Source organism: Pedobacter sp., from assembly GCF_040513095.1.
GTDB lineage: Bacteria > Bacteroidota > Bacteroidia > Sphingobacteriales > Sphingobacteriaceae > Pedobacter.
Map to the genome: position 1 here is coordinate 1 of NZ_JBEVDX010000043.1, position 57671 is coordinate 57671.

Sequence of the window (57671 nt, forward strand, 5' to 3'; positions counted from 1 at the left end):
TACGTATCGGCACAATGCCATGAACAAATGGCCGTACTGCTTAGAAAAATGAAACAGGACGATGAAGCCAGGATTGAAGAACGGCGCACAGAAGAATTTTTCATACCAACAACAAATAAAAGGTATTACTAACCCCCCTAAAGATGCGAATTTCAGCCTTTATTGCCTTGCTGCTGCCCCTCCTGACCCATGCGCAAAAACCCGCTGCCCTGCCCCCGGGAATGGACAAATATATTGAACAGGTACTAAGCACTTTTGATGTGCCCGGGATGAGTGTTTCCATTGTTAAAGATGGAAAGGTACTGCTGGCAAAAGGTTATGGCGTTAAAAAAGTAAATGAAAAGGCGCCTGTAGACGGCAACACGCTTTTCTCCATCGCCTCAAATTCCAAAGCATTTACCACGACTGCGCTCGCGATGCTGGTGGAAGAAGGTAAACTCAAATGGGATGACAGGGTGATCCAGTATCTTCCCTGGTTTGCCATGTCAGATTCGTATGTGAGTACCCACCTTACTGTGCGCGACCTGCTGGTACACCAAAGCGGATTGCAATCCTATTCAGGTGATCTGATGCTGTTCCCGCCTTCGGCATACAGCCGCAGGGAAATCCTGGAAAAACTTCCTAAACTGCCCCTCGCACACGATTTCAGAACTACCTATGCCTACGATAACATCCTTTACCTCGCCGCAGGCGAAATCATTAAATCCCTCAGCGGCATGGAATGGGAGGATTTTATCAAAACCCGGATCTTTGATAAGGTAGACATGCCCGGAAGCATTGCCAGGTATTCCCTGTACCCGCAGCAGGCCAACATTTCGGCAGCGCATGACCGGATCAACGGCAGCATCCAGGGCCTGGACATGAACCTGAATATCGGCGATGCCAGCAACCCTGCCGGCGGTATCCTCTCTAATGCAAATAGTATGGCCAACTGGATGATCACACAGCTGGATTCCGGTCGCACACCTGCCCATGGCATACTGTTCAAACCGGCCGCAACGAAGGAACTCTGGAAAATGGTAAGGCCAATCCCTGTCAGCAGGATTGCCAAAGACTTTGCACCTGCACAAATGGATTACTTTGGTTATGCCCTCGGGTTCAGGGTGTACAATTACCAGCGCTACAAAGTAGTTGGCCATGGCGGTAAACTGAACGGTTTTGTCTCGCAGGTAGCAATGGTCCCGGATTTGAACCTGGGTATAACGGTACTTACCAATATGGAATCTACCTCCGCCTACTGGTCGGTTATCTACCATGTGCTCGACTATTACGAGAAAAATAAACCATACGACTGGATAACAAAATACAGGGAGGAAGACAATCGTGAACAAGCTAAAATAGCCCGCAAACTCAGTGATAATACCGTTAGGGCTGATAGTACAGCACAGTTTAATATTCCCCTGAGCAAACTGACCGGCAATTATTATGATGAGATTTATGGTGATGTATCGCTCAGTTCAGCGGGCAAGGATATGGTCCTGGAATTTAAACAGTTGCCCTACCTGATTGCCGACCTGAAGTACTTCCAGTACAATACATTTATTGCCACCTTCCGTAACAAGGGACTGAAAGCTGATGCCTATGTCAGCTTTGCGCTTAAACCCGACGGAACTCCGGAAGAGGCAAAACTGAAAATCATTGATCCGGATTCTGACATCACCTTTTACGATGTTGTGCTCCATAAAAAATAAAACGACTAAACACCTGAAACACAAACACCAATGCAAACTGCAATTATTCTCACAGGCGGATTACTAACCACTCCGGATGCCAAAACGGCCCATGGGCTCATCCGCGAAAGTAACCGCTTTACCATTACCGCCCTCGTAGATGCTGTAAGCCAGGGACAGGATGCCGGCGAAATCCTGGACGGAAAACACCGTAACCTCCCTGTTTTCGGAACAGTAAAAGAAGCCCTGAGCACCCGGCCAGAATACTGCATCGTAGGTGTAGCAACCACGGGAGGCATATTTCCGGAAAGTATGCTGCAGGATATCAGCTATGCAATTTCAGAAGGCCTGTCCATTGTCAACGGATTACACGATTATCTTAGTGAACGCCCGGATATGGTGGCGCTTGCGAAGGAAAATGGAGTAGAACTGATCGACATCAGAAAGCCTAAAGCCAGGCAGGACCTGCATTTCTGGACGGCAAAAATCAGGCAGCTGCCCACACCTGTAATCGCCCTGCTGGGAACCGACTGTTCTCTCGGAAAAAGAACAACCACCCGCTTCTTAGTGGCTGCATGTGCTGCAAACGCTATCCATGCAGAAATGATTTACACCGGTCAGACCGGTTGGCTGCAGGGAGGAAAATACGGTTTCATATTCGATTCTACCCTGAATGACTTTGTAGGCGGCGAACTCGAAAATGCCGTATTAACCTGCGCCGAAGAAACGCGGCCGGACCTGATCCTGATTGAAGGACAGGCAGCCCTGCGCAACCCCAGTGGCCCATGTGGCGCAGAATTGCTGATCTCAGGAAATGCAAAATATGTAGTTCTTGTACATGCCCCCAAACGCAAATATTATGACCACGATGCTGCCTGGGGAGAAATCGCCAGTCTGGACTCTGAATTTGAACTCATCGAACTGTACGGCTCAAAAGTTATCGCGCTGGCTATAAATACCGAAGATTGCACAGCCGAAGAAGCCAGAGCTTTCCAGAAAGAATACAGCGAAACATATAACATTCCGGTGATCCTCCCACTCGAGGAAGGTTGCCAGGCACTCATCCCTGTTCTTCAGGCAATCGTTTCATCAGCAAAAAACGAAAAGCAGATATGAAGATAACAGCGATCAGAGCCTATAAAAAATCACTGGCCTTAAAAAAACCATATACCATAGCCCGGGATACTTTTACAGATACAGTAAATGTTTTCCTCGAAATCGAAATGACCAACGGAATGATTGGTCTCGGAGCTGCCTGTCCCGAACTGGAAGTAGTTGCTGAATCTGCAGATATGACGCTGCTAAACCTGCAATCTGATGCTTTGTTATGGCTGATAGGCAGGGATATCCGCGAATTTCTTGCCCATATCTCCCATTTTCAGCACACCCTCGGTCAGCTGCCCGGAACTATGGCTGCGATAGACATTGCCCTGCACGATGCTTTCGGGCAGTGGATAGGTATACCCATAGTAAATTTCTATGGGCGGAAACACCATAAAATGCTCACTTCGATTACAATTGGAATCAAAGATGTGGGCGAAACCCTGGAGGAAGCAAGGGAATACCGCGACCAGGGTTTCAGGGCGCTTAAAGTGAAAACCGGCAGGGACGAGCAGGAAGATGCAGAACGCATCATCAGACTTCGCGAAGAATTCAAAGATCATTTCAGCATCCGCGTAGATGCCAACACAGGTTACACTACCGCACAACTCCGTTATTTCCTTAAAGCCACAAAAAACGAAAACATAGAAGTTATTGAACAGCCTTTTTTGCCTGGCAAAGAAAATGAGCTGCTCCTTTTTGAACCTTCGGCAAGGGCAATATTCACTGCAGATGAATCACTTACCAATGTACAGTCTGCACTGACACTGGCAAAGCAGGTACCCTACGGCATCTACAACATTAAACTGATGAAATGCGGCGGGATCAAAACAGCACTGGAAATTGCTTCCATTGCCCGCCAGGCTGCTATCAGTTTATTCTGGGGCTGCAACGACGAAAGCTGTATCAGTATTGCTGCCGCCCTTCACGCAGCTTTGAGCTGTGAACATACACGCTACCTTGACCTTGACGGAAGTTTCGACCTGGCGGAAGACCTTGCCGGAGGAGGCTTTATACTGAAGGATGGCTATCTTTTTCCCAATGACAGACCTGGCCTGGGACTTATCAGACTATAACGCTCATCAATATGGAAGATCCGTCACTGCACAAAACCATTACCCGCTGGCCAGCAATATTGCTGGTGATCAGTGCCATTATAGGCTCCGGGGTGTTTAAAAAAGTGGCCCCGATGGCGGATGCTTTGAAATCGCCCGGACTGATCCTGTCCTGCTGGATCATTGCCGGACTGCTTAGCCTGACCGGCGCGCTCTGCACTGCCGAACTCGCTGCGATGATGCCCGGAGCAGGAGGTGAATTTGTGTATTTCAGGAAGATCTACGGCCGTTTTTTTGCCTTTCTGTACGGATGGGGAAACCTTACTGTCATGAAATCAGCCACCATAGCGGCCCTGGCCTACATCTTTTCTGAATCTTTCCAGGGCTTATTCCAACTGCCAACATATAAGATCGATGGCCTTGGTACACCCGGAGATAACCTCACAGTAAAACTTATTGCCAGCACCCTGATCATCTCTCTGAGTTTTGTGAACCACCGGGGCGTAGTCTTTGGTGAAAAACTCAGCCGCTACCTGATCGCCGCTATCATCGTTATTATTCTGGGCTTTTGCCTGGCGGCTGTATGCTCTCCCCAGGGCAGTATACAGCACTTTGCTTCCCGGCCTCAGGCTCCTGAAGGATGGCCGCTCGTCACCGCCTTTTTCGCCGCTGCACTGAGTGCCTTCTGGGGTTACGAAGGATGGAACAATATCGGCTACCTGGGCGAAGAAGTGAAAAATCCGCAAAAGAATATCCCCCTGGCACTGGGTATAGGTACCGGCACGGTGATCATACTTTACCTGATGGTCAATGCCGCATACATCTATATAATGCCGGTCGGCCAGCTTGCGGCAATCCATCACCAGGCAAACACTATCGCTGCCGTAGAGGTGGCCCGTCTCATCAGCGGTACCACTGGTGCCGTAATTTTGTCCTGCCTTATTCTGCTCACAACCTTTACCTGTACAAACAGCACCATCCTGATGTCCTCAAGAATTTTGTACGCCGTCGCCCGCGAAGGTCTTTTCTTTCCCGGCGCCGGCAAAGTGCACCCGAAATACGAAACGCCTTCACAAGCGATCATCTGGCAATCGGTACTTTCCATATTGCTCTTATGGTCGGGTAATTTTGACCAGCTGACCGACCTGCTGATCTTTGCCTCTTTCATCTTTTACGGGGCAACTGCCTTTGGTGTGATCGTTATGCGCTATAAAGAACCCGGCACACACCGGCCATACAAGGTGACCGGTTATCCAGTATTACCATTTATATTTTCGCTATTTTGCCTGACGCTGGTGGTAGTCACAATAGTACGCCAGCCCACACAAGCCTTAACCGGCCTTGCCCTGATTTTTTCAGGTGTCCCCGTTTACCTGTACTTCAGTACCAGAAAAAAAGAACCTTAAACCCAGCATCCTATGAAAACTGAGCCAACTTATTCCAAAGCAACTGCCGCCGTATGGGCAGGTGAAGACAGTCCTTTATTTAAGGGCGCGGCCACTACTCCTATTGTCAATAGTGTTGCATTTGCCTATACCGACCTCAACGAATGGCACAGTGTAGCCACAGGCAAGGCCGAAGGTTATATTTACAGCCGCAATACAAACCCTACCGTCGCGGCCCTCGAAGAAAAGATCCGTGTGCTTGAAGGTGCAGAAGCAGCAATAGCTTTTGCCACAGGCATGGCCGCCATCAGCAATACGCTCTTCAGCTTTTTAAAACCCGGTAAACGTGTGGTTTCCGTAAAGGATACTTATGGAGGAACCAGCAAAATGTTCCTGGACTTTTTACCGGCATACCATATCCAAGTAAGCCTGTGTGAAACAGGAAACCACGAAGAAATGGAGGAAGAAATTGCCAGAGGATGCGACCTGGTTTATCTGGAAACACCGACCAACCCTACCCTGAAGATCATCGACATTCGGCGCATGGCACTCGCTGCAAAACAGGCAGGCGCAATTGTGGTTGTGGACAATACTTTCGCTACCCCAATTAACCAGAACCCCATTGACCTGGGAGCCGATCTGGTGATACACAGCGCTACGAAATACCTCTGCGGACACTCTGATGCCATGGGCGGATTACTAGCCGGAAGAAAAGACCTGGTGAAACAGGTGTTTGAATTCAGGGAAATCAACGGCGCCAGTTTACAGGCCGATCCTGCCTACATGATTGCAAGGGGAATGAAAACGCTCGACCTGCGGATTGGCCGCCAAAACACATCGGCCATGCTGATAGCCAAATACCTGAAGGCACATCCCAAAGTGAAGGACGTGTTTTATCCCGGACTGGAAACGCATCCCGGACATGAAATAGCCAAAGCACAGATGCGGGGTTTCGGAGGAATGCTGAGTTTTTCACTCGATGGAGGATACGACCTGGTGGAGAAATTCCTGCCATCGCTCCAGCTTGTCCATCTTGCGGCGAGCCTGGGTTCTGTAAGCACACTTGCCGGTCCGCCGAGGACTACCAGTCATGTGGAATTAACTGAGGAGCAGCGAGCAATGCTTGGCATCCCTGAGAGCCTCATCAGGTATTCTGTAGGGATCGAACATCCGGATGATCTGCTGAATGACCTGGAACAGGCACTTCAGAAAATCTAAAACATTATCATTTTCGAAAAGTTCCGAAACTAATTATTTACACATACTTTTATATTATGACCAGTAAAATATCTTATAAATCACTTTCCCTTATGTTACTTACAACGGTAGCACTGATATCCGGCATGAACTCTCCGGCACTTGCCCAGGCAGAAAAAGCAGAAGCCGAAATCACTGCCATGATGAAGGAAATGAAGGCTGTAGGCATTTCTGTTGCTGTAGTTAAAGGCGAAGACATTGTTTACACCCATTCATTCGGACTTAAAAACATAGAGCAAAACACTCCCCTGTCAGACAATGATATCTTTAGGATAGCTTCCATATCAAAATCATTCTCTGCCACCTCTATCATGCAGCTGAGGGACGCCGGAAAGTTATCTGTAGACGACGATTTCAGCAAACTTGTCGGCTTTACAGTTCGAAACCCGAAATACCCTGAAAAAGTAATCACCCTGAAAATGGTGCTCTCCCACCGGTCGAGTATAAATGACAGCCAGGGTTATTTCAATCTGGATGTGATCAACCCTGCCAGAAATCCAGATTATGCCAAATGTTATAACGACTATGAGCCGGACTCAAAATGGCAGTACTGTAACCTCAATTACAATATGGTTGGAGCAGTTATCGAAAGAATTTCGGGTGAGCGGTTTGACCGCTATGTTAAAAAACATATCCTGGATCCTCTGGGCTTATACGGTGGCTACAACGTTGATTCCTTAGACGCCAAACGCTTTGTGACGCTGTATGAATATGATTCCGTGTCTACAAAATTCACAGCTGCGCCAATGGCTTATGTTTCCAAAAGCGAAGAGCTAAAGAATTACGTAATGGGCTACAGCACCCCTCTGTTTTCGCCTACCGGCGGAATGAAGATCACAGCTACAGACCTTGCAAAATACATGACTATGCATATGCAGCATGGAACTTATAAGGGTGTGGAGATCATCTCCAAAAAGAGTTCGAAGCTGATGCAGAAGAAAATTTCCGAAGAAGAGGGGTACGCAATGGCGATAATGAATTATGGAGATCTCATACCGGGAAAAGTTATGGTTGGGCATAACGGTTCTGCCTACGGGCTTTACAGTGCGATGTTTTTTGAGCCCAAAGAGAAATTCGGAATCGTAGTGATTACCAATGGTGCATTGCCTACGTATGTGAAAGATTTCAGGGAAGTCTTGCGAAAGGCAGTAAATATCCTCTATCAGGACCTGGTCAGGTAAGTTTCCCGTATTTCCATTATTCATTTGAGGCTCCTTAGGGAGCCTTTTTTTTTTGAAACTTCTTCAGCATAGCCCTGATATGCATTTTGTTAAGAGGCAGAACGGGTCTAAGAGAACCAAGTTTGAATAAAAGAAAAACCTGATTTGAACCGGATCTTTCCAGGGGGTTGCCAGGGGGTTGGTAGGGGTCTCGTAGGGTATCGTTAGGGTTAAAACCCCTATCAACGCACTATCAACTACCTGTCAAGTACTTAGGATACTCGAATTCACTCTTTGTCAAAATTTAATTTAAATTTGTTTCTCTCAAAACCATTCCTTAACTTAGGTATATCCTTTCATTAACCAAATATAAATTATGTCGAAAGTTATACCTGGTGCCTTAGGCACCGTTTTAGGCAGGGTTGGAAACATGGTTTTTTACCTGCTGCATGGACAAATCGTAGGCCGCACCATTGGAGTGGTCGATAAATATTCAGATGCCCAGCTGGGCAATCAGATGGAATTCGGGCTGGCTACACTCCTGCTCAATCCTGTAGACAAGTTCATCAGGGCAGGCTTCAGGACAACTCCGCGAGCAGCAGGACAAAGCTTCCACAACGTAGCCTTCTCTCTGAATAAGAAGGGTGCAATGACCGGAAAATATCCTGACATCTCCATTGACTTTTCAAAGGTCATCTTTTCGAAGGGCAGCTTACCTCTACCCATGAACGCGGAAGTTAAACTGGCAGACAAAAAGCTGCAGTTCAGCTGGGATCCTGATCTGGAAAACGCAGAGAATGATCCTTCGGATCAGGTGATGCTTGTAGCTTATTTCCCGCATAAGCTCCAGGCAATGACAGTACAAAACGGATCGCTCCGAACAGCGGGACAACATGAGATCCGCTTACCCTCATTTAAGACAACAATGGTGATTGAAACGTATATGGCTTTTATTTCGGAAGACCGTGAACGTGTATCAGACAGTATTTACCTGGGTCAGCTCATTTGGGATAAAAAATAATGCTATGGCACGTATAAAAAAATTAGATCCTTTATTAGGCGACGCCAGGGGAAGAGTTGGCCCGGCTGTCCTCACAAAAGTCCGCGGTGTTCCGGTAATTAAAATCAGGCCATCGATCAACAGAAAGCTGAGGAAAAAGAAAAACAAGGGTAAACCTGAATCTGATCAAACCCTTAAAATGGGGCTGGTTTCTCCGTTCATAAGAAAGATCAGTAATTACACATCGATAGGCTTCGACAAATATAAGACTGGAAAGGCGGCTTTTCCTTCGGCAGTGCAGTATACTATTAAATATGCCCTGGCCGGTAAAAATCCAGATTTCGTGATCAACTATCCTGAGGTTGTCATCAGTGTTGGGAAAAGGGAGCCTGCCTGGTCAAGTCAGATCTTATGTGACGACAAAAAAGTGGTCACTGTTACCTGGGAAATTCCGGAGACCGCGAATCTAAGGGAAATTGGAAATGATCTTTCTTACATTCTGTTATATGATGAAACCAAAGATAAACCTTTATTGTACAGTAACGCGAAAACACCACGGTCAGCACGAACTTTCAGTCAGCCAATGTACAAACCAAGTTTTGGTAGCACTATCCACGCCTATATTTTCTTCCTGGCACCTGATGGTAAATCCCGGTCGAGAAGTGATTATGTTGGCTCAGTGACAATCCCTGCTCAAGACAAGAACCCATTAGAATTACCTCAAGAAACTCTATCCACACCATGATGAAGCAACACTTATTATTTTTCGCCATCTGTTTATCTATGATCGCCTCCTGTACAAGGGATCCAGGGAAAAAAGGAAATGCGGACAGCCCTGTTAAATCCTCCGCTCTAAAAGGTACTTGGAAACTGGTTTCGGGCAGCAAACTGTCCAAAGGGCTGACGACTGTTACAGATTATACCAGGGATCAGCAAATGATCAAGATCATCAATGACAGCCATTTTGCATTCCTGAAGCACAGCCTTAAACCAGATGCAGCAGGCAGAAACAACTTTGATGCCGGCGGCGGAAGGTATCAGCTTTCGGGAAACCAATACACAGAATTTCTGGATTACTACAATGACAAAAACTGGGAAGGCAAAGCTTTTACCTTTACAGTGACGATCAAAAATGATACGCTGATCCAGACTGGGGTTGAGAAAATTGAAGGCGAAGGCATCGATCAGACAATTACTGAAAAATATGTCAAAGTCAAGTAGTTATTTAATTAATAAACACATTCCGTTATAACTTATCTATCATTGAAATTTTAGAATTTATAGTATTAAAATATTCTGTAAAGCGCAATAGATCTGGATTTATCCACCCAACGACATCATGAATATCGTTCATCACTTTAACAGTTGAAGTGAAGGCTTTTGTGCTTTATATTTAGAGTTCCCACATGCTGTCAGCTATCTGTTAAGACGGGGTTCTGACAAATAATGCTGTAAATCGTGATAAGTCAAATTGTTATCTTTAAAGTAAAAAATGATTTTTATATTTGGACCGTTATGCTTAGTAAAGCCTCCTTTCAGTATATGAAAGCGTAACTCAGTAAGTTTTTAGCCCCGGCTATGTCTGGGGCTTATTATTATTCCCCCCTAACATCACACCACAGAACGGAGTATATCTAAGCTTAAATATCAAATACAATTAAAAATAATTCTTTAAAGAATATACAATAATTAATAGTATACGCTGTTTTTTCAACTTCAGAGCGGAAATTATAATCGCAAAGCTGAATACGATCAAATCAACGAACAATATGGGAGCCTCGTTGTTATCTCCACATCACAGACGAATCAAAAACAATCAAAATGAACCAGTTTAGAATAGAAGTAGCAACAGAAGGCCAGGCCCACAATTTCAACATCCGCCCGCTTGAAAACAGTGTATATGAAATTTACACCGATGAAGATAAAATCGGTACTATAGAGCTCGACGATGATAACCATGACCATTGCCTGGTTTCAGACTGCGAGCTTGACCTGCCCCTGATCAACGCGATCAGAGAAGGAATACAAGCATACCAGAAATCGCACAGCTAGAAAGCTGAACTGCGGATGTTCAAACAACTTTCCTCGCTGATAAGCAAGGCTAATCAGCTTTTAACGCATCCACAGGGTTTGCCCGCGCTACCTTATAACTTTGTGCGCTAACTGTCAGCACCGCAATAACCAGTGATACTGATCCGGCAATGAGGAAAGGCCAGACTGCAAGCGTCACTTTATAATCATACTTCTGCAGCCAGTTGATGGCCAGCAGATAGGCGGCAGGAAATGCAATGACATTTGACAGAATCACCAGTTTAATAAAATCCTTGTTCAGCAAAACAAGTATACTCTGGAGATCAGCACCAAGTACCTTTCTGATACTGATCTCCTTCCTGCGCTGCTCTGCCATGTAAAGTGCCAGCCCAAGCAAACCGAGGCAGGAAATTAAAATGGCAAATCCCCCGAATAAATTAGACAAGACACCAAGTATCCGCTCAGTTTTCAGTTTATCTGACATACCGGAAGATACAAAAGAAAGGTTTACCGGGTAAGCAGGATTGAGTCGCTCTGCGATCTCCTTAATTGATTTCACGGAAGCATTAAGGGATTGCGCAGGATTAAGCCTGAACAACAATGTATGGCTACTGGCAGTTTCATAGTGAAAGATTGTTGGTTGCGGTTTGCTTGTGACTGTCATATTCTGGTAATCCCCGATGACCCCTACAATTCTTATATCCGCATTTCCCCATTTGATCTTTCTTCCAATTGGATTTTTTAATCCCATTAACTTCAGGGCAGCCTCGTTTACTAAAATATCTGTACCGTTATCCACAGGGTAGACCGGCCTGAGATCATTTCCCTCAATGATCTTCGCCCCAACTGTTTTAGCGAAATCATAACCTATACTTCTGTAATTTACTGTGAAAATATCCTTAATATTTTTGCCCGGCCAGGAAAGATTTCCTGTAATATGCCCTCCATTAGATGTAAAATCATCATCGTGTTCTGTGGCAGAGATAACCGCTCCGGATTTGAGCAGCTCAGACTTCAGCAAGGCTAGCTTACCGGACTGTAAAAACTCTCCTTCACGATCCATTTGCACCAGGTTATCCTGTTCAAAACCAAGGGGCCTGTTTTTCACATATTGAATCTGTGAGTAGATTACAATCGCGCAAATAATCATACAAATGGAAAGGCTAAACTGTAATACCACCAGAATTTTGCGGATAGGCAGAGAGGACTTCCCTATACCGGTAAAGCCTTTCAAAACCTTTACGGGGGTAAAAGACGACAGGTAAAACGCCGGATAGCTGCCTGCAATGATTCCTGTAAAAAGTACCAGGCCGAGCAGGATCAACCAGAATGTATAAGACTGATAGCCAATTTGGATAGAGATATTCAGTAAGTTGTTAAAATAGGGCAGTGCCAGTTCGAGCAATGCAAAAGCAATGACCATCGCCAGGAAGGAAAGCAAAAGTGACTCGATAAAGAACTGCCCCATCAGCGACCTGCGGTCTGAGCCAAGGGCTTTTCGTACACCAACTTCTTTAGCTCTCTTTTCCGACTGTGCGGTAGAAAGGTTCATATAATTGATACTGGCGATCAGCAGCACACAAAAAGCCAGAAAAACAAACAGCCTGACGGTATCAATGTTTCCCCCTGCAGATTTCCCGTTTTTAAAATCATCATACAGGTGAATTTTTGTAAGCGGAAAAAGGAAAGCCTCCATGATGGTTCCTTTATCATTCATTTTAATAAGCTTCCTGATACCTGCATCCGTTTCTGCGAAAGAAGCACCTTTCTTAACTTTAAAAACGGTGTTGCAAACGATGGATGCCCAACCGCTATTTTTGTTCTCCGGATTGAGCTGATCGAAAAAAGCCCAGGTTTGCAGCACATCAAACTGGATGCTCTGGTTTTTTGGCAGATCTTCAATGACGCCAGTTACCTTAAGCTGTTGAACATTATCCCATTGGATGCGCTGCCCTATCGGGTTTTCGTTACCAAAAAGCTTTTTCGCCGTGCCTTGAGTAATAACAGCCGCATTCGGTTCATTTAAAGCCGTGTTTGGATCGCCCTGCAGGAAGTGATAACTAAAGATTTTCAGGAAGGCAGGGTCAACATTTAGCGCTTCAAATTTAAACTTATTTTCCGCCCTGCTAAAAAGCACTCCACGGCCATCCGACTGAAAGCGTGCGGCCGCCTCAATGCCTGGTATTGTTTGTAATGCTGCACCGGCCAGTTTATTTGGTACGTAAGCACTGGTCATGATGCCTTCGTTGAGTTTCAGGTTCAGCTGTGCCAGATAAATATCATCAGCGTCTTCAAACTGCTCATCATACCCCAACTCGTAATTAACGTACAACAGCAACATCAGGCAGCAGGAAAGCCCGATAGCCAAACCACCGATATTTATCAGCGAAAACCCGGCTTTCTTAAGGATGTTCCGTAAAGCAATTTTAAAGTTGAGGTAGAGCATAGTTATGTATTTGCTACTGCATTACGAAGAGTGTGCCACTTTGGCAAAACCCATTTTTATGTCTGCTAATCAGCAATATATTCTGCCCTGAAATAAATAACGTCCGTTAACGAACAGAACTTGTGCAATAACGAACAGCTACAAAGCTTACCGCAGCCGGTGCCAGTCCCACACCACCAGGTTCCAGTTTTCTACTCCATCATTATAAGTTCCGATGCTCTCAAAGCCCATTCGCTCGTGGGCCTTGAGCGAGGTAAGGTTCCTTACCGAAATCTCTGTTACGCAAAGCTGATAAATGTCGTCAACAGTATCCCTGGTTTGCTGGTAGAGTCTGCTGATCATCCCACGTCCCCTGAACTCTTTGTCCACACAAACCTGACCGCCAACCACAAACTGGTAATCCATCAGGGCCCTGCCTTTATATTCCCATTTTTCAAATTCTTCAAACATAGGTATCAGGCTCGGCAGTTCATTTTTCATGTCGCCTGTCATGGCAAGGTTATATCCTACTACCCTGTCTCCGCTGAGGGCAATCACCTGTGGTATCCCCGAAGCCATTTTTCGCAGCAGCCCGAGGGTGTGGCTGGCATACACAAAACCATTGCTTTGGTGCTGATCTTCAGCTACTGAGCTGTAGTGGTTTTGTTTTTGCAGGTTAAGAATCTGTTCAAAATGGCTGTCCGTGCTGGCAGTGGTAAAGATAATGTCTGATGTTTCCTGATTCATTTCGCAGGCAAGTTAATGGGTATAGCGTAAAACAATACGGCCCTTTGCAGGGTTTAATAGCTAACGTCTAATTTGAACAAAAGATATCTGATTTGAAACTTAAAAATTTAGTATACCGCGCAGCTGCCTTTGGCGCAGTCCGGAACAGCATATCCTTATCCGGAATAACATTACTAATCTTTTTTATGGGTCTGAGCAGTTTTGCCTTCGGCCAGACCCTGCCGGTTGATTCTGTAAAAGCAGATTCCCTTAACAAAGCCAAAAAATCTCAGATAGAGGCTGACAGTATCAATAAACAGTATGATATATCTGACCTGATCCGCAAGATCGCCCATCCAAAAAGCAAGCCAAAGACAGGCAAAAAGTCAGGCATTACCGTGATTCCGAATGTCGCTTATAACCCCAGTATTGGCGCACAGATAGGCATTAAGGCTGTTGCCGGAAGAAAACTGGGTAGCGATCCCAATACCCTGATGTCTGTTGCCTCAACTTCTGCCTCAATCACCACTAAGGGGATCCTTTATTTCTATATCAACCATAATGTATATACCCCGGGCAACAAGTGGAACTTTCAGGGAAGCCTGGTTGCTGCAAAAACCGTGACCCCGGATTTTGGACTGGGGATTGGTGAAGGGTCTGATGCCAGTGAGGCCGACCATGTACTGAGCAATCCCGAAAGGAAAGGATATGTATACCATGCACAGTACTACAGCTTCAGGGAAAAAGTCTATAAACAAATTGATGAGCACCTGTTTGTTGGCGGTGGGGTATCATTTGACGTACGCAGAAAAATTGAGGATAAAGTTTCGACTACTGACCTTACCCCATATAACATTTACAATGAGCGTTACGGCTTTGACCCGGACCATTATATGTCTAATGGTTTGTTGTTTAACGTGCAGTATACCACGCGCGACAACCAGAACCGCGCTTACAAAGGCATCTATGCCGATGTAGGTTTCAGGGGAAACCAGACCTGGATGGGGAGTACAAAAAACGCCTTGCAGTTTACTTCCGATTTCAGGAAATACTGGAGCCTTTCCAGCAGCAATCCAGAGCATGTAATTGCATTCTGGAACTGGGGATCTTACCTGATCAGTGGTGCCGTGCCGTACCTTGAATTGCCGGGAAGTGGTAAGGATCCGGGTTTCAGAAGCGGAAGAGGCTATACTGTAGGTTATTTTAAAGGGACCAAATATTCCTATTCAGAACTGGAATACCGCTTTCCGATTACGAAGAACAAATTCCTCAGTGGTGTTACTTTCTTTAATATGCAGACGGCCAACGATAATTTAGGCACCAATCTATTTGAGAAATGGCAGCCTGGTGGTGGTGGAGGTTTACGTGTATTGTTTAACAAAGCTACCCGAACCAATCTTTGCCTGGATTATGCCTTTGGGAATTATGGGAACAAAGGATTCTTTCTGGGCTTAAATGAAGCCTTTTAATCCATATTGCGTATATTTCAGGCCTTGTTGTTGAGCAGGGAATAAGCTTACCGATACCGTATTATATGAGCGATTACAAAATGGATGCTGCAAAGGCAGCGCTTACACAAATTACAGAAGGTCAAACAATCGGGCTTGGCGCCGGCAGCACTATTGCTAAGCTCATTAACCTGATAGCTACAGAATGCAGCTTCGCCCCGTCCCTGACGCTGATATCTTCGTCTTTCAGCACTTCTAACCTGATACTGGAGAAAGGCTTAAACCTGGGCTCTACCCATACAATTAAAAAACTGGATATTTATTTCGACGGCTGCGACCAGTTTGACAAAGAACTGAATGCTTTGAAAAGCGGTGGCGGTATCCATACCACGGAGAAGATACTGGCCGCTATGGCGCTGCAGTTTATCCTGATCGGTGATGAAGGAAAGTTTGCGGATCAGCTGGACCTGACGTACCCCCTGGTTATTGAAGTGCTTCCAAATGCTTTACCTTTTGTACTCAGTCACCTCAATACAAATTTTCCGGATGCCCGGTTAAACCTGCGCATGAGCAGTCAGAAAGATGGTGCTGTCATTTCTGACCATGGCAATCTGCTGGTCGACATCCATTTCAGTACGCTGCTGCCACTGGACCAGCTCAACACCAGAATCCGTATGATCCCTGGCGTGGTAGAGCATTCCCTTTTTTACCGTATGGCGGCGAAAGCCATTATTGCAGGACCTAAAGGTATCCAGACGATTACAGTGTAAAGGCTACATAAGAATCTCCTGATTTACCACCCGATTTTCCTCCGCCACAGGCGATAACCACATATTGTTTGCCCCCCTGCTCATAGATTGCAGGGGTAGACATTGCCGCTGCCGGAAGTTTGGTTTGCCACAGTGTCTTTCCTGTTTTTTTATTGATAGCCCTGAAATACCCGTCAGCCGAAGCTCCTATAAACAGCAGCCCGCCTGCCGTTACAACAGGCCCGCCGAAATTCTCACGACCCGTAGCAGGAATGCCTTTTTTCTTTAGTTCTTCAAACTCTCCGAAAGGAACTTTCCATACGTATTTCCCTGTATTCAGATTGATTGCACTGATTGTCCCCCATGGAGGACTAAGCGCAGGATAACCATCCTTAGTCAGGAACTTGTTGTAGCCGGTAAAGGTAAATGAGGGTTTTGATGAAGTATTTGCAGTTGCGATCGGAGGACCTTTATAGGGTTTATCCTGTCCATATTTAGCATCAAGCACTAAGGTTGCCAATGCATGTTTTTCATCTTTTGACAGATGGTTAAAACCGGGCATCATTCTTCTTCCTGTAGAAAGCAATTCATTGAACTGTGCCAGGTTATATTTCTTACCTACACCAATCAAAGAAGGGTAATCGCCTGATCCTAAACGCTCAGGACCATGGCAACCCATACAGTTCTTGTTATACAGCAGTGCTGCTGCCTGCTGGTTGGTCATTTCTTTCTTACCTGAGGCCGTGTCTTTCACCATATTCAGCACCCAGGCCATTTCATTTGCATTGATGTAGAGGATATTGGTTTCCGGATCAACCGCCGGGCCGCCCCAATTTGCTCCCCCGTCATAACCGGGAAGGATGATCGTTCCTTTTTCCGTTGGTGGCGTATAGATGCCCTCAGAGCGGTAGGTTTGGAACCTGCGTTTGATATCCTCATACGAAGAGTCGCTGCCCAGATGGTTGAGGTCCTTTTCGGTCATGATGGTTCTCACAAAAGGTTTTGGCAGCACCGGGAAGGGCTGGGTTTTGCTGAGGTGTTCCCCTTCAACAGCACCATTCAGAGGTACAGGTTTTTCGACAATCGGGAAGAGCGGCTTCCCGCTGTTGCGGTCAAATACAAAGATCAGCCCTGTTTTTGTGGTTTGCACCACGGCATCTACTTTTTTCCCATCTCGCGTTAAAGTAACCAGTACCGGCGGACTGGAAATATCCATGTCCCACACATCATGGTGAATGGCCTGAAAATGCCATTTAAGTTTTCCTGTGGCTGCATCGATTGCAACTATGGAGTTTCCATAGAGGCCATTACCCGAACGGTCGCCTCCGTAAAAATCGTTGGTAGGACTGCCAACACCTGCAAACATAAGTCCCGTTTTGCTGTCGAGGCTAAAACCAGACCATGCGTTGGCAGAACCCATTCTTTTGTATGCTGTGGGGTCATCCCAGGTTTCAAACCCTGGTTCTCCAGGGTACGGCACAGTATGGAATATCCATTTCTGCTCTCCGGTTTTCACATCAAATGCACGAATGTGGCCTGGAGTAGTTTCGCTGACAGCCCCGCTGACAATAAAGAGATCTTTGTAGATCAGCACAGGCGAAGTGGGAGAAATAGAGAGGTCTTCCTCATCTCTGCCCAGTCCTTTCCTGAGGTCGATACCGCCATCCGTACCAAAACCGGGAACCAGCTTACCTGTTTCAGCATTTACTGCAAATGCTACAGGGCCAACTGTATAGATGATCCGCTTATCGCTGCCTTCGCTCCAGTATGTAACGCCCCTGTTCATGTTTACGCTGTTCCTGTGCCAGGTTTTGTTGGCTACAGAATCTGCCGGGTCAAAATGCCATTTTTCTTTACCAGAAGCGGCGTCAACAGCAAAAAGTTTCATTTTTGGGGATACCCCGTACAGGGTATTACCAATAATAACCGGATTACATTCCATGATGCCGTAGCGGGAAGTATCGCTGTTTTCCGCATGATAAACCCAGGCTACTTTCAGCTGTGCTACATTAGAGGTATCAATTTGATTTAATGATGAATACTTGATATTCTCAGTGCTGCCGCCATATACCTGCCAGTCATTATTCTTCTTTTTGAGGAAATATAGTGTACAAACAGCGATCCCTGCTGCCAGTATCAGGGTAATCGCTGCCTTCGTTTTTGTTATTGCCATGTTATTGATTAACGCTGCGCATGCAGTTGATATTTTAAATAAAATCTGGTTAATATATTTATTTAAACATCTTTATTTCCTACCTATCTAAAATTTTATACTTTTTTGCCTCTGCGGAAAATAAAAAAACAGATATTGAGCTGACCTGAACCAAACATTTTATGAAGAGAAGAGATGTAATCAAAAGCCTGGCGATACTTCCCGTTTCAGTTGCTGTTCCCCAGTCTTTAACCGCAGCGGTCCCACCCTCCCCCTCAAGGAGAAAAAGCGTATATGAAGCGATTGGGGTTAAGCCCCTGATCAATGCGCGAGGCACGGTGACAGTGATTGGTGCCAGTAAAGTACTGCCAGAAGTACGTGAGGCTATGGATGCTGCTATCGATGAGTTTGTACAGATTGACGAACTAATGGACGGCGTAGGGAAACGTCTGGGAGAACTTATGGGCACCGAATCCGGCTGTGTGACTGCAGGAGCCTCTGCTGCAATTACTGCAGCTACCGCTGGATGCGTTACCGGCGGTGATCCTGACAAAATCTGGATGATCCCCAACCTGACGGGAATGAAAGATGAGGTAGTGATTACCTCCTACTCGCGCTCTGCATATGATGCAGGCTGTAAAGCAGTTGGGGTGAGAATGATACAGGTAGCCGACCTTAGTGAGCTGCATGCCGCTCTGGGTCCGAGGACAGCAATGGTTTATCTTTTATCGGGAGCAGAATCTGAAAACGGCCCCTTATCTTTAGCTGCGATTGCGGCAGTCACCAAACCTTTAGGCATACCCATTCTGGTTGATGCAGCCGCAGAAGGTCCTGAGAATCCGAACCCACATATCGTGCAGGGCGCCGATCTGGTGGCTTACAGCGGTGGAAAATACTTGCGCGGGCCGCAGTGTGCCGGACTCCTGATAGGCCGAAAAGACCTTATTATGGCAGCAAGGATGAATACCGGTCCCCATCATGGTTTTGGCAGGGGCTTTAAAGTTGGCCGGGAGGAGGTGATTGGCATGCTGACGGCAGCAGAGATGTGGTTTAAACGTGACCATGCCGCAGAGCAGAAATTATGGAACATACGCCTCGGGTACATCGCCAGGCAGCTGCAATCCCTGCAGGGAGTAAGCACTGTTATTAAGCAGCCTGTGGGCCGTTCGAACCCCAGTCCTGATCTGATCATCTCATGGGATCCTGCAATCATAGCCTATACCGGGCAGCAAGTGGAGGATCTCCTCTGGAATGGCAGCCCCCGGATATCAGTTGGTGCTGCCGGCAGTTACTTTCAGCCTAACCAGAAAACGAGCATTCTTGTGAATTCCTCACAACTGAGCGATGGAGAAGAGAAAATAGTTGCCAGTCATATTTTTGAAGTGCTGTCTAAGCCTGCTGCCAAATCACAGGCAACAGTTCCGGCAGCAGCTGATTTGAGCGGTCACTGGGATGTTGAAACGAAATTTTATGCAAGCGCTGTGAAGCAGAGCTTCATGATTGAGCAAAAAGGCAATACTTTAAGAGGAACTTATACCGGAAGCATTGGCTCCAGAGAGCTCACCGGTACCATAAGCGGCCAGGATATTCTTATCCGCAGCACTTATGGTGTGGATGGCGCCCGTGTACATTCTTTCTTTACGGGTAAAATCAGTGGCGAGGTAATGGAAGGCGAACTCAGTGTAGGAGAATATGGCCAGGCAACATGGAAGGCTATGCGGCATCAGTTTAAGATGAAGTAAGCTTGTTGAGCTGCGCTGCAGATTCTTAATTCAAACCCAGGATCTGCGATGCCGAATTCCTGGTATCCACTTTTTCGATCACCTGGCTGATCATTCCTTTTTGATCAATCAGAAATGTAGTTCTTGTAGTGCTGAATCCCATCACACCGTTTCTCTCTTTTTCAGACCATACACCATACTTCATATGAATGGATTTGTCTACATCGGCCAGCAGCGAAAACGGCAGGGAATTTTTCTCTATGAAACCTTTGTGCGAAGTTTCATCATCGGTACTTACACCAATGATTGTGTAGCCCTGTTTTGTAAGCTCATTAAAATTGTCGCGAAAGCTGCAGGCTTCAGCAGTGCATCCGGAACTGTTATCTTTAGGATAAAAGTATAACACAACTTTTTTCCCCTTATACTGTTTCAGCGAAACCGTTTTACCATCCTGGTCTTTGGAGATAAAATCGGGCGCCTTATCACCGGATTTCAGTGTGGTTTGTGCATAACCCAGCGCCGGGGCCAGCAACACAAAAAACAGGAAGATTGACATCACTTGTTTCATAATTTTTTTGGTTTAAAATACTAAATAGTTTGCAGTAAAACTACTGTAGGCCATATAGGTTTTAAATAATAAAAATTGTTTAGCTTAGTGTTCTAAATACACACAGCTGGGATTATTTACAGAAACAGCAAACAATACGCTCCAACACCTGTTTAAGGTACAAATTAACCTATTTATATGAACATCATTCCTAACGAAAAAAAACTGACCTCTTCCATTATCTTCATCAATTTAGCCTCTCTTTTTACAGAATACTGCAGGGAAAACTGTGACGACAACGTTTTGTATTACAAACGTGATAATGATGTGATTACCATCAGCAAAGATGCAGAGGCCATCATGAATATTATAGTAACAGATGATGATGTACGCATCAATCAGCTTGTTATGCATGATGACCTTTTTCAGTCGAGCAGAAAATTCATCCAGACACTGGTAAATTAGAAAGCAGACACAGGCTTTGCCCTGCTCATATTTATCATCCGATTGAAATAAAAGACAACAGAGTTAAAATTAGAACAGTTTAAATTTTAACTTTGTTTTCTCATCAATCAACATGGAGCAAAGTGAATCATTAATCGAGCATGGCCCTCGTCTGGCCATTATAACCATAACAGCAGTTTTTTGCGCATTACTCGAAATTATTGATACTACGATTGTTAACGTAGCATTGAATAATATGAGGGGCAGTTTAGGGGCTACGCTCAATGAAATCAGCTGGGTAATCACTGCCTACTCACTTGCCAATGTGATTGTGATCCCCTTAACCAGCTGGCTTTCCCAGCAGTTCGGCAGGCGGAATTATTTTGCAGCATCAATTGTTATTTTTACAGTCTGTTCTTTTTTATGCGGAAATGCAACTTCGATCACGGAGCTCATCATTTTCAGATTTCTGCAGGGAATGGGCGGTGGCGCCTTATTGGTTACCTCACAAACTATCATTACTGAAAGCTGGCCACCAGAAAAGAGGGCGATGGCACAAGCCATTTATGTCCTCGGGATTATTGTTGGCCCAACCCTCGGGCCGCCACTTGGTGGTTATATCGTTGATAACTATTCCTGGCCATTTATCTTTTACATCAACATTCCTGTAGGCATACTGGCTGCTATTTTGACCATACAGTTTGTTCGCAGTCCCAAATATGGTTCAAAGCGCTCGGCGAGCGAGGTAGACTGGCTTGGGATTATTTTGTTGACAGTAGGGATATCATCCCTGCAATACGTTTTGGAAAAAGGCCAGGAAGACGACTGGTTTAACAGTAAACTGATCATTACCCTGTGTATAACAGCAGTTTTGGGTTTGTATCTTTTTATATGGCGGCAGCTGGAAGCAAAATATCCCGTTGTCAACCTGAGGGTACTTAAAAACGGGAACCTGCGTATGGGTGTTATGCTCTCATTTGTCATGGGCTTCGGCACATTCGGTTCTACCTTTGTCATTCCGCAGTTTACCCAGTCTATCCTGGGCTGGAGTGCCCAGCAGGCAGGCGTGCTGCAACTTCCAAGCACATTATTTGTGGCGGTAATGATGCCCCTGGTGGCTATCCTCATTCAAAAAGGTGTACAGCAGAAATATCTTATTGCAGCAGGCATGTTCATCTTTTACATCTTCTGCATGTTGTGTTATAAAATCATTGTTCCTGATACCAGTTCTGATGATTTCTTCTGGCCACTGATGGTGCGCGGACTAGGTCTTGGCCTGCTTTCTGTACCTGTAAGTACGATGTCACTTTCCACGCTGAAAGGACAGGAAATTGGTCAGGGCGCTGCCTTTACCAGTATGATGCGGCAGCTGGGCGGTTCATTTGGAGTAGCATTGATATCCACTATGCTGACCCGCGAAACGAGTATCCACCGTACCTCACTGGTAAGCCATATGAACGCCAATGATACGAATGTACAGGACAGGGTGTCTCAACTCGCCTCGGGCATGCAGCATCACGGATTTGACCTTGCTACCGCCAGGAATATGGCCTATGGAATGCTTGATGGCATTGTTACAAAACAGGCAACCCTGCTCTCCTATATGGATATCTTTATGTTTGTTGGTATTGTCTTTATTATTTTCGTGCCACTGGTAATGTTCTTTGTGAAAAAATCTACCGCCAAAGTAAACCTGGCTGATGCGGCGCATTAATCTGCTTAAATAAATGATTACTTTTGTATAATGAATACCAATGAAAAGGCTGAACTGGTTGCAGAATTTTGCCAGCTTATACTGGAGCTGAGATACAGGCTGCGCAAAATCTTTCAGGTGAAACTGAGGGAAGCGGATATAGACATTAGTTTTGAGGTACTGGAGATCATGAAAGTACTGCTGAAACGTGACGGCATGATACAGCAGGAACTGGCGGATGTGCTTTTCAAGGACAAATCCAACATGACCTATCTGATTGACAATATGGTAAAGGCGGGATGGGTCACCCGGAAGGAAGACGAGAGCAACAGACGTATCAAACTGATTTTTCTTACTGATGAGTCGAGGGAACTGAACCACCGGCTGGCACCACTTGCCAAAGAATGCTTCCTGGCACTGGCCAAAGATGTGCATGAACTGCAGGTCAAATCAGGCATTGAGATTCTCACTAAAATGAACAGTTCCCTGTTGGAAGTAATTGTATAAACATTAGCAGAAAAAATCCATGTCAGAGGTAATTCATACATTTAAAAAAGTAGTTTACCGATGCCAATGTACAGTTGAGGGCTTTTACATTCTAATGGCCTTACTATTCCTCATATCGCCGGTTCAGGGTTTTGCCCAATATTACCCTGCTGCACCCAGGGTAGCACAGGAACGGTTGAACCTGCTGCGCAGCAGGCTTCCCCAGTCGGCCACTGCAGAAAGAATAACAATCCTTAATGCGCTCAGCAACTTATACTTTAATAAGCCAGTCAGAAAAAGACAGGATCTTGCCTTATCCATGAATTATGCCAATAAGGCGCTGGCACTAAGCAAAAAAAACAGGGATGAAAAGGGACGTGTTGAAGCCTTGCTGATGCTTGCAGACCTGTATACTGTCCTCGATCAGCTGCCTGCCGCAGAAAGCATCCTCAGGCAGCTGCCCGATCAGGCCAGGCTGAAACTGCTGCTCAACCTGAGTTACAAATACTGGCTGAAAGACCAGGAACAATACTACCCGATGGCACTGGATTTTGCTGGTCAGGCGCTGGTACTGAGTAAAAAGCTGCATGATGTGCCTCTTGAAATTATGGCGCGGAAAGATATTGCGATGATCCATGCAGAACAGCGCTTACCTGAGGCAGAACAGGAGTTGCTGGATGTGGTTAAAAGGTACCAGGCCATCCGCTATCCATATCTGCATTATGTCTATCTCCTGCTTACGAACTATTATTATGGCACTGCCGATCCGGACAAGGCTTTATACTACTCCCAGCAGTCGGTCAACAGCATTAAGAATACGCGCGACAGTACTGCGGCTGGTGATGTATATATTTACCAGGCCAAAGTATGCACCGACAACGAAGATTATGTGGAGTCCATCAATTACAGCCACATTGCAATGGCTTATTATGAAAAACATGCAGGCATGTTCCACCTGTCCCACCCTTTTGTGCTGGATGTAATCAGTAACAATTACACAAAGATGCTGCGCTTTAATACTGCCCTGAGCTATTTACGGCGGACAATCCGCAATTACCCTCCTAATTCTGCTACTGACAGTTTACTCTATCTCTCAATGGTTGGCGGAAGCTACCGGGGTTTAAAACAATACGTCCGGGCAGAACCGTATTTCAAGAAGATGTATGCCATCAGTTCCGGAAAACATATACTGGAAATGTTTGCAAACCTGCGTATGGGACAGCTCTATGTGGAGTCGCGGCAGTACGCAAAGGCGCGTCCCTATCTGTATAAAGCTTTGAGCCATTCAAAAAAGAATTTGCCTATTTCCGATCAGCGTCATTTCCGCTACATGTTATTTCTTACGGATTCTGCTACTAACCACTACCTGGCTGCAATTCGACACCAGAATATGTTCAACAGCCTGGCTGATCACAATTCCCGTCTGTTCAAAGACCGGGAAGTGAAACGTTTGCAGATTGCCTTTGAAACGCAGAAAAAAGAAGCGGAGATCAGGCAGAACAGTCAGAATATCGCTATGTTGAAACAGCGCACCCGTGCGCAGCAGGATAAACTCCGGCAGGCGCAGCAGATCAGAAACCTGACCGGCGGCGGTTTACTGCTTGCGGTGATTATTATTGCCTTGCTTTATCACCAGTACCAGCTCAAACAGCGGAGCAGCCAGCTTGTGATGGGGAAAAATGTAGTGATCACCGAAAAGAATACCCTGCTGGAACAGCTGCTTACTGAAAAAGAATGGCTGCTCAAGGAAGTGCACCACAGGGTGAAGAACAACCTGCATACGATATTCTGCCTGCTGGAAAGTCAGGCTGCATTTCTAGATAACGATGCCTTGAAAGCCATTGAGAACAGTCAGAACAGAATATACGCCATGTCTCTAGTTCATCAGAAACTTTATCAGTCGGACGATATCAAGGAAGTAAATATGGCGCTTTATTTTGCCGAATTCCTGCTGTTTATAGCAGACAGTTTTGACCTGAACGCGCGTCGTATCCGCATTGTTCAGGATGTTGAGGCTATTAAACTGAGTATCGCTGTAGCAATGCCCATGGCGCTGATTTTGAACGAGGGGCTCACCAACGCGATAAAATATGCATTCGAAGGGCGGGAAAAAGGGATCATCAGAGTATCGCTCCGGCAAAATGAAAGAATAGAACTTGTAATTGCGGATGACGGCATCGGAATGAAAGATGTGGACAATCTGGAATACAATTCCCTGGGAATCCAGCTGATGCGCGGTTTAAGTGCCGATATTGGTGCCACGATCAACTTCGAAGTGAACAATGGCACCATCATCACCATTAAAATCTGATTTCTTTATCACTGCGGATATCTGCATACTCATCCGGGTGCCTGTCAAACTGAACCTGCACATAGGCACACATTGGGATCACCTTCAGATGATTTTCGCGCACATAGCTGGTCATTGACTGTAGCAGTTCTCCTGCATAACCATTGCCTTCCTGATCGGGATCAACCTCTGTATGGAAGACCGTCATATCTCCATCATTGATCTCTACAATCATTTCTCCAATTTTCTCTCCATCAAGGTACAGGTTAAAAGCAGAGGGTTCATTTTCTAAAGTTTCAAATTTAACAGCTGTCATCATTGTTAGGGTTAAGGTGTATTTATAACCAATATAGGGCATAATGGTTTGAAAGATCAGAAAAGTTAGCGGGCTTATCTTATCTTTGAAAACCCCGGAAATCTTAAATACAGCAAATGGTGAAAACAGACAAGCAAAGTACAGTGCCTTTAAAAAAAGTATTAGGTTTGGTTTTCGGCATATCCATTATTGTAGGCAGCACTATCGGCGCTGGTATTTTCCGCGTTCCTGCGAGTATAGCCCTGCTTCTGCCAGATAAGTTTTTAATACTCTCCTGCTGGCTGATTACCGGCCTGTACATTTTACTGTGCGCAAGTTCCTATGCTGAATTAACGGCAATGATTCCAAAGGCAGGTGGTTCCTTTAATTATATCAAAAGGGCCTTTGGATCTTATGTAGGATTTGCCGCCGGCTGGTTTGATTTTATACTGAATGTAGGTGCGCCTGCATTTTTCTGCATAGTTTTAGGTGAATATACTGTTTTACTATTCCCCTCTCTGACGGGCTACAGCAAAGAGGTTGGTATTGGTTACTTAACCGTCTTTACGCTCTTAAACCTGCCTGGGATCAGGATCAGCAGTGCCACACAAAAAGTAACCAGCATCTTAAAAGTGATCTTTTTACTGGTTCTGGTAGCGGGCTGTTTCCTGGCAAAACCACAGCTGAACCCGGGCACTTTAATTCCCTCCGCAACTGTATTCAACGGCACACTGATCATCGCTTTCTTTAAGGCTATGCAGCTTATTCTGAGTACGTACGACGGATGGATGGCGGTTTCCTTTTTTGCGGAAGAGGATGAAAACCCCGGAAAAAATATTCCAAGGTCCTATTTTATCGGGGCCATTACCGTCATCATTCTATACCTGCTCATCAACGGGGCAATTTTGTATGTACTGCCACTTAACGCGATAGCGCAATCGCCCCTGGCAGCCTCTTCCGCTGCCGCCGTTGCCTTTGGCAGCTGGAGTTCGATCGGGATTGATATCATTGCCATTTTTGTGGTGATCAGTATCCTGAACGCCTATATGCTGATCCCTTCGCGCATACTTTTGGGTTTAAGCAGGGAAGGTTATTTTATCAGACAGGGCGCACAGCTGAATAAAGGAGGTACACCCTATTTTTCTTTGCTTCTCTGTTATGTGATCACGATTGTTTTTATCCTGTATAATACTTTTGAGCAGGTTTTCTCCCTGGCTGCCGTCATGCTCACAGTAGTTACTGCTTTCTCCTTTGCCTCTCTGCTGGTTCTGAGAAAAAAAGAGCCTGATCTTCCCCGCCCTTACAAAGCCTGGGGTTATCCTTATATGACCATTCTCGCATTAACGGTAACCTTGATTCTATTTGTTGGATTCGCCATCAGCGATACCAGAAGCTTTTTGATTGTTGCTGTGCTGTTCATTTTATCCTATCCTTTTTACAGATTATTGAAACGGAAGAACGATATTTGATAGCGTATGACAAGGACTTCTGAAGCATTACCTCCAAATATTTTAAAAACCAAACAACATTTTGAAATTCTTGACGGATTAAGAGGAATAGCGGCAATTGCCGTGGTGCTGTTTCATTTTATGGAAATGGCGATTACAGATTACAGTAAAAACTTTATCGGACATGGATTTCTGGCAGTGGATTTTTTCTTCTGCCTGTCGGGCTTTGTCATAGGCTATGCATATGATGACCGCATAGCGAAGATGGGTATCCTGGAGTTTTTCAAGTCAAGGATCATCAGGCTGCATCCGCTGGTAATTTCAGGATCAGTATTGGGTGTACTGGCATTTTTGTTTGACCCTTACGGGGGGCATCCCGAGCTGTACAGTGCAGGAAAAACAGCCCTTATCTTTGTAACCTCGGTGTTGATGATCCCTTATCCGGTAGTGACCGAAAGGAGTTTTAACCTCTTCAATATCAATGCACCGGCATGGTCCTTATTCTGGGAGTATGTAGCCAATATATTTTATGCCCTGTTTCTTTACCGGATTGGCCGCAACCTGCTCTGGATCTTAACATTGCTTTCTGCAGCGCTCATGTGTTATGTGGCCTGGCATTCAGGTAATCTGATGGGTGGCTGGGGAAAAACTACCTTCTGGGATGGCTGCGTCAGGATCTCTTTTTCATTTTCAGCGGGGCTGCTGATCTACCGTTCCAACTGGATCATCAGGAACAAACTCGGCTTTGCCGGCATCGGCATCCTGTTATTTTTGGCCTTTGTCATGCCTTTCAGCAAGTGGAACTGGATAACAGAACCGCTTGTAGTGCTCATTTATTTCCCCCTGCTGATTGCACTGGGTGCGGGTGCACAGTTATCTTCCGGCCTTAAAAAATTCTGCGAATTTGCAGGGAAAATTTCCTATCCGCTGTATATGACACATTATGTGGCAATATGGATTTTTCTAAACTACTACACTACTCATAAAGTAAGCACTTCAGAGCTGGCGCTGATAGTTATTACCGGGACGATCCTGCTCATCGGGCTTTCCTGGCTGGTTATGGTTTTTTATGATATACCTGTGAGAAGGTACCTGACGGGGAAAAGGAAGCTGCCCCTAAGCACAGGAAATAATTAATTGTCACAAAACAACATATGCTATTGTATTAATGCCTCGTTCTAGTTAACTTAATGTTACGAAAACGAGCAAATGAAAAACCAGAACACAGCAACAGACAGCAAAGAAAAACCAGCCGGGAAAAATGTTTCTGTTACCTACAAACTCAGAAAGTCAGCTTTTGTCAGCTTGCTGGACAATGGATTCAGTATCGGTTATGTAAACATTGATTTGCTGGCCGACCAGGATACCGATGTAAATAGTTTTTCTACCAAAGATGGTAAGTTCTATCCCTGCCTGATGGAGGAAGATGGCCTGCAGGTTACTTTATATGCTGAAGGTAAAACCGGTGATTTCTGGACGCTTGAACTGGAAGTTGATGGAAAAGCGCTGGCTGCAAACCCGATCAGGACGGAAACAGATGAGCGGGGACATCTTGACTTTGATAACCTTATCAACTGAAAGATGAAAGCGCTATACCTCATTTTTCTGGCGGCCCTATCGCTGCATTTCAGAGCAGCGGGCCAGCTTGTGGCTGAAGATGCCAGAGGCGAATCCTCTATCCTGCTGCATGCTTCCAGTGTGTCCTTCAATCTTTCTGAAGCAGCACTTGCCGCCAACTGGAACAATTTCAGAAAGCTGGCGGTAGAAAAGCCGAAGCAAACCATCTGGGGGATCGCAGCACGTGGCAGCAATGCCGAAGGCCTTTCTGAATTGTTTAACGGCGGGCAGTTTACCCCCCAGTCGAGGATCAGCGGCTTTATCGGACTGAGGAAAAGCTATCAGACTTCGGCCTTTGAACTCCTGAAACGTATCCGTGATATCCAGGCCTCAGCAGACTTTCCCAGCGAGGCAGCAATTAACATGGTGAAGCAACTGAATGAGCGTGTGAAAAGTGCAAGGGAAAGGCAGCCTTCCAAAGCCCTCAGCATTTATATCAATGCAGGTCTGAATACCGATAATTTTAAACTGTATGCCGATAACAGTAACAGTACTCTGGCGGCCAGGTTCAGAACGGTAAGTTTCCGCGGTGCCTTTGCCGCAGCAGGCCTCAATTATGAATATGGCCCCAGATGGACGCTTGGATTATCGGCCGGCTTTGAACGTTATAATAACCTGGATTCGCTGGGGAGCAGCGATTACAGACTCAGCAATACTACCACATCAGGAAATTCTGAGCTGTCAACAGAGACCAAATATCATGCTTACAGGGGTGAATACATCGCCTACAACAGGATCAATTTCAAAACTGATGCACTGTACTTTGCAAAGCTGAGCGATGATTACCGGCTGGTTTGGAATACCCTGTATACCCGCCTGTTTTTCCCTGTGCAGGAAAACAGGATCAACAAGCTGATCCAGGCCGGCACAGCAATGAACATCTATAAGAGTGAGGGCAAATTTGCCGGAGGGCTGTATGCCCAAAGCAACGATCTGTTCAACAGCCTGCACAGCGCCGAAAGATTTCATGAGCGGATATCTTTTGGTATTGTTGCGAAATATGCATTCAGCAGTATCATGAGCAGGGACTTCCCGAAATAACCCACATGGCCATTAAAATTGCTCATGGCGTCTGCGTACCGGACGACAGCCTTTTGCCTACCACAGCCCTGGTTGATATTGAAGGATTATTAAAGAGGGATAGCCAAAGGAACTGCCCGCAGCTTTTGCATACGGGCCAGTTCCATGGTATCAACGAGATTTCCGGTGAGAGTGTTAATCCAGTTAGTTTCTGACAGTCGGGTATTTAATTCCTAACTGCTCCAGGTAAGTTTTGTATTTAGCAGGATTGTAATAGAATTTCTTCATTGCAGGCCTGTATTCTTCCATAATTTTTTTGTTCAGTTCAATTGCCGGTTTATCCGTAGCCGAAATCAGGGGAATATATTTTGTCTCTTTTGTCTGTACCTCTGCAAAATAAGTTTTGGCGCTTTTTAACAGTTCCGGATTGGTGAAGAGCTCCAGTAAGGTCATGGCTTCTGCTTTCGCTCCTGCGGTTACACCTTTGTGCGCAATCGGCGTTGCCATAGAGATAGCATTTGCCCAGTTGTGCCCCGGTAATCCGGGGATGTTTGAAGGATATCTGAGTACGATAGTTGGAACTGTCCATGAAATATCGGCGATATCATCTGATCCACCACCTCCGGTTGAAAGTGATGCTGAGGGTTTCGACAAGCCATTTAATTTGGTTGGCAGTCCTTCTTCGGGCGACTTCAGTTCTTTCTGAATGCCGTGTGCAAGTGCCTGATCTTCAGCCGTCCAAACAGGCAAGCCAACAGACTGGATGTTTTTCTCCATGGCTTCGGCCATAGGCTGGTTAAAGTGACCCGGCCATGCACTGCCCAAGACGGTATAAGTCATTTTCGTATCCGTCATCTTTGCTGCTGCTTCGGCAATCTTTATACCGTCCTTGTACATCTGCATGATCTTTGGATATGATCTTTCACGGAAATAATACCATACTGAAGATTTAGAGGGAACTACATTCGGCTGGTCTCCCCCATCAGTGATCACATAGTGTGAACGCTGTGTGGTTTCCATATGTTCGCGGTGGTAGTTCCAGCCCAGGTCCATCAGTTCAACTGCATCAAGCGCACTTTTTCCTTTCCAGGGTGCACCTGCGGAGTGTGCAGATTCACCCTCGAAGTCGAACCGCACCGAGATCATTCCATTACCGCCGCCATCACCATAGCTGGTGCCTAAGTTACTGGCAACATGGGTAAAGATACAGGCATCAACATCTTTAAAGTACCCGTCCCGTACGTAATAGGCTTTTGTTCCCAGCTGCTCTTCCGCCACACCTGGCCACAGCATAATCGTTCCGGGAAGTTTTTCCCTTTCCATGATTTTTTTGAGGGCCAGTACGGCTGTAATATTTAAGGGTTCCCCACTGTTGTGGCCTTCGCCATGTCCCGGCGCCCCCGGAATGATCGGGTCATGATAAGCAACACCGGGTTTCTGGGACGCTTTAGGAATACAGTCGATATCACTGCCGATGGCGATGAAAGGTTTGCCCGATCCCCATTTTGCAGTCCAGGCTGTTGGCACACCTGCTATACCCTGCTCTATTGTAAATCCATTTTTCTTCAGGATATCAGTGAGGTATTTTGATGTTTCGAACTCCTGGAATCCCAGTTCGCCGAAACTAAAGACCATATCCACCATCACCTGGGTGTTTTTCTGCTGATTGTCGATTTCTTTTCTCAGTTCAGCTTTCAGGGCTTCCAGTTTTGCCGGCGCAAGCTGTGCACTGGCTGTTTGCGGGTTCAGGGAACCCAGCGCCACCATACCAACCGTACTGCAGGAAATCAATGCCTGTTTTAAATAAGATCTTTTTTTCTTTTCCATTTTATATATGGGTGTAGGATAGTAGCATTAAGGAGAATTATTTGGTGCTTTCGGTACGGACGGTTGGGTATTTAATGCCCAGCTGCTCCAGATAGGAAGCGTACTTTTTCGGGTTATAATAGTTCTTCTGCATCTCAGGACGGAATTCTGCCATGATTTTTTTGTTCAGTCCTATCGCCGGTTTATCCGTAGCCGAAATCATTGGGGTGTACTTGATGTCTTTGGTTTGTACCTCTTTAAAGTACGTCCAGGCTTCCTTAATGATTTCCGGTTTCACCAGCATGTCAAGTACCGTCAGGGCTTCGGCTTTTGCACCTGCAGTTGCACCTTTGTGCGCTATTGGTGTAGCCATTGTGATTCCACTTGCCCAGTCGTGCCCTTTTAAACCCGAGACATTTGAGGGATAGCCCAAAACTATAGTGGGCACATTCCAGGATATATCACCAATGTCATCTGATCCGCCACCACTCCATGCTGCACCCGCAACAGGTCTTCTCAAAGTATCTACTGCTGTTGGCAGCCCTTTTACCATCTGGGGTGCATTGGGGTTCAGTTCTTTCTGTGTGGCCAGTGCCAGTTGTTTATCTTCTTCTGACCATGCCGGAAGACCTACTTTTTTGATATTTTCATACATGGTTTCGGCAATGGATTTGTTCATAAATCCCGGCCATGCACTTCCCAGAACTTCGTAGGTCATCTTTGTGTCTGTCATCGAAGCTGCTGCTTCAGCGATTTTCAGCCCATCCTTATACATCTGCATTACTTTAGGGTAATCCTGTTCGCGGAAATAATACCATACGGAAGCTTTTGAAGGTACGACGTTTGGCTGATCTCCCCCGTCTGTGATCACATAGTGTGAACGCTGACTTGGCAGCATATGCTCACGGTGTAAATTCCAGCCGGCATCCATCAGCTCCACAGCATCCAGTGCGCTTCGGCCTTTCCAGGGTGCGCCTGCAGAATGGGCTGCTTCGCCTTCAAAATTGAATTTCACGGAGATCATTCCGCTGGTGCCTATGGGACCGTAACCCGTGCTCAGGTTGTTACCTACGTGGGTGAAGATGCAGGCATCAACATCTTTAAAATAACCATCCCGTACATAATATGCTTTTGTAGCCAGCTGCTCTTCGGCTACGCCCGGCCACAATACTAAAGTTCCCTGGATCTTTTCCTTTGCCATGATCTTTTTCAGCGCAAGCATCGCGGTGATGTTGAGTGGCATGCCTGAGTTATGGCCTTCGCCATGTCCGGGAGCGCCGTCTATGATCGGATCGTGGTAAGCTACACCTGGTTTCTGGGAAGCTTTTGGAATACAGTCGATATCGCTGCCGATTGCAATCACCGGTTTGCCTGATCCCCATTTGGCCATCCAGGCCGTAGGAATACCTGAGATGCCATGCTCTACGGTAAAACCTTCTTTCTTAAGGATATCCGTTAGATATTTTGAGGTTTCAAACTCCTGGAAGCCCAGCTCTCCAAAACTGTAGACCATATCTACCATGACCTGGGTTTGTTTCTGCTGCTTGTCTATCTCTTTGATCAGCTCTGCTTTGAGGGCTTCGACTTTGGCTCCATCCATCGTTTGTGCAGCAGCCTGCCCCGGGGCAAGAACTCCATATCCCAAAACACAGGATGCGCCAAAATAAAGTGCCTTTTTGAGCGAGGATTGTATTTTTGTGTTCATGTTGTCTGGTTAAGTGAATGCTTCCTATAAATTGTCGAACGTGGCACTAAAGCCTGAATTGTTGACTTCTCCGCCATGGAGGAAATCCATACCAGGCATTCCGATTGGTGCCCCCGGCGGCATCTCTGTTGCTGCAGGCGGCTGGAATTTGTTGGGATCTGCCTTGAAGGCCTCAAACTGGGAAAGTGCAAAAAGAATGTTGGCTTTCTGTTTTGCCGGAGCGCCGGACATTTTTGCTGTCAGCATCTGTTTGAGGTTCTCCACTTCATAGAGTGCCTGTCCCCTTACCACTTCAGAAGTGCGGCTGTTGGCAGCCAGCATCAGCAGGTATTTTACCACCTGATTGTTTACCATAGTCTGCAGTTCACCTTTATAACCTTCGGCTACAGGCGCATTCCATGTCTGGTCGATCAGTTTGTCTGCAATCTCAATAAAACCCGGGTACTTGCTGTCCCTGGCATTGTATTCGATCAGGCGGCTTGCCCTCTCATCATCCAGCATGTAAGCCAAAGTGGTGCTCGCAGCAGATTCTGCCGCAGCAATAGGGTCAAATGTAGGGCCTGTATATCGGTTGAATGTTTCAACCCCGGCAGGGTATCCTGATGGACGCGGCGGGATCATTTTGATCAGTTTTTCGGGCAGGGCAAGGGCTTCGGGTGTAATTGTGCTCATGAGAGATTCAAAAGCGCGCCATTGCTCTTTGGGTTCTACCATCCGTGTGATCACCTGTCCGTCGTTCTTGATGGCATGTGTGAAATACAGTCCGCCGATAGATTTTGCTACTGCTTCGATCTGGTAACGGTGTAACAGGTAAGCTGGCACCAGTACTTCTTCTATTGTAGCCATTGGTTCGCCGTCAAGGATAGATTTCTCAGAGAAATTATCCAGCACTTTCCTGCGTACCGTCATGATGTTGGTCATCTGGTCGATCGGATCTGCACCATCATCCCACTGGTGTGAGGTAGGATGTGCATTTCCGCCGATATCAGGAATGAAGATAAACCCCTGGTCCAGTGTCTCGTGCATGATCTTTTCAAGGGCAGCATTTTCATCTGTTCCTTTTTTAAATTCGGTATATCCCCACATCACCGCGCGTTTATCCCAGCTGCCTATACCTTTTGCATAAGCATCAGAGAGGTCTACAGTACCGTCTTTTTTAAGCGAAAACTTTGGATATGGGTAATCCATTACGGAAGCGCGGTCTTTAGGACTGGCTGCGAAATTGTGGTTGAAGCCTAAAGTATGGCCTATTTCATGGGCAGAAAGCTGCCGGATCCGCGAAAGTGCGATTTCCTGCATTTCTTTTGGCACAGGTTTACCTGCAACATAAGGTTGCAGAAGACCTTCTGCCATCAGGTAATCCTGACGGTGGCGGTCTGATCCCAGGGTAACTACGCCCTTGATGATCTCTCCGGTTCTTGGATCAAGGAAAGATGCGCCTGAGGAGAATGCACGTGCCGGGTTACCCGAACGGTTGATCCAGTTGACCATGTTATAGCGGATATCCATTGGGTCTGCACCTGCCGGCAGCTCACTGATCTGGAAAGCGTTCTTAAATCCTGCGGCTTCAAAAGCCTGGTTCCACCATGCACCACCTTCGATCAGTGCTTTTTTGATCATCTCCGGTGCCCCGCGGTCTACGTAGTAAACAATCGGTTTTACCGCTTCGCTCATTGCAGCATTCGGGTCTTTTTTCTGGAGACGGTGACGCCGGATAAACCTTTTCATAATTGGTTCCGTCATCGGTGCAGAGAAATCCATATAGGCGAACTGGCCAAATGCAGAGCGTGCATCGTACTTACGCGGTGCATAATTACTGTCCGGCAGTTCTATGAACGACTGGTGCATGTTGATTGTGATTGCTCCCGGATCCGGTGCAATATCATTCCCGCGCTCGTAACCTCCTGAATTTGGATTACCGCCCGTGAAGGTCAGCATAGATTCAAATTCGGAATTTTTCGGGAAGTTCTTTGTATTCTCCATATAGACTACGGAACGGGTTTCATCCAGTCTGTAACTGGCGCCGCTGCCGCCTGCTGATGGCCTTACCGTAACCGGTCCGCTTACTCTTGAGACGCCTAGCCTTGAAGTAATACCCTGACTGTCACGGATGATGAAAGGTGTCATATCGATCATGTATTTGCCTCCTGCAGCTGATACAGGCACAAATGCAAAGATGACCGACTTGGCGAAGTTGTTTTCTACGGCTTTGATCTCATCCAGGTTGGTAGTGATGGCACGGTAATTATAAACAGGCTCTACCAGCAGGATTTTTGTTCCTGCCTTAACGAATTTAGCAATGGCGGAGGAGGCCTGTCCCCTTTCGGGGCCGCCGTTTCCTACGCCATTGGAGAGTGATCTGAAATACAGAAATTCCTTGTCCAGTTTATCTACCTCGAGATAGATCTTACCGGATTTTTCGTCATAATAAAAATCAAAGTAACCTTCAAACTTTTTCAGGTTCTGCATGGAAGGCGCCTGCGGTTTAGTGTCGGATTGTTTTCCGGGGCCCATGCCTGCAGCTGCCGGAGCCTGAGCATAACTCATTTTGCCGGCTGCAATCAAGCCTAATGCTATGGTACAATATAATTTCATCTGTTTGATATTTATAAAGCTTTATTGGATGAGATCTCTGCGTTTGGTATTGGGAAGATGTACTCTGTCTGGCTTGGTGTTACCGAAGGTGAAGTACCTTTAGCAGGAATGGTCAGGAGGTTTCTCAGCAGATCATTTGACCGCAGGCCTTCGCCCAGGAACTCAATTCTTCTTTCTACCAGGATTGTATTTACCAGTGCAGTTTGTGTTGCTGTAGCTGCTGCCGGGAAGTTGTAGTTTGCATCAGAACGCTTGCGTACAGCCGTCAACAATTCGGTTCCTTTAGCCAGGTTACCGGTTTTGGCCGCTGCCTCTGCGTAGTTGAGCAGTACTTCTGAATATCTCAGCACCGGTATATAATCCAGAAACAAGGTACTCTGATATTTGGTCAGGAAAGCACCATTGGTATTTGTTTTTACCAGTGTTTTTCTTGCATCAGTTGCCGGCCAGGTGGCATTGCCATAAATCCCTGCCGGGTTTAAGCTGTACTCCTGGTTGGTATTGTAATTGTAGCCAAGTGAATTCTGGCCTGAAACAAAATCCAGTGCTGCCATTGGCAGGGAGAAGATCGATTCGTTGGACACATAATTTGCTGAGAAAATGGTCAGGATGCTTGGCTGCATGGCATTGGCAACTCCTGTTGCCGCTACATATGGAGCAGCTGCAGGAACGATTTTCTGTGCTTCTGTAATCACATTGGCATTCATCCCCATGGTTAAATATACTCTCGTTTTCAACGCGATAGCAGTATTGCGGTGTGCCCTTGTAGTATTAAGCGTAGCTGTGGTATATGTTAGAGGTAATCCGGCTTCGGCATCGTTCAGGTCCTGCAGGATCTGGGTGTATACCTGTGCAACGGTACTTCTCGCCAGGTCATTGTCTGTAGTAGACATCTGTCCTTTTAAACGCAGGGGAATTCCAGGAGACGCTCCTGCATCTTTTACGTAAGGCTGGCCGTACAGGGTAATCAGTGAATAATAAGCCAGCGCTCTTACAAATTTAGCTTCCGCAACATATTGTACTGAGGTAGCAGCAGGCACAACAGTAGTGTTTGCTGCAAGTCCGTCGATTACTAAATTGGCTGAGTTAATTGCTGCATAGCCAGCGCTCCAGGAAGACAGCGCATCAGCAGAACCGGAGTTGATCGTGTGGTTCCAGGCGTCATATCCCGTAAAGATATTCTGCAGACGGTTCAGGAATTCTTCTCCCCTGATATCGTTTAACATCAGGTTACGGCCTCCGAGGAAGTCGCCGCTCTTCAGCGCCTTGTACATGCCGTTTACCTGGGCCAGTACCCTTGTTGGTGTGGAGAACACCAGGTCTGCCGAGACCGAGGTTTCGGGAATAGGGTTTAACAATTCTGATTCCTTGCAGGCTGGCAGCAGCGTTCCGAGGCCCACTGTAAGACAGCTGAGTTTAAATATGTATGATTTGAAGTTGTTCTTGTTCATGGCTTGAATTTTTAAAATTAGACTAGAAACCTATGTTCATACCGAAAGTAAATGTCCTGCCCTGTGGTACAGAGTTTTTATCCACACCCGGGGTAGTATTTGTATTTCCGTTAACCGAGATATCCGGATCCTGACCTGTGTATTTGGTGATGAGGAAGGCATTGAATACCTGTGTATAAATCCGGAGCGAAGAAATACCTGATTTACCAAATATTGCAGGATTAAACCTGTATCCGAAGGAAGCAGTTTGCAGACGGATAAAATCGGCTTTTTCTACGTTGGCAGAGATCGGGAACGATGAACCGTTTGAAAGTAAATCTCCCAGGACAACCCTTGGAATATCAGTTACCTGACCCGGAGTAGTCCAGCGTGTTAACACTTCTGTACTGTTGTTCCAGAAACGCTGATCACGCCAGGTTGCTTTAGTACCATTCTGGATGTAGTTACCACCTGAATAGGTGAAGTTTACGCCCAGGTCGAAACTTTTGTATTTGAATGTATTGTTAAAACCACCGTAAAAAGTAGGCAGTGCATTTCCAAGGATCTTGTAATCCTTTACACTGATTGCCGGTGCTGCTGTACCGTCAAGGTATGTCCAGCGGCTTCCGCCTGTTGGTATAGACTGGTTGTACTGAACCTGCTGTCCTGCTGCATTCACAAATATCCTTTGTCCGTTAGCGGGATTCACACCGTTCGTAACTGCTCCGTATAAACTTCCTACAGAATAGCCTACACGGGTGATATTGGTGGTTTCTGAAGAAGTAGCCGTTGCGCCTACGATCTCCGCACCTGCACCAAACAGGTCGGTAACCATATTTTTGTTATGGGTGTAGTTGAAATTGGTGTTCCATGAGAAGTTGCCTTTCTGATAGACCAGTGCAGAAATACCGAACTCCAGGCCTCTGTTATACATTGCTCCTACGTTCTGCAGGATTGCGTTTCCGGGAATACCTTTTGAGGGCGACTGAGGCACGTTGAGGATCAGTCCGTCTACGTTGTTGTTATAGTAAGTCACATCGATAGTAACACGGTCTTTGAAGAATCCTATATCCGCACCTACGTTGGTTTGTTTACTGGTTTCCCAGCCCAGATCCGGGTTACCGCCCTGGTTAAATGCGAATGTTGGTACTGTTCCGTATAAACTTGAGGTATAAAGAGAGAGGGAACCATAGTTATTGGCTAAGTTTCCGTTACCTACCCTACCCCAGCTGGCGCGGAGTTTCACGCTGTTCATGATTTCTGCTAAATGAGAATTCTTGTAGAAATCTTCGCCTGACAATGCCCAGCCTCCTGATACGCCACCAAAATTACCATATTTCTTTCCTGTGCCCAGGGCCGAGTTACCATCACGGCGATAATTGATCGTGGCAAAGTATTTTTTGTCAAAATCATAACTTACCCTTCCAAAAATGGAAGCGAACGCTTTTTCACTTTTGGAGTTGTTGGTTGTTCCCGGCACTATATTCTGGAAGGAACCTTCGAAACTGTCATAGAATGAATCAGATAATCCTGTACGCTGTGCGCCCCACATGGAGTTTCTGAACTTCTGCACATCGTAACCTCCCAGTAAAGTGAAGTTATTTTTGTCGCCCATTTTGGCGGCATAGTTCAGTGTATGTGTTAGGTTCCAGTTATCGATTAACACGCTGTTGTTTGTGGCTTGCCCGCCGTTTGCAAAACCCGGCCCGTGAACAGCGCTCTCAAACGACTTATTTTCAATCCTTAAGCGGTCTACCCCATAACTCAACCTGTAGGTCAAGCCTTTTGCAAGATTAACATCCACAGCAAAATTTCCTATGATCCTGTCATTTTCTGAAGTGTAAGTATTATACTCAAGTAAAGCTGCAGGATTGTAGAAGTTACTGGAAACTGTATTTGCTCCCATGCCCAAAGTATTTGTAGTACTCAGGTTATAGCTGCCGTCTGCATTTTTGACAGGAACGTTTGGTGCCGAAAGTGTGGCCAGACGTCCGATAGCCGTTAGACCAAAAGCGTTACCTTCAAGGGATCCTGTTTGTGGCGAAGCGTTTAAGCTATTGTTATAGTTGATATTTGCCGTCAGTTTGATGAAACTGGTCAGCTTATGGTCGATATTGAAACGGGCAGACTTACGTGTAAACTCGTTTGTTTTAATGATACCTTCCTGTTTACTGTAATTGGTGGAGAAATAGTATTTAGTAGTTTCTGAACCGCCGGACACGTTGAGACTGTGATTTTGTGAAACACCGGTCTGGTATACTTCATCAAACCATTTTGTATCCACGAGTGAACCATCAGGATTGTAGGAAGGGAAGAATGAAGCAGAAGGAACCGCAGCATTGTTCTGATTGTTGGAGAGGATTTTAGAGTTCAGTGTAGCTTCGTTCTTGATCATCATGAACTGTTCTGCGTTGAGCAGTTCAGGTAAACGTACGGCATTGGTAATACCTGTCCATCCTTCGTAATTTACTTTAGGTTTTCCGCTTTTACCAGATTTTGTAGTGATCAGGATTACCCCTGCAGCAGCCCTTGATCCATAGATTGCAGTTGAAGCTGCATCTTTCAGCACGTTGACAGATTCTATATCCGCAGGGTTGATATCACCCAGCGGGTTATTGGCTACCTGTGAATTTCCGGAACTGTTTCCTGTATTGATTGGAATACCATCCACCACTATTAAAGGATAGGAACTCAGGGAAATTGAGTTGATACCGCGGATCCTGATTACGGGAGCATTGTTTAACACACCGTTTGGCTGTCCTATACTTACCCCGGTTGCCTTACCGGCAAGTCCCTGATCAAAACTTTGTACCGGCAGGTCTTTGAGGCTTTCACCTGATACTTTTGAAGCTGAGCCTGTAAACTCTGCTTTTGTTTGCGTTCCGTATCCTACAACCACAACATCGTTTAACGTTTTAGCATCTGGCTGTAAACTAATTTTCCATGAGGTTCTGTTTGCTACAGGCACTTCTTTGGCTGTATAACCGATGTAGCCAAAGACCAGGATTGCCGCGTCATTTGGCACAGTAATTGTAAATTTACCATTGCTATCTGTTACGGTAGCTGAACTGGTACCTTTAACTTTTACAGATACTCCCGGAAGTGTTTCTCCGTTTTCGTCTGTAACAACACCTGAAATTTTGATTGCAGCCTTTAAACTGAAGGCTTTCAGCGCAGATTTTTTGGTAGAAGAAATTCCGGCGGCTCCCTCATTTGCAGAGGCATTAGTAACTAATAAACAAACGGTTAGAGATGTTAATGTACCAACTTTTGAGCACCTCAACGCATAATTTTTCACTCTATTATAAAGTAGAGATTTTTTCATAATTTTGTCGCTTAAGTGTTAAGTAATTTTTGTGTAATGCTACCATACAGGTTCCGACGCCCGGTAGTTTACATATTCGATGCTTACATTTTAATCACCTTCCGGTCTTGATATATTGGGACCGGAGGGTCTTTTACTTCATGCTTTCTCAGGCTTTTTCTTCATGATCAGATTAGGTTTTGGTTTAGGTTGTTTTGTTTAGTTAATTGCTGAATGATATTCTGGTTATGTTGTTTTGCGCGGGTGATTTGAAAGCATCTCTGACGGCGTACATTGCCAGCGAGAGATATTCTTTTACAGTATGTCTGGAAATATTCAGCAGCTGGGCCGCTTCCTCATAACTTTTCCCTTCCAGTTTACATAAGGTAAATACTTTTTGCTTTTGAGGCGAGAGTTCTCTGATGGCTGCATGCAGGATCTGATAGTGTTCATCATGGACATCATCACTTTCATCGCGATGGGCGTGGTAAAATGATACGACTTTATCTTCAGCAGCAGAATGGCGGATTTTCCTTTTTACGTGGTTCACAGATTTATTGAAACTGATCACGAAAAGCCAGCCGCTTACAGACTGCTCCTGCCGGATGCTTTGACGGCTTTCCCATAAGGTAGCAAAGACATCCTGAAGTATGTCCTGCGATTCCTCCCTGTTTTTTACAAACTTATATACATTCATGTAAATAAGCTGATGATATTTCCAGTAAAGACTGTCAAATCCTTCACTAAATCCATCATGTAAGAGGGAAACCAACGCCTTATCATCAATTTTAGCCATACAATTATTAAAATTTAATAGTATTCCTGAACAATAAACTGAAAATCGCAGCCGTTAATAACATTATGACTGACAAAAACTAAATATATTGAATTTTTAATTGTTTTTTGAATGTTTAATTACATTTTGAACAATAAATATCAATTTATATTAGAAATAATTGAAGATAGCACAGCAAATATTCAAATTGTATTATTAATTATACAATTAAACGACCTAAATACTCTTCATATCTGCAATTAATCAAAAAAATCAAGGTATTTATTGATAATTTATAACAAATACGCACAATATCACCTATCTCATGCAAAAACCAGGTTGAAACATAAAAATTACAAAGATCACTTTGCACCTCTAACATTTGCATTCCGTTTTCAAATTATAAAACTTCAGCTGAGCGGTGTTGTTTACTATTGGAACATTATCCGATGAATACAAAAGAAACTACTGCCACAGGCCTGGATAAATTAACGGGTTTATACCTCACTTTAATGCTGGCTTCGCTTTTATCCTGTAAGTCAGGACAGGTAAACCTCTTTAAGCCAGCATCCCCTCATGAGCAATATCAGCGCAAGCTTGTATCATCCGGACTGGATAAAACGAGCATGGGTGCTGCATGGATTGTATCTTCAGTAGCTGTGCTGCAAAAGGCACTGACCATCACCATTCCTTACCAGGAAACCGGATACTTCCCTGCTGAAAGTATTTCCGCTGCAGCGTACAGGTTTAACGTGGTACAGGGGCAGAAGATCAGCATTGAACTTTCCAGAAAACCTCTCAGACAGTTTATGCTATATATAGATGTATGGGAGCAGCCCAAAAACGGAGCAATGAAACTTATTGCTTCGGCAGACACAATAGACAATGCCCTTGAATTTGAAGCCAAAGTTAGCGGAGCCGTCTTTATCCGGCTGCAGCCGGAACTGTTACGTGGTGGTCAGTACACATTAAATATCAGCGCCGGCCCTTCACTTGGATTCCCTGTCAAGTCATCAAACAGCCGCCACATACAAAGTATTTTTGGAGACGGCCGGGATGAGAATTCCAGAAAACATGAAGGCGTAGATATTTTCGCGCCTTTCCGTACTCCTGCGCTTGCTGCTGCAGAGGGTACTGTTACCAGGGTCAATGAGAATAATCTTGGGGGTAAAGTAGTCTGGCTGCGTCCTAAAGACAAAGATTACACCTTATATTATGCACACCTCGATCTTCAGCTCGCGAAGGAGGGCCAGCTGGTTCACACAGGTGATACATTGGGATTGGTGGGCAATACCGGAAACGCAAGGTCCACCCCGGCCCACTTGCACTTTGGAATATATACCCCGGAGGGAGCGGTAGACCCGATGCCTTTTGTAAACACCGTGGTTACAACTGCGGCGAGAATCAGTTCTTCATTAAGCAATCTCAATGCAACAATGCGTATTTCCGGGAAAACAGAGCTGTACAATGCAACAGAGCGCAATGCTCCCGGCATACTCTCCTTACAAGCTGGTACGGTCGTAAAAGTGAATGCAGCAAACAGCAGCTGGTATAAAATCGAATTGCCCGATGGCCGCACAGGCTTTATACAAAGTAAGGCTTTAACAGGTATCAGTAAGCCATTGCGGAAACTGAAAGTTGGCCCTTTACAACAGGACTTATATGATCATCCGGATAGTCTGTCCGCTGCTGTAAAACTGAGACTCAGGACAGGCAGTACAGTGGATGTACTGGGAGTTTACGAAAATTATCAGCTGGTAAGGAATGACAGCAATGAAACAGGATGGGTCAGGTAGTACCTTTTACAGCAGTGCAATATACTTGTGATCCAGTTCGTCAAGATGCTGATAGGTAAGTACAAATAAGATTGGCCCAAAAATTTTTTCCCTGGTGATGTCAACCGCGGCAGGTACATCCGTAAAGATAGTTGGATGAAAGATCCGTTCATCAGCATCCATTGTACCTCCCATCACTATTGCAGCTCCCTGTTTGACAGCATGGTGCAGCAATTGCCGGAGTCTGTCAAAATGCGAATCGTTTTCGATCCTGCAGTACCTGTCCATATCAAGCTCATAACTGTTTTCCAGATAAAAGTGCCTGGTATTCAGCATGAGCTGTGCAACGAAAGCATTTTTATGGCTTTCCGGAACAACTACATAATCGGGAGCTGATGCCCTCTGGCCAGCCTCCAGGAACTTCTCCCGGGCAATCTGCGCCGCAGCGCTTTCAAGGTCGCTCTCAGCTGTTATTATTTTGCCTTTTGCTGTCATTGGAATCCAAACTGATGTACAGAATTATACGATGCCTTGTTTTATAGCTTTTGCTACAGCCTCTGTGAGGGAAGCCACATGCAGCTTTTCATAAATCTTTTTAATGTGGCTGCGCACCGTCTCGTAACTGATAAATAATTCGGCGGCTACCATTTTATAACTTAAGCCGTTGACTATACATAACAGTACTTCTTTTTCACGCGGGGTAAGCTTGTACTCATTAACCGATGATTTATTGATCTTCTCCGGGATCTGTAGCTTGTTGATCACTTTCCGTGCAATGCTGGGGCTCATTGGTGATCCGCCGAAATGCAGTTCTTTGATTGCATCAATCAGTTTATTTTTCAGGTCGTCTTTGAGCACATAACCTGATGCACCGGCACATATGGCATCAAAAACCCGGTCATCATCTTCGAATACGGTCTGCATCAGGATCTGGATGGTGGGCAGCTCATGTTTCAGGATCTGTACTGCTTCGATGCCACTCATTCCCGGCATCTGAATATCCATCAGTACAATATCGGGCTCACATTTCAGGCAGTCGTTCACACAATTGAGAACATTACCGAAGGAGCCCACAACTTCCATATCCGGATTGGTACTGATCAGTAAAGTGATACTTTGTCTGATGTTTTTATTATCGTCAAAAATTGCTACGCGTAAACTCATGTTGTTTCGTATTAAAGGTACAAATCAAATTTTCAGGGGATTTTGTAACGTACTTCTATCAGGGTCCCCGACCCATTTTTAGCGCTGGTTATTTTTAATTGTGCATTGATCTCCTCAGCACGCATTTTCATATTTCTCAAACCATTTCCGGAAAGCGTGTGTTCATCATGCTCAGTCCGCTCCTCCTGCTGAAAACCAGTTCCGTCATCATTTACAGTCAAAATAAGGCTGCCATCCTTCAGGTACAGCTTTACCTGTATTGCCTTGCAACCGGCATATTTCAAAGAGTTATTGATCGCTTCCTTGAAAATGAGATAAATGTTTTTGCGCACATTCATTTCCACTTTGAGAAAGGGAACTTTCGGATCGACGGGCAGGTCAAAAGCAATATCCATTGCTTTGCATACCGGCCTGGCATAGGAATCCATCCTGCTGTAGATACTACTCATGTGGTCATTTTTGGGATTGATTGCCCAAACTATATCCCCCATCTCACTGATCATCTCGCTGGCCGTTTCCCCTATAGTATCCAGCACCTTATTTAACTGATAGTCATTTTGCTGCTGCTGGTAGATTTTCGCTACCTGGCTATACACTGAGATACTGCTAAGCGTTGATCCGATATTGTCATGAAGATCAACTGCAATGCGGTTCCTCACTTCCTGCCTGTTTAATAACTCTTTGATCCTGTACCTGTATAAAATGATACCCAGAATGATAATAAAAAAAGCCAGCAGGATATAAAACGCTCTTATCTCGGCCTGCACAAATATCCTGTGCGCCAGGGATGCATACCTGCTCAATCCCCCATTCTGGTCTGCATCACTGCTAAAAGAGCAGAGAAACAGCATAAAAAATACCAGAACTATGCGCTGCATCTTCAATTTACCCAAGTCATTCATCATTGCAAATTTCTAAAAAATGTGATGAGCAATCCAGTCAGAATTATTAATTGAAAGTAAAATAATCATCCGGGATTTAAAGCCGCACAAAAAGCAATAAAGCACACTAAATGAACACATTAACAGAGCAACACCCAAATATAGCGATACCATCCCAAATAATAGCAGGTTAAATTCAGGATTTTTTGTTTTCCAAGCCTTTATTAGTGTGCACGACAATATAATATTTAAACCTTTTCATTAATCACACCAACAAAGGTGGTCATAATTACGATCAGTACATATCCCTATAATTGGCAATCTTATCCCCAATAGTGGGGATGTCCTTATTTCAGGGCGTTATTGGCTTCGAGCAGCAAAATGGTGCCGTTATGTTTTCCTTTGCAGGCGTCATGCAGCGGCGTATTCCCCCAGCGGTCGCGCGGATTTAAGTCGACACCCTTGTCGATCAGATAAGCAATCACATGTTCGTGCCCTTCTGAAGCTGCCAGGTGCAGGGCGGTCCTGCCGTCGTAATCAGCCATATTGATATTAATGCCGCGTGCATATAAATGCTGCACCTCCAGCAGATCACCTTCAGATGCTGCCCAGCACAGGCTCATTGCATCATCAATTCTGGCTTCATTTCTTTTCAGGCGGGGATCTTTTTTATCCGGGTTATTCAGATTTAAACTGTCATAGCTGTGAAAATTATAGCGTTTTACCAGCTCCTTGGAGAACTCGATGCCTTTTACAGAGTTTCCTGATTTATCGAGTTTTGGCGACCAGATTGCAATTCCCATCAGATTGGGGATCACGAGCATCAAGCCACCTGCAACACCGCTTTTTGCAGGCAATCCTATAGTAAATGCAAATTCACCAGAGAAGTCATACATTCCGCAGGAGTTCATCAGGGAAAGACAATTTTTCACAGTATTGTTCTCCATCACACGTTCATTGGTAAGCGGGCATATACCGGAATTTGCCAGTGTTGCTGCAGCAACTGCCATTGCATTGGTATCCGTTTGTATAGAACAGCACTGGAAATAAAATTCAAGCGTATTCAACAGGTTTGTATTTTCAGGAAAAGCACCCTTTTCCTTCATATAGTACCCCAGGGCAAAGTTGCGGTCGGCCGTTTCCTTTTCAGAGAGATAAACCGAATTGTTAAAACCCATTGCATTTTGGTTTCCGGTGATCTTGTTCCAGAAATTAAGGACATGCTCAAAACGGTCTGCCATTTCCAGTTCCGGACTGATCATTGAACAGGTCATGATCGCACCTGCATTGATCATCGGATTATGGGGAAGATTATTTTCATTCAGCACCAACCCGTTGAAGCCTATTCCGCTTGGTTCCCTGCCAACATGCTGATGTACGATATCTTCTCCGTGTTCTTCCAGTACCATACAATAGTTGACCGGTTTGCAGATCGACTGGATACAAAAATCCTCATTGCTGTCACCAATGGAAAACTGCTGCCCACTGACCGTGCAAACAGATATCGCATACTTATCAGGGTCTACCCTGCCCAGCTGCGGAATGTAGGTGGCCACGTTACCGCCCTTGTTTTTATTTGTCAGATCATAGATTTCATTGATCTCTTTGCAAAAGCTTTTGAAATCGGGAATAATCAGGTTTCCCTGAACAGCATCTTTGATGACGCCCCCCAGGCTGTGTTTAAGGATATCCTTGAATGTTTCGTAATCCAGCCTCCGCGAAGCTAAATTCAGGTCCGACAAGTCGAACTTTAACCTTGGATCGTTTTCCATAATTCCTACTGCATGCAGGGCCGCAAACAGGTCCGAGAAATATATATCGGTGTCCTTGTTTTTTCTCAGACACTCATAGAGGTAGCTGTATTCAAGTTCCATCATACCGTTAAAATCAGTCCTGTCAGTTCCGTTCAGCTTAATTTTATCCTGTTTTTTTACTGTCGTTGCCATAGTGCAAAGTTCAGCAAAATGCAAGCCTGATGCTATCTCCAAAAATGGGGGTTCTCTATCCCCAAATGTGGGGATATGGCCCAGCAAAATTGGGCTTAACAGCAAATGGCTCCCCATGCAGGGAGCCATCAAACTGAACTAAAACTTACTAAATTAATTGAACCGATAAAGACGCTCACATTCGGGTCGGCAAAGGCCTGTCACCTCCGCTACTCTCCTGTGATTATCATTTAATGAGTCATACAAATATGTAGATTACATCAGGCATCCTATATCCCCAAAAGCGATCAAAGTTATCCCCACTTTAGGGGATTGCATAGTTGAAACATTGGAAAACCGGGTATTTTATTTTGAATCAGATCAGACCGGGCAGGATTTCTCCTGTGTTTACCGGGCTGCAAAGCGCCTGATAGACACTTATTAAATCCTCTGCTGCTTTATCCGGAGTATATTGAAGTCTGTAGCTCTGCAATGCATGATCACGGTACTTGCTGGCCTCCAACCAGTGCAGTGCCTGAAACTCATCTACCTTTTCCCTCAGATCCTTATCGTTACCAGCTTCGAACAACAGACCGTTATAGCCATTCAGGACCATTTCGCCGGGTGTACCTGAATTGGATGTTATCAGGGGTACGCCCAGGGAAAAAGCTTTGGCCACCCTGTTGCCAAACGGCTCCAGCCATACCGAAGGGACAATGAGCGCCCTTGCATTTTCGAGCAGTAAGGTTACTTCTCCGGGATCTTCAGTTTTTATCAGGCTGATGTTTGGATAAAATTCGGAGTATCCGAAGACCAGCTTCGCAAGAAAACCGCTCCCTGCAACTTTGAGCGGCAAACCGTTATCAGCAAATGCTTCGAGTACAACCGGCAGCCCGGCTTCATCACTAAATTCTCCTGTATACAGATAATAGGGTTCCGGCACGGAACCGTAATTTTCCTTAGCCGGAGGCTGGCAAAACGCGTGACTGAGTGTGATCTGGCCGGACAGGGCACTTAATTTAGACTGTGCAAACAATTTCTTTACAGATTCTCCCTGGACCATTAGCCGGTCTATCCTGTTCCAGGTTCCTAAAAGATGATGGAGGAGCATGCTGACAGACATAGCAAAACTGAGCAGCTTTGATTTCCTGTACACTGCTTTCCTGATACTGCTGAAGGGAAAGACCTGCCTCAGGGAATCTGTATATAATTTATCCTGATGAAAGAGTGTTCCCGAAGGGCAAAGTAAAGAATAATTATGTGGCGTATAAACAAGAGGCAAGCCACACTTCTTTACGGCATAAAGTGCAGATGCAAGGCTACCATATTCCAGGTGATGAAAATGTACAACTGCTGGTTTGAAAGCGGAGATGCAGCGCCTGACGCGTTGCCAGGTAGAATAATTGAAAACAGTTTTCAGGGTTGCAGAGAATTTGCCGCCCGCAGCGACAGGGAGCGCCAGCAGCTCAACCTCTATCCCATAAGACTTTAACAACTCAATTTCACTGGTTACTATGCTGTCATTTCCCCTTTGAAACTGGTTGAAGGTATGTACAACTAAAACTTTCATTCAGTTTGATTTTACACAATGTTGCTTCCCAAAGCCCAGCGCAGATTATGCTGTTTTTAACGCCCGGCCGCGGTACAATTTATATTTGGCATATCTGTTTTACCAGATGTTTGGTAATGAATATTTATGTAAGCATACCAAACCTGGATTGTCAGGTTCAGTCAAAACTTGACAAAGTATATTAAATATAATGGTAATCTTTCGTAAATTTGAATAAACACACGAATACGAATGCCAAACGTTATTAAGAAACCCTTATTTATAAGGAATATTTTTGTATGCCTTATACTGATCAGCTCTGTTTTTAGTTACGGACAAACTGTCCCTGTGCAATTGCCCCCGGCACAGTTACCTCCTGTACAGGCCTCTCCTTTAACTTCCCGAAGCATGACCATTGTTGTGGATGCCGGTCACGGTGGTAAAGACGGATCTACCAGAGGAGAATTTTCAAGGGAGAAAGATGTTGCATTACAGGTGGCACTGCTATTGGGCCAAACCCTTGAAAAACAGATCCCGAATCTGAAAGTGATATTCACCCGGACCGAGGATGTTTTTATTCCATTGTACGAGCGGATAGCCATTGCCAACAGGGCACATGCGGATCTGTTTATTTCAATCCATTGTAACTCTATGCCTGCAAGCATGAGAGGCAGGACAAATGTAACCGGAGTAGAGACCCTGGTATCAGGTTCCGGCCGTCTGGGGGAGCAGGATGCGGCAGTGAGGGAGAATGCTTCCATCCTTTTAGAGAAAGATTATAAAGACAACTACGAGGGCTACAATCCAAATGATCCTGAAAGTTTTATTATCCTTTCATTGATGAAAAATGCCTATCGCCGTCAAAGTATTAAACTGGCGGGATTGATCCAGCAGCAGTATATCCGGGCCGGGCGTGTGGACCGTGGTGTAAAAGAACAGAGCCTTGCGGTTTTGGCAAAGGCAGGTATGCCGGCAGTTTTAACAGAAATTGGATTTATCAGTAATCCGGGAGAAGAAGAGTATATCAATTCGCAAAGCGGCAGAGAAGAAATTGTGCAGAATATTACCAATGCTATTCTGGAGTATAACAAACTGCTGGGCATGAACTAATAAAAAAGGCCAGATAAACTGGCCTTCATTATTAACTGTTATTACCTATTATTACCTTTGACATCCATCCTCAGGTAAAGTCTTGATTCTGCGCTATATGGCAGATGATATGTGTCAATTTACGCTTAAATCAGTCCAAAGGCTAAATCGTTTTAAGCCTTCACAATATTCCGCAAAAAAAGAAATCAATGCAACATTTTCAGCACTTTATGACTGGTAAAATGTAACTTTTGTAATATGATCAATATTTAAAGGTAAAAATTATATTTAATATAAATAAGCGAGAGTAACAGATCGTATAATTACAATATTTTTAATCCTTTTACAAGTTCAAACATGGTAAAAGAGGGAAAAGGCACATTTTTTTATGAAAAACATCCATAAATATGTGGAATTGATGAAATATTCATAAAATCAGAAATCTTTTGAACGTTTTTCTACTTTTCTGACTGAAGTTATCATTTTACTGTTATTGTCTCTTGTTTTAGAACAGACTTATCAGCCAGTCGCCAAGCTTTACCAGTAGAAAGATCAGCATGACCAACAGGACTATCAGGATCACTATAGCCAGGACAAGTGTATTCTTGCCGCTTCCACTGTGTTTTCCTTCTACATAGTGTTCTTTTATCAAACGGAGGTTACGGCTGTTGGCTTTGAAAAAGAAATCAAAAACCTGTCCGATGAAGGGGATGCCGCCAATGATCGCATCAAGGAATATGTTGATACTCATCAGTACTACCAGCTTGTTGCTGGCTCCTTTTCTTGCCATCGCCAGTAACAGACCTGCCGAAATCACAAAGCCTGTCATATCTCCCACTACCGGAAAAAGGTTCATGAGGGGATCAAGGCCAAACCGGAAATTGGTTCCCGGCAGGCGGAACTGTTCGTCCAGCAGGTAAACCAATCTTTGAATAAGAGTCATTCCGGGTCTTTCGGTTTTACCGGGCAAAATAGGTTGATAAGGCATAAGAAGATAACCGTATCAGGGAGAAATTGTTTGCAGCGCTATTTGTCAAATGAGTTCTGTTTCCGGCAGCTCTTCGGCTTTGTTAAGGCAGAGTGTGTCGAAAAGATGATATCCTACAATACATAGAGAACCATGTACAAAAAAAACATATCCCGCCTCTGTATTTTTACACGAAGAAAACCAAAATATAAATCAAAGATCTGTGATTAAAACAAACAGGTAAACCAGCTATGATCCCAGGAAGTAAACATTTTGTGATGATTCTTTTATTATTGTTTGCAGGCACTTGTTTTCTACAGGCGGCCGAGATCTGGGTGTCTCCCCTGGGCAATAATACCAATCCCGGAACCAGGGCAGAACCTGTGGCAGATATAGCTTTTGCAGTGCGGAAAGCACGTGAACTCAGAAGAACCGCTGATCCCTCTATTGCTAAAGGTATTTTGATTATCGTAAAAGGTGGCATGTACGTATTGGACGAGCCGATAGTGATCCTGCCGGAAGACGCCGGCACAGCTGCAAGCCCGACCACAATTGTTGCGGCAGCTGGTGAAAGGCCTGTGATCAGCGGAGGAAAAAGCGTTACAGGCTGGAAACTCAGCGGGATTGTTGCCGGTTTACCGGCCTCTGCGAAAGGGAAAGTATGGGTAGCCGATGCGCCGATGACCGGAGATGCAGTTATTGATTTCCGGCAGTTATATGTCAATCAAGCGAAAGCCCTGCGTTCAAGAGATACTCCCCCGGACAGGATGAACAGAATACTCTCCTGGAACCACAAAGATCAAAGCTGCTGGATTCCTAAATCACATGAGGACATCAGTAAGGTGAAGGGGATGGAAATGCTGATTCACCAGTGGTGGGCTGTAGCTGTCCTGAGGATCAAGTCTGTTGAGCTCAGTGGTGACAGTGCCAAACTTTCCTTTTATCAGCCCGAAAGCCGGATACAGTCGGAACACCCCTGGCCGGCGCCCTGGATCTCCAGGGAAACCGGAAACTCTGCCTATTATCTCAGCAACGCGATACAGTTTTTGAACCAGGCCGGGGAATGGTATCTGGATAAGCAAAACCGGAAGTTATATTACTGGCCAAAGAAAAATGAGAACATAAATACGGCCCTGGTGACGGTTCCGGTACTTGAAACACTAATAAAAATGAAGGGAACAATCGACAGGCCAGTCTCTTATGTTTCCTTTAAAGGCCTGACATTTGAACACAGCAGCTGGCTTCGTCCCTCCCGCGAAGGCCATGTGCCCCATCAGTCGGGCATGTATATGCTGGACGCCTACAAACTCAAAACACCTGGTACCGCAGATAAAAAGACATTGGAAAACCAGGCCTGGGTTGGTCGGCCCCCCGCAGCTGCCGAGATCGCTTTTGCCGATCATACCAGCTTCGAAGACTGTCGGTTTGAACATCTCGGTTCTGCCGGACTGGATTACCAGAGAGGAACCCATGATAACATCATCAGGGGAAACCTGTTTAAGGATATTTGCGGAACAGGGATTCAGACCGGGGTATTTTCTGATGAAGCTCAGGAAGTGCATATCCCCTATCAGCCAGAAGACGGGAGAGAGCTTTGCAGCAATGACCTGATCAGCAATAATTTACTTACTGATATCGCAAATGAAGACTGGGGCGCTGTGGGAATTGGCGCAGGTTATGTAAGGGGTATCACTATTACTCACAATGACCTCAGTGAGCTCTCCTACATGGGCATTTCTGTAGGATGGGGATGGACAAAGACAGTCAATGTTATGAGAGACAACCGCGTTAGCGCAAATAAGATCCAGCGCTACGGCAAACATATGTATGATGTATCTGCCATCTATACCTTATCTGCACAACCTAACTCTTTTATTACAGAAAACGCTGCGGACAGCATCTATAAAGCTCCGTACGCGCATGATCCCAATCACTGGTTCTACCTGTATACAGATGAAGGCTCTTCATTTATTACCATTAAAAACAACTGGACACCCAGCGACAAATACCTTCAGAACGCAAATGGACCTGGAAACCGCTGGGAAAACAATGGCCCATGGGTTGCAGACAGCATTAAAAAATCAGCGGGATTGCAGTCTCCATACCGGTATCTCCAAAATGAAAAAGCAGTTCCTGATAAAAACAGGGAGATCAATCATTCCGAAAAAACAAAGGTGATTGAACTCACAGGCAAAAACGGGCAGCAGCATAACATCAGAATACTGACTGAAACCATTCAAAAATATGGGCTATCCCCCAGCTGTATCTATCAGTGGAATAACCATTCGGTAGTTTACGGTGCAATAGAAAATCCAGTGCTGCTCCGTGATGCTCTGCAACAGGTTTTTAAGGAGGACAGTATCAAAATTTATAATGCGCCATTTTATGAGTTTAAAAATTCTAAACAATGCCCGGGAGCTAAGACTGTCTCTGCCTGGGACAACGTGATCTTCACGGCAGGTATGGTAAAGGACTCCGTATTGCAAAAAGAATACCTGAGTTATCACGAACACCAGCTGAAAGACTGGCCGGAAGTATCACAGGGATTTTGCAATGCAGGTTTTCAGCAATTACAGGTTTTTAAAAACGGAGATCAGCTGATGCTGGTGATCAGTATTCCCAAGGGTGCAGACCTGGACCAGCTCAATCCCAAATCCACGGCAAATAACCCCAGGATGAACGACTGGAATGCGCTCATGAAGAAGTATCAGCAGGGCATTACAGGAACAGAACCCGGCGAAGTCTGGGTTCCTTTAAAACAGGTAAAACAATAACTATCTAAACATATTTTTCATGCTACACTTAGGAATATTAGGATTAGGAGAAGGCCGAAGCACGATGTCGGCCGCACTTGCCAGTGAAAAGATTTCGCTGAAGATCATTTGTGATGCAAACGAAGAGTTGTGCAGACAAAGGGCAAAAGAATTCGGTTTTTACAATTTCACAACCAATTATCAGCGGTTGCTGGATGATCCTGAAATTGACGTCATTGCCATTTACACGCCTGATCATTTACATGCCGAACATGTGAAGCAAGCCCTCCTGCACGGAAAACATGTGGTATGTACCAAACCTTTTATTGACGATCTTTCTGTAGCCAATGAGCTGATCAGCCTCAGTGAAAAATCCGGAAGAAAAGTGTTTGTGGGCCAAAGTTCACGTTTTTTTGAACCGCTGAAAAGGCAGCGTAAAGATTTTGAAGCGGGCTTAATCGGAGAGCTCATCACGATTGAAGGTTACTATCATGCCGACCATCGCTGGTTCCTGGAAAAGGGCTGGTCGCTGAAGCAGTCCTTTAAGTGGTTATACGGTGGATTGAGTCATCCAACCGACTTTATCAGGTGGTACTTACCTGACATTGAAGAAGTAATGGGCTACGGAATGCTCAGCGCAAACGGCGCTCAGGCCGGACTAAAGAACCAGGACACCATGCATTTTATCTTCAAGGCAAAGGATGGCAGGATTGCCCGGGTGAGCGGGGCTTATACCGGACCGGTACAGCCCAACCTGCGCGACAGTGAAATGAGCTGCATTTTAAGGGGCACCGAAGGCTGCAGCCAGGCGGACTACATGGATCTTCGCTATGCGGTTACCACCAATACCGGTGAGGAACAAGTTATCACATGGGAACACAAGCTGAAACATTATTTCAGGTTTGAAGGTAAAAGTCACCATGCGGGTGAATACCAGAATTACCTGGAGTACTTTGCACAATGCCTTGAAGACGGGACCACAGCCTACCCCGATCTTAAAGAGGGAATTGGCACAATTGCACTTTTACAGGCGATGGACCGCTCCCTGACTACCGGATTACCCGTGAAGCTTGACGCAATCCTGGAAGAATATGAAATTTCAAAAGAGCGGATCGGCCTTCAACCCCTGACAAATGGGTAATATTGTAGCGCGTCTGACCACGCTGGATTACGTTATTGTTGCCGCTTATCTGGTGATCCTGATGGTGATTGGCTACAGGGCCAGTTTCAAAGATAAAAAACAGCAGGGAGATACACTGTTCCTGGCCAGTAAATCGCTGGGCTGGCAAAGTATAGGCTTCAATATGTGGGGAACCAATGTGGGTCCTTCAATGCTGCTGGCCTTTGCCAGCATAGGATATACCACTGGCATTGTAGCAGTTAATTTCGACTGGTACGCCTTCCTCTTCCTGTTTTTACTGGCTATTGTTTTTGCACCGAAGTACCTTGCTGCCAAAGTGAGCACAATGCCTGGGTTTATGGGCAAGCGTTATGGAGATTCCACGCAGAATATCCTTGCCTGGTATGCGCTGATTAAAATACTGATTTCATGGTTATCTCTTGGTCTTTTTGCCGGCGGTTTTCTGGTGCGGCAGATCCTGGGTATTCCCATGTGGCAATCGGTAACAGTGCTGGTATCCTTTGCAGGCCTGTTTACTTTTGCGGGCGGCCTGAAAGCCATTGCCAGGGTAAATGTTTTCCAGATGATCCTCCTGATTGCTGTTTCCCTCACGCTTACTATACTTGGCTTACACAAAGCTGGCGGCATCCTTTCAGTATATCACCATACACCGGCCCATTTCTGGAACCTGATCCAGCCGGCCAGTGATCCCAAATATCCATGGTATGCTATTTTGCTGGGCTATCCAGTGGCTGCGGTGGCTTTTTTCTGCACCGATCAGTCGATGGTACAATCTGTTCTGGGGGCGAAAACTCTGGAACAGGGGCAACTGGGGGTGAATTTTATTGCATGGCTGAAAATCCTTTCGCTGCCGTTATTTATTCTTACAGGAATCTTGTGCGCCGTACTTTTCCCGGGTCTTAAAGATCCCAATGAAGCCTACATGACGATGGTAACGCATCTGTTTCCACCAGGTATGAACGGTTTGGTGATCGTTGTGCTCATTGCAGTTCTTGTGGGTACTATCGGCTCTTCGCTCAATTCCCTCAGTACGGTTTTCACGATGGATGTTTATGTAAAAAAGATTAATCCTGCTGCAACCAACAAGGAGATCATCCGGGTTGGCAGGCTTTCCGTTGTGGCCGGATGTTTCCTTGCGGTTATCGTTGTACTGGCTATAGATCATATCAAAGGGCTCAATTTATTCGACATCTTTCAGTCGGTACTCGGTTTTATCGCCCCGCCTTTATCTGTTGTATTTCTGCTTACAGTTTTCTGGAAATCCATGAGCCGGAAGGCGGTAAATTTTACCCTTTCTGCCGGCTCAGCACTTAGTCTGGCCACGGGGATCACCTATTTATGGATCCTGCCACCGGATCAGTATCCTTTCTGGCCGCATTACCTGATGTTGTCCTTTCTGATATTTGCAGGGCTGATGCTGATTGCCATTATAATTTCTTTAACAGACAGGCAGCCTCATACTTTTGAGTCGGACAGCCTCACAGTTGTGGAAAAACCTTCCGGAAAGGTGTGGATAGCATGGTCTGTGCTGGCCCTTGTAATGGTTGGCTTGTACATTTTCTTTAACGGGCACCACTAACATATCATTTATGATTTTAAAGTATAGAAATTCACTTGTCCTAATAGTCTTCTTCCTGAGCCTTTGTACAGAAAGCACTCTGGCACAAAAAGCCACATGGATCTGGTACCCCGGGGATTTTGAGATCTGGCTGGGAAACAGAATGCAGAACCGGAGAACCGAAAGGGGTTCTTTCCTCCCTCCCTTCTGGAAGATGGACAGCCACTATGTGCTGATTGATTTTCACAAGGATTTTGAGCTTTCTGAAGCTGAAGTCGCCGAGCTTTATGTGGAGGGCCAGTATAACGTTAAAATAGACGGAAAATCTCTTTTCGGGTATCCGGACAAGATCAGTATTCCCGCCGGTAAACACAGGATCAGTCTGAAGGTATTCTGTCAGAACAATGTGCCCGCGATTTTTGTGCGGGGGAAAAAGGTGATATCTGATTCCTCCTGGCTTGTTACTTTTGAGGATAAGGAATGGATAGACCAGTCGGGAAAAGCCTCAGATCAGTCGGGCACGAGCTGGCTTAACGCTGCTGCATGGAACTTTGACAGCCCTTCCAGCCCTCCTTCAGCATTTAAACTGGCGGTTAAACCACAGGCGGCAGTTAAAACAGAAAGATCCGGGCAGTCGCTGATGGTAGATTTTGGGAAGGAAACTTTTGGGTTCCTGAAGCTTCAGGGATTAAAAGGGAAAGGCACGCTGGGTATCTATTATGGCGAATCAAGGGAGGAAGCATTGGACACTGCCCGGTGTGAAACACTGGATAAGCTGCACATAGGTTTTGATAAAAAAAAGGATACAATACATACGCTGACCAGAGCATTCCGTTATGTGAATATACAAATGGATCCCGGCATGAGTCTGGATTCGGTGTCGATGCTCTATGAATATCTCCCTGTGGAAGACAAAGGTAATTTCCGTTGTTCGGACGAGGAGATCAACAGGATCTATGAGGTTTCAAAATATACTTTTCACTTAAACACGCGGGAGTTTTTCATAGATGGTATTAAACGCGACCGCTGGATCTGGTCTGGGGATGCTTATCAGAGTTATCTGATGAATTATTACCTGCTTTTTGACTCAGCTTCGGTGACCCGTACATTACTGGCACTGAGAGGAAAAGATCCTGTGACCAGCCATGTGAATACCATTATGGACTATACGTTCTACTGGTTTATGGGTATACACGATTATTATGAATATACCGGAGACAAGACTTTTATCAGGCAGTTTTATCCGAGGATGAAGAGTCTGATGGATTATTGTTTAGCCAGAAGAAACAAGGATGGCATGATGGAAGGTATGGCGGGCGACTGGGTATTTATTGACTGGGCAGATGGCCTGAGCAAACAGGGCGAACTTAGTTTTGAGCAGCTTCTGCTGGCCCGCAGCCTTGAAACCATGGCCACCAGTGCCGCGATTGCAAATGATAAAGTTAATGCAGCTCATTATAACCTGCTTGCTTCTGAACTGAAGAAAAACATCTTTGGAAAGTACTGGAATACTGATAAACAGGCTTTGGTGCAT

General features: G+C 45.4%; 44 protein-coding genes (1 of these 44 running past the window's edge). 27 read left to right on the top strand and 17 right to left on the bottom strand.

Features of this window, described 5'->3' with window-relative positions; translation table 11 throughout:
- The first annotated feature begins 143 nt into the window (after positions 1-143).
- The 10 genes from ABWY16_RS06125 to ABWY16_RS06170 all read left to right on the top strand — a co-directional run bounded on the left by ABWY16_RS06125 (position 144) and on the right by ABWY16_RS06170 (position 10680).
- Positions 144-1691, top strand: coding sequence for a serine hydrolase (locus ABWY16_RS06125; protein WP_353903766.1), 1548 nt, complete (start codon positions 144-146; stop codon positions 1689-1691).
- A gap of 30 nt (positions 1692-1721) precedes the next feature.
- Positions 1722-2786, top strand: a complete 1065-nt coding sequence (locus ABWY16_RS06130) for an N-acetyltransferase DgcN family protein (protein WP_353903767.1) — start codon at positions 1722-1724, stop codon at positions 2784-2786.
- Positions 2783-3847 (top strand): mandelate racemase/muconate lactonizing enzyme family protein, encoded by a 1065-nt coding sequence (locus tag ABWY16_RS06135; protein ID WP_353903768.1) that lies wholly within the window; start codon positions 2783-2785, stop codon positions 3845-3847. Before ABWY16_RS06130 ends, ABWY16_RS06135 begins: the two co-directional genes overlap by 4 nt.
- Before the next feature lie 11 nt (positions 3848-3858).
- On the top strand, positions 3859-5232 hold the full coding sequence (locus ABWY16_RS06140) for an APC family permease (protein ID WP_353903769.1): 1374 nt from the start codon (positions 3859-3861) through the stop codon (positions 5230-5232).
- 12 nt (positions 5233-5244) lie between these two features.
- Complete coding sequence (locus tag ABWY16_RS06145) at positions 5245-6429, top strand: cystathionine gamma-synthase family protein (protein WP_353903770.1); 1185 nt, start codon at positions 5245-5247, stop codon at positions 6427-6429.
- 92 nt (positions 6430-6521) lie between these two features.
- A complete protein-coding gene (locus ABWY16_RS06150; protein ID WP_353903771.1) occupies positions 6522-7649 on the top strand; it encodes a serine hydrolase domain-containing protein in 1128 nt (375 codons plus the stop codon).
- A gap of 355 nt (positions 7650-8004) precedes the next feature.
- The gene (locus ABWY16_RS06155; protein WP_353903772.1) at positions 8005-8649 is read left to right on the top strand and encodes a DUF6266 family protein; all 645 of its coding nucleotides are present in this window, start codon (positions 8005-8007) and stop codon (positions 8647-8649) included.
- Positions 8650-8653: 4 nt separating this feature from the next.
- On the top strand, positions 8654-9373 hold the full coding sequence (locus ABWY16_RS06160) for a DUF6266 family protein (RefSeq protein WP_353903773.1): 720 nt from the start codon (positions 8654-8656) through the stop codon (positions 9371-9373).
- Entirely contained in the window at positions 9370-9849 is a 480-nt protein-coding gene (locus tag ABWY16_RS06165; RefSeq protein WP_353903774.1) for a hypothetical protein, read from the top strand. Before ABWY16_RS06160 ends, ABWY16_RS06165 begins: the two co-directional genes overlap by 4 nt.
- 600 nt (positions 9850-10449) lie before the next feature.
- Positions 10450-10680: a hypothetical protein gene (locus ABWY16_RS06170; RefSeq protein ID WP_353903775.1), complete on the top strand. Its 231-nt coding sequence runs from the start codon at positions 10450-10452 to the stop codon at positions 10678-10680.
- Between the two features lie 49 nt (positions 10681-10729).
- Here the strand turns inward: ABWY16_RS06170 and ABWY16_RS06175 are convergent, their stop codons facing one another.
- Together ABWY16_RS06175 and ABWY16_RS06180 are read right to left on the bottom strand one after the other, a co-directional pair.
- Positions 10730-13105, bottom strand: a complete 2376-nt coding sequence (locus ABWY16_RS06175; RefSeq protein WP_353903776.1) for an ABC transporter permease — start codon at positions 13103-13105, stop codon at positions 10730-10732.
- 147 nt (positions 13106-13252) lie between these two features.
- On the bottom strand, positions 13253-13831 hold the full coding sequence (locus ABWY16_RS06180; protein ID WP_353903777.1) for a GNAT family N-acetyltransferase: 579 nt from the start codon (positions 13829-13831) through the stop codon (positions 13253-13255).
- Positions 13832-13923: 92 nt separating this feature from the next.
- Between ABWY16_RS06180 and ABWY16_RS06185 the strand changes: the two genes are divergently transcribed.
- Both ABWY16_RS06185 and rpiA read left to right on the top strand, forming a co-directional pair.
- The gene (locus tag ABWY16_RS06185) at positions 13924-15279 is read left to right on the top strand and encodes a BamA/TamA family outer membrane protein (RefSeq protein ID WP_353903778.1); all 1356 of its coding nucleotides are present in this window, start codon (positions 13924-13926) and stop codon (positions 15277-15279) included.
- 65 nt (positions 15280-15344) lie between these two features.
- A complete protein-coding gene (gene rpiA, locus ABWY16_RS06190) occupies positions 15345-16028 on the top strand; it encodes a ribose 5-phosphate isomerase A (protein WP_353903779.1) in 684 nt (227 codons plus the stop codon).
- Here rpiA and ABWY16_RS06195 read toward each other — a convergent pair.
- Entirely contained in the window at positions 16018-18180 is a 2163-nt protein-coding gene (locus ABWY16_RS06195; protein ID WP_353903780.1) for an outer membrane protein assembly factor BamB family protein, read from the bottom strand. The two genes, rpiA and ABWY16_RS06195, sit on opposite strands and share 11 nt — an antisense overlap.
- Positions 18181-18341: 161 nt before the next feature.
- Between ABWY16_RS06195 and ABWY16_RS06200 the strand changes: the two genes are divergently transcribed.
- Positions 18342-19901 carry an aminotransferase class V-fold PLP-dependent enzyme gene (locus tag ABWY16_RS06200; RefSeq protein WP_353903781.1) on the top strand — a complete coding sequence of 520 codons (1560 nt, stop codon included), beginning with the start codon at positions 18342-18344 and terminating at the stop codon, positions 19899-19901.
- Positions 19902-19926: 25 nt separating this feature from the next.
- Here ABWY16_RS06200 and bcp read toward each other — a convergent pair whose 3' ends face one another.
- Positions 19927-20448, bottom strand: coding sequence for a thioredoxin-dependent thiol peroxidase (bcp, locus tag ABWY16_RS06205; RefSeq protein ID WP_353903782.1), 522 nt, complete (start codon positions 20446-20448; stop codon positions 19927-19929).
- A 177-nt stretch (positions 20449-20625) separates the two neighbouring features.
- Between bcp and ABWY16_RS06210 the strand changes: the two genes are divergently transcribed.
- From ABWY16_RS06210 to ABWY16_RS06225, 4 genes are all read left to right on the top strand, one after another.
- The gene (locus ABWY16_RS06210; RefSeq protein WP_353903783.1) at positions 20626-20892 is read left to right on the top strand and encodes a hypothetical protein; all 267 of its coding nucleotides are present in this window, start codon (positions 20626-20628) and stop codon (positions 20890-20892) included.
- A 112-nt stretch (positions 20893-21004) separates the two neighbouring features.
- Positions 21005-22585 carry a DHA2 family efflux MFS transporter permease subunit gene (locus tag ABWY16_RS06215; RefSeq protein WP_353903784.1) on the top strand — a complete coding sequence of 527 codons (1581 nt, stop codon included), beginning with the start codon at positions 21005-21007 and terminating at the stop codon, positions 22583-22585.
- A 30-nt stretch (positions 22586-22615) separates the two neighbouring features.
- A complete protein-coding gene (locus tag ABWY16_RS06220; protein WP_353903785.1) occupies positions 22616-23071 on the top strand; it encodes a MarR family winged helix-turn-helix transcriptional regulator in 456 nt (151 codons plus the stop codon).
- Positions 23072-23165: 94 nt separating this feature from the next.
- Positions 23166-25361, top strand: coding sequence for a histidine kinase dimerization/phosphoacceptor domain -containing protein (locus tag ABWY16_RS06225; RefSeq protein ID WP_353903786.1), 2196 nt, complete (start codon positions 23166-23168; stop codon positions 25359-25361).
- On the opposite strand, the gene ABWY16_RS06230 is transcribed toward ABWY16_RS06225, so the two are convergent.
- Positions 25351-25659: a GNAT family N-acetyltransferase gene (locus ABWY16_RS06230; protein ID WP_353903787.1), complete on the bottom strand. Its 309-nt coding sequence runs from the start codon at positions 25657-25659 to the stop codon at positions 25351-25353. The genes ABWY16_RS06225 and ABWY16_RS06230 overlap by 11 nt on opposite strands.
- A 113-nt stretch (positions 25660-25772) precedes the next feature.
- Between ABWY16_RS06230 and ABWY16_RS06235 the strand changes: the two genes are divergently transcribed.
- The 4 genes from ABWY16_RS06235 to ABWY16_RS06250 all read left to right on the top strand — a co-directional run bounded on the left by ABWY16_RS06235 (position 25773) and on the right by ABWY16_RS06250 (position 29741).
- On the top strand, positions 25773-27104 hold the full coding sequence (locus ABWY16_RS06235) for an APC family permease (protein WP_353903788.1): 1332 nt from the start codon (positions 25773-25775) through the stop codon (positions 27102-27104).
- Between the two features lie 6 nt (positions 27105-27110).
- A complete protein-coding gene (locus ABWY16_RS06240; protein ID WP_353903789.1) occupies positions 27111-28220 on the top strand; it encodes an acyltransferase family protein in 1110 nt (369 codons plus the stop codon).
- A gap of 72 nt (positions 28221-28292) precedes the next feature.
- A complete protein-coding gene (locus ABWY16_RS06245; protein WP_353903790.1) occupies positions 28293-28661 on the top strand; it encodes a hypothetical protein in 369 nt (122 codons plus the stop codon).
- A 3-nt stretch (positions 28662-28664) separates the two neighbouring features.
- Positions 28665-29741, top strand: a complete 1077-nt coding sequence (locus ABWY16_RS06250) for a hypothetical protein (protein ID WP_353903791.1) — start codon at positions 28665-28667, stop codon at positions 29739-29741.
- Positions 29742-29924: 183 nt separating this feature from the next.
- Here ABWY16_RS06250 and ABWY16_RS06255 read toward each other — a convergent pair whose 3' ends face one another.
- From ABWY16_RS06255 to ABWY16_RS06280, 6 genes are all read right to left on the bottom strand, one after another.
- A complete protein-coding gene (locus tag ABWY16_RS06255; RefSeq protein ID WP_353903792.1) occupies positions 29925-31547 on the bottom strand; it encodes a peptidase dimerization domain-containing protein in 1623 nt (540 codons plus the stop codon).
- A 37-nt stretch (positions 31548-31584) separates the two neighbouring features.
- A complete protein-coding gene (locus tag ABWY16_RS06260) occupies positions 31585-33231 on the bottom strand; it encodes an amidohydrolase (protein ID WP_353903793.1) in 1647 nt (548 codons plus the stop codon).
- Positions 33232-33255: 24 nt separating this feature from the next.
- Positions 33256-35826, bottom strand: a complete 2571-nt coding sequence (locus ABWY16_RS06265) for a zinc-dependent metalloprotease (protein WP_353903794.1) — start codon at positions 35824-35826, stop codon at positions 33256-33258.
- An 11-nt stretch (positions 35827-35837) separates the two neighbouring features.
- Positions 35838-37277 carry a RagB/SusD family nutrient uptake outer membrane protein gene (locus tag ABWY16_RS06270; protein WP_353903795.1) on the bottom strand — a complete coding sequence of 480 codons (1440 nt, stop codon included), beginning with the start codon at positions 37275-37277 and terminating at the stop codon, positions 35838-35840.
- 22 nt (positions 37278-37299) lie between these two features.
- Positions 37300-40581 carry a SusC/RagA family TonB-linked outer membrane protein gene (locus ABWY16_RS06275; protein ID WP_353903796.1) on the bottom strand — a complete coding sequence of 1094 codons (3282 nt, stop codon included), beginning with the start codon at positions 40579-40581 and terminating at the stop codon, positions 37300-37302.
- 202 nt (positions 40582-40783) lie between these two features.
- Positions 40784-41356 carry an RNA polymerase sigma factor gene (locus ABWY16_RS06280; RefSeq protein WP_353903797.1) on the bottom strand — a complete coding sequence of 191 codons (573 nt, stop codon included), beginning with the start codon at positions 41354-41356 and terminating at the stop codon, positions 40784-40786.
- A gap of 428 nt (positions 41357-41784) precedes the next feature.
- On the opposite strand from ABWY16_RS06280, the gene ABWY16_RS06285 reads away from it, so the two are divergent.
- On the top strand, positions 41785-43131 hold the full coding sequence (locus ABWY16_RS06285; protein ID WP_353903798.1) for a peptidoglycan DD-metalloendopeptidase family protein: 1347 nt from the start codon (positions 41785-41787) through the stop codon (positions 43129-43131).
- 6 nt (positions 43132-43137) lie between these two features.
- Here the strand turns inward: ABWY16_RS06285 and ABWY16_RS06290 are convergent, their stop codons facing one another.
- The 5 genes from ABWY16_RS06290 to ABWY16_RS06310 all read right to left on the bottom strand — a co-directional run bounded on the left by ABWY16_RS06290 (position 43138) and on the right by ABWY16_RS06310 (position 48650).
- Complete coding sequence (locus tag ABWY16_RS06290) at positions 43138-43605, bottom strand: aldehyde dehydrogenase family protein (RefSeq protein WP_353903799.1); 468 nt, start codon at positions 43603-43605, stop codon at positions 43138-43140.
- A gap of 24 nt (positions 43606-43629) precedes the next feature.
- Positions 43630-44274, bottom strand: a complete 645-nt coding sequence (locus ABWY16_RS06295; RefSeq protein WP_353903800.1) for a response regulator — start codon at positions 44272-44274, stop codon at positions 43630-43632.
- A 32-nt stretch (positions 44275-44306) separates the two neighbouring features.
- Positions 44307-45179 carry a sensor histidine kinase gene (locus ABWY16_RS06300; RefSeq protein WP_353903801.1) on the bottom strand — a complete coding sequence of 291 codons (873 nt, stop codon included), beginning with the start codon at positions 45177-45179 and terminating at the stop codon, positions 44307-44309.
- A gap of 323 nt (positions 45180-45502) precedes the next feature.
- Positions 45503-47101 (bottom strand): glutaminase A, encoded by a 1599-nt coding sequence (glsA, locus tag ABWY16_RS06305; RefSeq protein WP_353903802.1) that lies wholly within the window; start codon positions 47099-47101, stop codon positions 45503-45505.
- A gap of 355 nt (positions 47102-47456) precedes the next feature.
- Positions 47457-48650 (bottom strand): glycosyltransferase, encoded by a 1194-nt coding sequence (locus ABWY16_RS06310; RefSeq protein WP_353903803.1) that lies wholly within the window; start codon positions 48648-48650, stop codon positions 47457-47459.
- 231 nt (positions 48651-48881) lie between these two features.
- On the opposite strand from ABWY16_RS06310, the gene ABWY16_RS06315 reads away from it, so the two are divergent.
- Entirely contained in the window at positions 48882-49739 is an 858-nt protein-coding gene (locus ABWY16_RS06315) for an N-acetylmuramoyl-L-alanine amidase family protein (RefSeq protein ID WP_353903804.1), read from the top strand.
- A gap of 484 nt (positions 49740-50223) precedes the next feature.
- Here ABWY16_RS06315 and ABWY16_RS06320 read toward each other — a convergent pair whose 3' ends face one another.
- On the bottom strand, positions 50224-50661 hold the full coding sequence (locus tag ABWY16_RS06320) for a DUF4112 domain-containing protein (RefSeq protein WP_353903805.1): 438 nt from the start codon (positions 50659-50661) through the stop codon (positions 50224-50226).
- A 302-nt stretch (positions 50662-50963) separates the two neighbouring features.
- Between ABWY16_RS06320 and ABWY16_RS06325 the strand changes: the two genes are divergently transcribed.
- The 4 genes in view from ABWY16_RS06325 to ABWY16_RS06340 are tightly spaced (at most 19 nt apart) and all read left to right on the top strand, a layout consistent with a single transcriptional unit that may run on beyond the window.
- On the top strand, positions 50964-53459 hold the full coding sequence (locus ABWY16_RS06325) for an L-rhamnose mutarotase (protein ID WP_353903806.1): 2496 nt from the start codon (positions 50964-50966) through the stop codon (positions 53457-53459).
- Positions 53460-53478: 19 nt separating this feature from the next.
- Positions 53479-54579: a Gfo/Idh/MocA family protein gene (locus ABWY16_RS06330; RefSeq protein ID WP_353903807.1), complete on the top strand. Its 1101-nt coding sequence runs from the start codon at positions 53479-53481 to the stop codon at positions 54577-54579.
- A complete protein-coding gene (locus ABWY16_RS06335; protein WP_353903808.1) occupies positions 54572-56158 on the top strand; it encodes a sodium:solute symporter family transporter in 1587 nt (528 codons plus the stop codon). Before ABWY16_RS06330 ends, ABWY16_RS06335 begins: the two co-directional genes overlap by 8 nt.
- Before the next feature lie 10 nt (positions 56159-56168).
- A protein-coding gene (locus ABWY16_RS06340) for an alpha-L-rhamnosidase-related protein (RefSeq protein WP_353903809.1) crosses the window boundary here: on the top strand, positions 56169-57671 show its 5' portion. The gene runs 672 nt beyond the window's last position; 1503 of the gene's 2175 nt are visible here — the first part of the coding sequence; the start codon lies at positions 56169-56171; its stop codon lies off the right edge, out of view.

Excerpts from the sequence above, each read along its gene's own strand:
- ABWY16_RS06125 (WP_353903766.1), top strand. The coding sequence starts at position 144 with ATGCGAATTTCAGCCTTTATTGCCTTGCTGCTGCCCCTCCTGACCCAT.
- ABWY16_RS06130 (WP_353903767.1), top strand. The coding sequence starts at position 1,722 with ATGCAAACTGCAATTATTCTCACAGGCGGATTACTAACCACTCCGGAT.
- ABWY16_RS06135 (WP_353903768.1), top strand. The coding sequence starts at position 2,783 with ATGAAGATAACAGCGATCAGAGCCTATAAAAAATCACTGGCCTTAAAA.
- ABWY16_RS06140 (WP_353903769.1), top strand. The coding sequence starts at position 3,859 with ATGGAAGATCCGTCACTGCACAAAACCATTACCCGCTGGCCAGCAATA.
- ABWY16_RS06145 (WP_353903770.1), top strand. The coding sequence starts at position 5,245 with ATGAAAACTGAGCCAACTTATTCCAAAGCAACTGCCGCCGTATGGGCA.
- ABWY16_RS06150 (WP_353903771.1), top strand. The coding sequence starts at position 6,522 with ATGTTACTTACAACGGTAGCACTGATATCCGGCATGAACTCTCCGGCA.
- ABWY16_RS06155 (WP_353903772.1), top strand. The coding sequence starts at position 8,005 with ATGTCGAAAGTTATACCTGGTGCCTTAGGCACCGTTTTAGGCAGGGTT.
- ABWY16_RS06160 (WP_353903773.1), top strand. The coding sequence starts at position 8,654 with ATGGCACGTATAAAAAAATTAGATCCTTTATTAGGCGACGCCAGGGGA.
- ABWY16_RS06165 (WP_353903774.1), top strand. The coding sequence starts at position 9,370 with ATGATGAAGCAACACTTATTATTTTTCGCCATCTGTTTATCTATGATC.
- ABWY16_RS06170 (WP_353903775.1), top strand. The coding sequence starts at position 10,450 with ATGAACCAGTTTAGAATAGAAGTAGCAACAGAAGGCCAGGCCCACAAT.
- ABWY16_RS06175 (WP_353903776.1), bottom strand. The coding sequence starts at position 13,105 with ATGCTCTACCTCAACTTTAAAATTGCTTTACGGAACATCCTTAAGAAA.
- ABWY16_RS06180 (WP_353903777.1), bottom strand. The coding sequence starts at position 13,831 with ATGAATCAGGAAACATCAGACATTATCTTTACCACTGCCAGCACGGAC.
- rpiA (WP_353903779.1), top strand. The coding sequence starts at position 15,345 with ATGAGCGATTACAAAATGGATGCTGCAAAGGCAGCGCTTACACAAATT.
- ABWY16_RS06195 (WP_353903780.1), bottom strand. The coding sequence starts at position 18,180 with ATGGCAATAACAAAAACGAAGGCAGCGATTACCCTGATACTGGCAGCA.
- ABWY16_RS06200 (WP_353903781.1), top strand. The coding sequence starts at position 18,342 with ATGAAGAGAAGAGATGTAATCAAAAGCCTGGCGATACTTCCCGTTTCA.
- bcp (WP_353903782.1), bottom strand. The coding sequence starts at position 20,448 with ATGAAACAAGTGATGTCAATCTTCCTGTTTTTTGTGTTGCTGGCCCCG.
- ABWY16_RS06210 (WP_353903783.1), top strand. The coding sequence starts at position 20,626 with ATGAACATCATTCCTAACGAAAAAAAACTGACCTCTTCCATTATCTTC.
- ABWY16_RS06215 (WP_353903784.1), top strand. The coding sequence starts at position 21,005 with ATGGAGCAAAGTGAATCATTAATCGAGCATGGCCCTCGTCTGGCCATT.
- ABWY16_RS06220 (WP_353903785.1), top strand. The coding sequence starts at position 22,616 with ATGAATACCAATGAAAAGGCTGAACTGGTTGCAGAATTTTGCCAGCTT.
- ABWY16_RS06225 (WP_353903786.1), top strand. The coding sequence starts at position 23,166 with ATGGCCTTACTATTCCTCATATCGCCGGTTCAGGGTTTTGCCCAATAT.
- ABWY16_RS06230 (WP_353903787.1), bottom strand. The coding sequence starts at position 25,659 with ATGATGACAGCTGTTAAATTTGAAACTTTAGAAAATGAACCCTCTGCT.
- ABWY16_RS06235 (WP_353903788.1), top strand. The coding sequence starts at position 25,773 with ATGGTGAAAACAGACAAGCAAAGTACAGTGCCTTTAAAAAAAGTATTA.
- ABWY16_RS06240 (WP_353903789.1), top strand. The coding sequence starts at position 27,111 with ATGACAAGGACTTCTGAAGCATTACCTCCAAATATTTTAAAAACCAAA.
- ABWY16_RS06245 (WP_353903790.1), top strand. The coding sequence starts at position 28,293 with ATGAAAAACCAGAACACAGCAACAGACAGCAAAGAAAAACCAGCCGGG.
- ABWY16_RS06250 (WP_353903791.1), top strand. The coding sequence starts at position 28,665 with ATGAAAGCGCTATACCTCATTTTTCTGGCGGCCCTATCGCTGCATTTC.
- ABWY16_RS06255 (WP_353903792.1), bottom strand. The coding sequence starts at position 31,547 with ATGGAAAAGAAAAAAAGATCTTATTTAAAACAGGCATTGATTTCCTGC.
- ABWY16_RS06260 (WP_353903793.1), bottom strand. The coding sequence starts at position 33,231 with ATGAACACAAAAATACAATCCTCGCTCAAAAAGGCACTTTATTTTGGC.
- ABWY16_RS06265 (WP_353903794.1), bottom strand. The coding sequence starts at position 35,826 with ATGAAATTATATTGTACCATAGCATTAGGCTTGATTGCAGCCGGCAAA.
- ABWY16_RS06270 (WP_353903795.1), bottom strand. The coding sequence starts at position 37,277 with ATGAACAAGAACAACTTCAAATCATACATATTTAAACTCAGCTGTCTT.
- ABWY16_RS06275 (WP_353903796.1), bottom strand. The coding sequence starts at position 40,581 with ATGAAAAAATCTCTACTTTATAATAGAGTGAAAAATTATGCGTTGAGG.
- ABWY16_RS06280 (WP_353903797.1), bottom strand. The coding sequence starts at position 41,356 with ATGGCTAAAATTGATGATAAGGCGTTGGTTTCCCTCTTACATGATGGA.
- ABWY16_RS06285 (WP_353903798.1), top strand. The coding sequence starts at position 41,785 with ATGAATACAAAAGAAACTACTGCCACAGGCCTGGATAAATTAACGGGT.
- ABWY16_RS06290 (WP_353903799.1), bottom strand. The coding sequence starts at position 43,605 with ATGACAGCAAAAGGCAAAATAATAACAGCTGAGAGCGACCTTGAAAGC.
- ABWY16_RS06295 (WP_353903800.1), bottom strand. The coding sequence starts at position 44,274 with ATGAGTTTACGCGTAGCAATTTTTGACGATAATAAAAACATCAGACAA.
- ABWY16_RS06300 (WP_353903801.1), bottom strand. The coding sequence starts at position 45,179 with ATGATGAATGACTTGGGTAAATTGAAGATGCAGCGCATAGTTCTGGTA.
- glsA (WP_353903802.1), bottom strand. The coding sequence starts at position 47,101 with ATGGCAACGACAGTAAAAAAACAGGATAAAATTAAGCTGAACGGAACT.
- ABWY16_RS06310 (WP_353903803.1), bottom strand. The coding sequence starts at position 48,650 with ATGAAAGTTTTAGTTGTACATACCTTCAACCAGTTTCAAAGGGGAAAT.
- ABWY16_RS06315 (WP_353903804.1), top strand. The coding sequence starts at position 48,882 with ATGCCAAACGTTATTAAGAAACCCTTATTTATAAGGAATATTTTTGTA.
- ABWY16_RS06320 (WP_353903805.1), bottom strand. The coding sequence starts at position 50,661 with ATGACTCTTATTCAAAGATTGGTTTACCTGCTGGACGAACAGTTCCGC.
- ABWY16_RS06325 (WP_353903806.1), top strand. The coding sequence starts at position 50,964 with ATGATTCTTTTATTATTGTTTGCAGGCACTTGTTTTCTACAGGCGGCC.
- ABWY16_RS06330 (WP_353903807.1), top strand. The coding sequence starts at position 53,479 with ATGCTACACTTAGGAATATTAGGATTAGGAGAAGGCCGAAGCACGATG.
- ABWY16_RS06335 (WP_353903808.1), top strand. The coding sequence starts at position 54,572 with ATGGGTAATATTGTAGCGCGTCTGACCACGCTGGATTACGTTATTGTT.